General features: G+C 64.4%; 53 protein-coding genes (1 of these 53 running past the window's edge). 15 read left to right on the top strand and 38 right to left on the bottom strand.

Annotated features, from left to right (window positions below):
• A protein-coding gene (locus LB525_RS14800) for a gamma-aminobutyraldehyde dehydrogenase (protein WP_224545152.1) crosses the window boundary here: on the top strand, positions 1-1076 show its 3' portion. It extends 352 nt beyond the left edge of the window; 1076 of the gene's 1428 nt are visible here — the last part of the coding sequence; its start codon lies beyond the left edge, outside the window; its stop codon occupies positions 1074-1076.
• 184 nt (positions 1077-1260) lie between these two features.
• Here LB525_RS14800 and LB525_RS14805 read toward each other — a convergent pair whose 3' ends face one another.
• From LB525_RS14805 to LB525_RS14850, 10 genes are all read right to left on the bottom strand, one after another.
• A complete protein-coding gene (locus LB525_RS14805) occupies positions 1261-1575 on the bottom strand; it encodes a hypothetical protein (protein WP_224545153.1) in 315 nt (104 codons plus the stop codon).
• 42 nt (positions 1576-1617) lie between these two features.
• On the bottom strand, positions 1618-1980 hold the full coding sequence (locus LB525_RS14810) for a nuclear transport factor 2 family protein (RefSeq protein WP_027166011.1): 363 nt from the start codon (positions 1978-1980) through the stop codon (positions 1618-1620).
• Positions 1981-2065: 85 nt separating this feature from the next.
• On the bottom strand, positions 2066-2539 hold the full coding sequence (locus LB525_RS14815) for a carboxymuconolactone decarboxylase family protein (RefSeq protein ID WP_224545154.1): 474 nt from the start codon (positions 2537-2539) through the stop codon (positions 2066-2068).
• A 109-nt stretch (positions 2540-2648) separates the two neighbouring features.
• A complete protein-coding gene (locus LB525_RS14820; protein ID WP_224545155.1) occupies positions 2649-4202 on the bottom strand; it encodes an alpha/beta fold hydrolase in 1554 nt (517 codons plus the stop codon).
• 113 nt (positions 4203-4315) lie between these two features.
• The gene (locus LB525_RS14825; protein ID WP_224526908.1) at positions 4316-4627 is read right to left on the bottom strand and encodes a formate dehydrogenase subunit delta; all 312 of its coding nucleotides are present in this window, start codon (positions 4625-4627) and stop codon (positions 4316-4318) included.
• Positions 4617-5447 (bottom strand): formate dehydrogenase accessory sulfurtransferase FdhD, encoded by an 831-nt coding sequence (gene fdhD / locus LB525_RS14830; protein WP_224545156.1) that lies wholly within the window; start codon positions 5445-5447, stop codon positions 4617-4619. The genes LB525_RS14825 and fdhD overlap by 11 nt, the downstream gene beginning before the upstream one ends.
• A gap of 3 nt (positions 5448-5450) precedes the next feature.
• Positions 5451-8363 carry a formate dehydrogenase subunit alpha gene (fdhF, locus tag LB525_RS14835; protein WP_224545157.1) on the bottom strand — a complete coding sequence of 971 codons (2913 nt, stop codon included), beginning with the start codon at positions 8361-8363 and terminating at the stop codon, positions 5451-5453.
• Between the two features lie 10 nt (positions 8364-8373).
• A complete protein-coding gene (locus LB525_RS14840; RefSeq protein ID WP_140724428.1) occupies positions 8374-9930 on the bottom strand; it encodes a formate dehydrogenase beta subunit in 1557 nt (518 codons plus the stop codon).
• Positions 9927-10406 carry a formate dehydrogenase subunit gamma gene (locus LB525_RS14845; RefSeq protein WP_095766057.1) on the bottom strand — a complete coding sequence of 160 codons (480 nt, stop codon included), beginning with the start codon at positions 10404-10406 and terminating at the stop codon, positions 9927-9929. The genes LB525_RS14840 and LB525_RS14845 overlap by 4 nt, the downstream gene beginning before the upstream one ends.
• Before the next feature lie 193 nt (positions 10407-10599).
• Positions 10600-11499 carry a LysR family transcriptional regulator gene (locus tag LB525_RS14850; protein ID WP_140843890.1) on the bottom strand — a complete coding sequence of 300 codons (900 nt, stop codon included), beginning with the start codon at positions 11497-11499 and terminating at the stop codon, positions 10600-10602.
• Between the two features lie 158 nt (positions 11500-11657).
• Here LB525_RS14850 and LB525_RS14855 point away from each other — a divergent pair, with 158 nt between their 5' ends.
• Complete coding sequence (locus tag LB525_RS14855) at positions 11658-12299, top strand: DUF47 domain-containing protein (protein ID WP_224545158.1); 642 nt, start codon at positions 11658-11660, stop codon at positions 12297-12299.
• 3 nt (positions 12300-12302) lie between these two features.
• A complete protein-coding gene (locus tag LB525_RS14860) occupies positions 12303-13307 on the top strand; it encodes an inorganic phosphate transporter (RefSeq protein ID WP_224526895.1) in 1005 nt (334 codons plus the stop codon).
• Between the two features lie 29 nt (positions 13308-13336).
• Here LB525_RS14860 and LB525_RS14865 read toward each other — a convergent pair whose 3' ends face one another.
• On the bottom strand, positions 13337-13714 hold the full coding sequence (locus LB525_RS14865) for a VOC family protein (RefSeq protein WP_224545159.1): 378 nt from the start codon (positions 13712-13714) through the stop codon (positions 13337-13339).
• A 210-nt stretch (positions 13715-13924) separates the two neighbouring features.
• On the opposite strand from LB525_RS14865, the gene LB525_RS14870 reads away from it, so the two are divergent.
• A complete protein-coding gene (locus tag LB525_RS14870; protein ID WP_224545160.1) occupies positions 13925-15109 on the top strand; it encodes an Mrp/NBP35 family ATP-binding protein in 1185 nt (394 codons plus the stop codon).
• A gap of 18 nt (positions 15110-15127) precedes the next feature.
• On the opposite strand, the gene LB525_RS14875 is transcribed toward LB525_RS14870, so the two are convergent.
• Positions 15128-15577, bottom strand: coding sequence for an SRPBCC family protein (locus tag LB525_RS14875; protein ID WP_224545161.1), 450 nt, complete (start codon positions 15575-15577; stop codon positions 15128-15130).
• A 150-nt stretch (positions 15578-15727) separates the two neighbouring features.
• Here LB525_RS14875 and LB525_RS14880 point away from each other — a divergent pair, with 150 nt between their 5' ends.
• Entirely contained in the window at positions 15728-17533 is a 1806-nt protein-coding gene (locus tag LB525_RS14880; RefSeq protein ID WP_224545162.1) for an IlvD/Edd family dehydratase, read from the top strand.
• A 131-nt stretch (positions 17534-17664) separates the two neighbouring features.
• Positions 17665-18063 (top strand): hypothetical protein, encoded by a 399-nt coding sequence (locus tag LB525_RS14885; protein ID WP_224545163.1) that lies wholly within the window; start codon positions 17665-17667, stop codon positions 18061-18063.
• Between the two features lie 5 nt (positions 18064-18068).
• Here the strand turns inward: LB525_RS14885 and LB525_RS14890 are convergent, their stop codons facing one another.
• A complete protein-coding gene (locus LB525_RS14890; RefSeq protein WP_140843876.1) occupies positions 18069-19658 on the bottom strand; it encodes a trimethylamine methyltransferase family protein in 1590 nt (529 codons plus the stop codon).
• A gap of 221 nt (positions 19659-19879) precedes the next feature.
• Positions 19880-21373 carry a PLP-dependent aminotransferase family protein gene (locus LB525_RS14895; RefSeq protein WP_224545164.1) on the bottom strand — a complete coding sequence of 498 codons (1494 nt, stop codon included), beginning with the start codon at positions 21371-21373 and terminating at the stop codon, positions 19880-19882.
• A 427-nt stretch (positions 21374-21800) separates the two neighbouring features.
• Here LB525_RS14895 and pgi point away from each other — a divergent pair, with 427 nt between their 5' ends.
• Together pgi and LB525_RS14905 are read left to right on the top strand one after the other, a co-directional pair.
• On the top strand, positions 21801-23444 hold the full coding sequence (gene pgi, locus LB525_RS14900; protein ID WP_224545165.1) for a glucose-6-phosphate isomerase: 1644 nt from the start codon (positions 21801-21803) through the stop codon (positions 23442-23444).
• 6 nt (positions 23445-23450) lie between these two features.
• Complete coding sequence (locus LB525_RS14905) at positions 23451-24176, top strand: HAD family hydrolase (protein ID WP_095766047.1); 726 nt, start codon at positions 23451-23453, stop codon at positions 24174-24176.
• Between the two features lie 26 nt (positions 24177-24202).
• Here LB525_RS14905 and LB525_RS14910 read toward each other — a convergent pair whose 3' ends face one another.
• The 6 genes from LB525_RS14910 to LB525_RS14935 all read right to left on the bottom strand — a co-directional run bounded on the left by LB525_RS14910 (position 24203) and on the right by LB525_RS14935 (position 29732).
• A complete protein-coding gene (locus LB525_RS14910; RefSeq protein ID WP_224545166.1) occupies positions 24203-24757 on the bottom strand; it encodes a CGNR zinc finger domain-containing protein in 555 nt (184 codons plus the stop codon).
• A 12-nt stretch (positions 24758-24769) separates the two neighbouring features.
• Positions 24770-25666, bottom strand: a complete 897-nt coding sequence (locus tag LB525_RS14915; RefSeq protein WP_224545167.1) for a DMT family transporter — start codon at positions 25664-25666, stop codon at positions 24770-24772.
• 10 nt (positions 25667-25676) lie between these two features.
• A complete protein-coding gene (locus tag LB525_RS14920) occupies positions 25677-26003 on the bottom strand; it encodes a hypothetical protein (protein WP_224545168.1) in 327 nt (108 codons plus the stop codon).
• Positions 26004-26043: 40 nt separating this feature from the next.
• Positions 26044-26922, bottom strand: coding sequence for an alpha/beta fold hydrolase (locus LB525_RS14925; RefSeq protein ID WP_224545169.1), 879 nt, complete (start codon positions 26920-26922; stop codon positions 26044-26046).
• Between the two features lie 162 nt (positions 26923-27084).
• The gene (locus tag LB525_RS14930; protein ID WP_224545170.1) at positions 27085-27786 is read right to left on the bottom strand and encodes a class I SAM-dependent methyltransferase; all 702 of its coding nucleotides are present in this window, start codon (positions 27784-27786) and stop codon (positions 27085-27087) included.
• Positions 27783-29732 (bottom strand): long-chain fatty acid--CoA ligase, encoded by a 1950-nt coding sequence (locus LB525_RS14935; protein ID WP_224545240.1) that lies wholly within the window; start codon positions 29730-29732, stop codon positions 27783-27785. Before LB525_RS14935 ends, LB525_RS14930 begins: the two co-directional genes overlap by 4 nt.
• Before the next feature lie 459 nt (positions 29733-30191).
• Between LB525_RS14935 and LB525_RS14940 the strand changes: the two genes are divergently transcribed.
• Genes LB525_RS14940 through LB525_RS14960 form a run of 5 tightly spaced genes read left to right on the top strand, consistent with a single transcriptional unit; the run spans position 30192 to position 35430 of the window.
• On the top strand, positions 30192-31790 hold the full coding sequence (locus LB525_RS14940) for an ABC transporter substrate-binding protein (RefSeq protein ID WP_095766043.1): 1599 nt from the start codon (positions 30192-30194) through the stop codon (positions 31788-31790).
• 51 nt (positions 31791-31841) lie between these two features.
• Positions 31842-32849, top strand: a complete 1008-nt coding sequence (locus LB525_RS14945) for an ABC transporter permease subunit (protein WP_140629740.1) — start codon at positions 31842-31844, stop codon at positions 32847-32849.
• Positions 32850-33758 (top strand): ABC transporter permease subunit, encoded by a 909-nt coding sequence (locus LB525_RS14950; RefSeq protein ID WP_095766042.1) that lies wholly within the window; start codon positions 32850-32852, stop codon positions 33756-33758.
• The gene (locus tag LB525_RS14955; RefSeq protein WP_224545171.1) at positions 33758-34609 is read left to right on the top strand and encodes an ABC transporter ATP-binding protein; all 852 of its coding nucleotides are present in this window, start codon (positions 33758-33760) and stop codon (positions 34607-34609) included. The genes LB525_RS14950 and LB525_RS14955 overlap by 1 nt, the downstream gene beginning before the upstream one ends.
• The gene (locus tag LB525_RS14960) at positions 34606-35430 is read left to right on the top strand and encodes a dipeptide ABC transporter ATP-binding protein (RefSeq protein ID WP_224545172.1); all 825 of its coding nucleotides are present in this window, start codon (positions 34606-34608) and stop codon (positions 35428-35430) included. The genes LB525_RS14955 and LB525_RS14960 overlap by 4 nt, the downstream gene beginning before the upstream one ends.
• A 207-nt stretch (positions 35431-35637) precedes the next feature.
• Here LB525_RS14960 and LB525_RS14965 read toward each other — a convergent pair whose 3' ends face one another.
• The 5 genes from LB525_RS14965 to LB525_RS14985 form a co-directional block, all read right to left on the bottom strand.
• The gene (locus LB525_RS14965) at positions 35638-36924 is read right to left on the bottom strand and encodes a cysteine desulfurase-like protein (RefSeq protein WP_224545173.1); all 1287 of its coding nucleotides are present in this window, start codon (positions 36922-36924) and stop codon (positions 35638-35640) included.
• Between the two features lie 43 nt (positions 36925-36967).
• Positions 36968-37642: an amino acid ABC transporter permease gene (locus LB525_RS14970; RefSeq protein WP_224545174.1), complete on the bottom strand. Its 675-nt coding sequence runs from the start codon at positions 37640-37642 to the stop codon at positions 36968-36970.
• A 216-nt stretch (positions 37643-37858) separates the two neighbouring features.
• Complete coding sequence (locus LB525_RS14975; RefSeq protein ID WP_140543112.1) at positions 37859-38656, bottom strand: ABC transporter substrate-binding protein; 798 nt, start codon at positions 38654-38656, stop codon at positions 37859-37861.
• A 73-nt stretch (positions 38657-38729) separates the two neighbouring features.
• Positions 38730-39929 carry a pyridoxal phosphate-dependent aminotransferase gene (locus LB525_RS14980; protein WP_224545175.1) on the bottom strand — a complete coding sequence of 400 codons (1200 nt, stop codon included), beginning with the start codon at positions 39927-39929 and terminating at the stop codon, positions 38730-38732.
• A gap of 158 nt (positions 39930-40087) precedes the next feature.
• Positions 40088-40861, bottom strand: coding sequence for an HpcH/HpaI aldolase family protein (locus LB525_RS14985; RefSeq protein WP_224545176.1), 774 nt, complete (start codon positions 40859-40861; stop codon positions 40088-40090).
• A 120-nt stretch (positions 40862-40981) separates the two neighbouring features.
• On the opposite strand from LB525_RS14985, the gene LB525_RS14990 reads away from it, so the two are divergent.
• Complete coding sequence (locus LB525_RS14990) at positions 40982-42073, top strand: LLM class flavin-dependent oxidoreductase (RefSeq protein ID WP_224545177.1); 1092 nt, start codon at positions 40982-40984, stop codon at positions 42071-42073.
• Here LB525_RS14990 and LB525_RS14995 read toward each other — a convergent pair whose 3' ends face one another.
• From LB525_RS14995 to LB525_RS15055, 13 genes are all read right to left on the bottom strand, one after another.
• Entirely contained in the window at positions 42074-42469 is a 396-nt protein-coding gene (locus tag LB525_RS14995; protein WP_224545178.1) for a RidA family protein, read from the bottom strand. It abuts the gene before it with no gap.
• Between the two features lie 29 nt (positions 42470-42498).
• Entirely contained in the window at positions 42499-43647 is a 1149-nt protein-coding gene (locus LB525_RS15000; protein ID WP_224545179.1) for an acyl-CoA dehydrogenase family protein, read from the bottom strand.
• 231 nt (positions 43648-43878) lie between these two features.
• Complete coding sequence (locus LB525_RS15005; RefSeq protein WP_224545180.1) at positions 43879-44691, bottom strand: enoyl-CoA hydratase family protein; 813 nt, start codon at positions 44689-44691, stop codon at positions 43879-43881.
• A complete protein-coding gene (locus tag LB525_RS15010) occupies positions 44688-45152 on the bottom strand; it encodes a MarR family winged helix-turn-helix transcriptional regulator (protein WP_140543119.1) in 465 nt (154 codons plus the stop codon). The genes LB525_RS15005 and LB525_RS15010 overlap by 4 nt, the downstream gene beginning before the upstream one ends.
• On the bottom strand, positions 45146-45919 hold the full coding sequence (locus LB525_RS15015) for an SDR family NAD(P)-dependent oxidoreductase (protein WP_224545181.1): 774 nt from the start codon (positions 45917-45919) through the stop codon (positions 45146-45148). Before LB525_RS15015 ends, LB525_RS15010 begins: the two co-directional genes overlap by 7 nt.
• Entirely contained in the window at positions 45916-48210 is a 2295-nt protein-coding gene (locus LB525_RS15020; RefSeq protein ID WP_224545182.1) for a bifunctional salicylyl-CoA 5-hydroxylase/oxidoreductase, read from the bottom strand. Before LB525_RS15020 ends, LB525_RS15015 begins: the two co-directional genes overlap by 4 nt.
• A gap of 192 nt (positions 48211-48402) precedes the next feature.
• A complete protein-coding gene (locus LB525_RS15025; protein ID WP_224545183.1) occupies positions 48403-49002 on the bottom strand; it encodes a VOC family protein in 600 nt (199 codons plus the stop codon).
• A 78-nt stretch (positions 49003-49080) separates the two neighbouring features.
• Positions 49081-49905, bottom strand: a complete 825-nt coding sequence (locus LB525_RS15030) for an ATP-binding cassette domain-containing protein (protein WP_224545184.1) — start codon at positions 49903-49905, stop codon at positions 49081-49083.
• The gene (locus LB525_RS15035) at positions 49898-50776 is read right to left on the bottom strand and encodes an ABC transporter ATP-binding protein (RefSeq protein WP_224545185.1); all 879 of its coding nucleotides are present in this window, start codon (positions 50774-50776) and stop codon (positions 49898-49900) included. Before LB525_RS15035 ends, LB525_RS15030 begins: the two co-directional genes overlap by 8 nt.
• On the bottom strand, positions 50773-51621 hold the full coding sequence (locus LB525_RS15040) for an ABC transporter permease (RefSeq protein ID WP_224545186.1): 849 nt from the start codon (positions 51619-51621) through the stop codon (positions 50773-50775). Before LB525_RS15040 ends, LB525_RS15035 begins: the two co-directional genes overlap by 4 nt.
• The gene (locus LB525_RS15045; protein ID WP_224545187.1) at positions 51614-52621 is read right to left on the bottom strand and encodes an ABC transporter permease; all 1008 of its coding nucleotides are present in this window, start codon (positions 52619-52621) and stop codon (positions 51614-51616) included. The genes LB525_RS15040 and LB525_RS15045 overlap by 8 nt, the downstream gene beginning before the upstream one ends.
• Positions 52622-52803: 182 nt before the next feature.
• The gene (locus tag LB525_RS15050) at positions 52804-54330 is read right to left on the bottom strand and encodes an ABC transporter substrate-binding protein (protein WP_224545188.1); all 1527 of its coding nucleotides are present in this window, start codon (positions 54328-54330) and stop codon (positions 52804-52806) included.
• 167 nt (positions 54331-54497) lie between these two features.
• Positions 54498-56072 (bottom strand): phytoene desaturase family protein, encoded by a 1575-nt coding sequence (locus LB525_RS15055; RefSeq protein ID WP_224545189.1) that lies wholly within the window; start codon positions 56070-56072, stop codon positions 54498-54500.
• Positions 56073-56193: 121 nt separating this feature from the next.
• Here LB525_RS15055 and LB525_RS15060 point away from each other — a divergent pair, with 121 nt between their 5' ends.
• Positions 56194-56985, top strand: a complete 792-nt coding sequence (locus LB525_RS15060) for a cyclase family protein (protein ID WP_140843822.1) — start codon at positions 56194-56196, stop codon at positions 56983-56985.
• Positions 56986-57185 lie beyond the last annotated feature (200 nt).

Below are 57185 nucleotides of genomic sequence, written 5' to 3' on the forward strand. Positions count from 1 at the left end.
TGCCGGGCCAGGTGGCCGGCGAGTATATTCCGGGCCACACCTCGATGGTGCGGCGCGACCCGATCGGCATCGTCGCTTCCATCGCGCCCTGGAATTATCCACTGATGATGATGGCCTGGAAGCTGGCCCCGGCGATCGGCGGCGGCAACACGGTGGTCTTCAAGCCGTCGGAGCAGACCCCGCTGACGGCGCTGAAACTCGCGAGGATCCTTTCCGAGATCCTGCCCGAGGGCGTTGTCAATGTGGTGCTCGGCCGCGGCGACAGCGTCGGCAACACGCTGATCAACCACCCCAAGGTCAACATGATCTCCATCACCGGCGACGTCGCCACCGGCAAGAAGGTGCTGCAGGCAGCCGCCAAGTCGGTCAAGCGCACGCATCTGGAGCTCGGCGGCAAGGCGCCGGTCATTGTCTTCGACGATGCCGACCTCGGCGCCGTTGTCAACGGTCTGCGCGCCTTCGGCTACTACAATGCCGGCCAGGACTGCACGGCCGCCTGCCGCATCTATGCCGGCAAGAAGATCTACGACAAGCTCGTCGCCGACCTCTCCTCCGCGGTCTCGACCATCAAGTACAACCAGCCGGACGATACGGACAATGAGATCGGGCCGCTGATCTCGCGCCGCCAGCGCGACCGCGTGTCGAGCTTCGTCGAGCGCGCTTCGGAACTGAAGCACATCGAGATCACCACCGGCGGCAAACCGGGCGAAGGCTCCGGCTTCTATTATCAGCCGACGGTCGTCGCCGGCGCGCTCCAGGAGGACGAGATCGTGCGCCGCGAGGTGTTCGGTCCGGTCGTTTCGGTCACCCGCTTCGCGGATGTCGATGAGGCAGTGAGCTGGGCGAACGACAGCGACTACGGCCTTGCCTCGTCGGTATGGACCAAGGACGTTTCGCGCGCCATGGCGACCGCCGCCCGCCTGCAATATGGCTGCACCTGGATCAACACCCACTTCATGCTGACCAACGAGATGCCGCATGGCGGCCTGAAGCAATCCGGCTACGGCAAGGACATGTCGCTCTACGCACTGGAGGATTACACCGCCGTGCGGCATGTGATGGTGGCGCATGGGTAGGCTCCTTTTTACCTCTCCCCTTGTGGGAGAGGTCGGATTGCCCCGATTTGCTCTTCGCAAATCGGATGGCAATCCGGGTGAGGGGTAGCTTGGCGCCAAGCTGGAGCACCCCTCATCCGTCTCGGCGCGGCGCGCCGAGCCACCTTCTCCCACAAGGGGAGAAGGCCGGGCGGCGCTCAGGCCACTACTCCACGATCCGGAAGATCGTCCATTTGCTGGTGCCCGACACCACATAGGGCTCCAGCTCCTTGCCCCATTTGGCATGCGCTTCGATCTTGGCGATCTTGGCGAAGAACTCCTCCAACTGGGCCAGGCTTTCGACCTGGTGGTGCGCCTCGATCGTCGCTTCGCGCGCGCCCACGGAACCGGTCATGAGCTGGAACTTCATGTCGGCGAGCCCGACCTGCGACCCGATCTCACGCTCCCATTTGCGCATCAGCTCGAGCGCGGTCTGCTTGTGACCGAACTTGGCGTCGATCTGCCATCTGGCGCTGAACATTTTGGTTCTCCTCCCTGATTTGCGGTTGAGCCCGCGGTTGATCTATTCGTCCCAAGCCTGCACGACGGTCTGGCGTGCGATGCGGCCGTTCTTCAATTCCAGCATCGCCGCGCAGAACACCTTCGTGCCGTCCGGATAGGCGCAGGCCTGGGTGAAGGCGAGGCTGTCGCCCTCGGCGATCGTGGTGTCGACCTTGTGGGTCATCGCCCGGCTGCAGATATCGTCCCAGAAGGTGCTGATCGCCGCTCGGCCGCGGATCTCGCGCGGCTTGCTCGGCGGATTGTTGCGGTCGATCACCCGCACCAGCGCGTCGTCATTGTAGAAGCTCGACAGGAGCTTGCCGTCACGGCCTTCGATCGCCTTCTTGATCGCCGCGCCGTCCACTGTCTGTGTCTTGGTCAGCATGTCATCCTCCATGTGCCCGTCTTCTCGATCGGGCTGTTGACGAGGGAAGGACTGCCCGGCGATCATCGTCGGGCAGGGATTTCGTTCACTGCGACTTGGCCTTGACGGCCGCGAACACGTCGTCTGTCTGTTTCTTGAAGGTCGCCAGGTCGACCTGGCTGCCATTGAGCATCGTCGACCAGTGGCGCACGATCGCCGCCATGGCCACCGCCTCCTTGATTTCCTCGTCGCTCGCGCCGTTGAGCTTGGCGGCCTCGGTGTGGAAATAGATGCAGTACTGGCAGGGAATCTGCGCGGCGACCGCAAGGCCCAGCAGCTCCTTGGTCTTGCCGTCGAGCGCGGTCTTGGGGTTGAGCTGCACGCCCTTGATCTCGGCCCAGGCGCCGGCGACCGCGACGTCCGGCAAGGTCTTGAACATGTCGGGCACCGAGCCGAGGGTGGCCTCGATGTCCTTGTAGGCGGCGCTGGCCGAAGCGTCTTCGGCATGCGCCGGAGTGATGGCCAGCAATGCGCCCGCGGCGAATGCCAGCAATCCGATCTTGCGATTCAGTTTCAGCATTTCATCCTCCATTTCGCAGCGCCCTTTCGGCGACATCGCCCGGCCTGCATGGGAAGAATTGGTATCGCTTGTGGCGGCCCCGGCGCTTCCCCCGAAAGCGCCATGGCTCTCATGGCCCGTCCGGGCCAGCGTGCCTCGCCGAAAATGCCGCCGCCGCCGCCCGCGACGGCAGATCGAGCTTCAATAGAATGTTGGCGACGTGCCGCTTGACCGTGTGCTCGCTGAGGCTGAGCTCGGCGGCGATCGCCGCATTGCTCTTGCCATCGGCGATCAGGTTCACCACCTCGCTCTCGCGCGCCGTCAGCGCGGGCGGCTCGGCCGGCCTTGCCCTGGGCCGGCAGGCGGGCTCCAGATGCTGCTCCGACGTCGCCAGAACCGCCGGCAGGGGCTCATCCATCTCGTCGAGGCTGACGCGGCCGGCATCGACGAAATGCAGGCCGGACCCTGTTGCGAGATCGGCGACCAGCCGCGAGGCGAGGATGTCGCCGCGTCCGGCATGCGTGGCGAGCTGCATCGTCACCCGCGCCGTCAGCCCGACCGGCTGGCCGCGCATTTCGATCTCGCCGACATGCACGCCTTGCGCGCTCGCCACGCCGATCTGCTGCGCCGCCTCGCGCAATGCCGCGGCGCAGCGCACGGCGCGCGCCGGCCCATCGAAGCGCGACATCATCAATTCGCCATGCGTGCCGGCCGTGCGGCCGCCATGGCGGCCGACAAGAAGCCGCCAGGTTTCCTGGAAGCGCTGGCTGCGCTCGCTCCACATGCGATCGCCGAGCCTGGCCGTGTCGTAGATGCACGTCGCCAGCAGCGCTGCCAGCACGCGCTCGGTGTCGGCCACCGCGGGCTCGCCGGTGAGGCATTCCTCGATCAGGTCGGCCACGCGATCGACATCGCCGGTCCAGATCGGATGATCGCGCCCGGCTATCTCGACCAGCCGGGCATGCGGGATCTTCTTCGCCAGGAAGCGGCTGGCGTCAGGATCGACACGGACGTCGTTGCGGCGATGGATGATCAGCGTCGGCGCGCTGATCATCGCCAGGATGCCGCGCACATCGATATCGGCGTTCATGCGGGCAAGCGCCGCCGCGGCAGTCGGGCTGGCAGAAAGCCGCTCGAACCGGGCCCACCACTGGGCGAAATGCGCATCGTCCACCCGGCCAGGCGCGAAATTGGGCAAGGTGGCGCCGGTGCCCCACGACGTCTCCGCCGTCTCGATGAAGGCCTCCAGCCGCTCCGGCGGCATCACCCATTTGTGGAAATGCGCATAGCCGCCATAAAGCACCAGCGCGCGCGTCCGCTCCGGATAGGTGGCGGCGAACAGCATCGCCATAGGCGCGCCTTCCGAGGCGCCGAGGATCGCTGCGCGGCCGCTGCCGGCCGCGTCCATCACCGCGCGGACGTCGTCCATGCGGGCCTCTAAGCTCGGCAGATGACGGGCATCGACACGGTCGGAGAGCCCGGTGCCGCGCTTGTCGAACAGGATGAGCCGCGAGAAAGCCGAAAGCCGTTTCAACAGGCGGCTGTAGCCTTCGTCTTCCCAGTGCAGGTCGAGATTGGAGATGAAGCCCGGCACGAACACAAGATCGAACGCGCCTTGGCCGACCACCTGATAGGCGATCCGCACGTCCCCGCTGCGGGCATATCGCGTCTCGATCGGCCTCACGAGTTCTTCCGCCCGGCCCGACGATTTTCCGATCGTCAAACATAGCAGAGCCGCGCAGCTAGCGGCAGCTTAAATTTTAGCAGAAAGAAATATAAGACCGCCCGGTCGCTACGCTATTTTTGCGAAGCGGCGACATCTGCCGGGAAGGCCGTAAGACCAAGCTTCATGTCGGCCTCCGCGGGGCTGATCGGCCGCTTGATCTTGGCCGAGGCGGCGACCACGAGCTCGTCGAAATTCTCGGTGCCGGCGTCGAGCATCTCGAAGAACTGGCGCCGCATCCGCGGCTCCCAGAACTTGTTGATGTGCTCGGCAACGCCGGCAATGCCTTCCTCGCGCGGTTTCGAATGGAAGAAGGTGGCGATCTGGTTGGCCATGCGCACCAGCTTCTCCCTGGTGCTGGTGATGTGGTCTTCGTCATGCGACATGCTTGGCAACTCCGGAAGCCACTCGTTCAGGGTGGGTGAAAATATCGAAATCGTCGCCGCGAACCAGCGCCACCAGCGTCATGCCGGCGGCCTCGGCCGTGCGGATGGCAAGCGCGGTCGGCGCCGAAACCGCCATGATGATCGCGGCGCCGATGGCGGCCGTCTTCTGCACCATCTCCACCGAGACGCGCGACGTCACCACGACGGCGCCGCTCGCGCCGTCGATGCCGGCCCTGGCCAGCGCGCCGGCCAGCTTGTCCAGCGCGTTGTGACGGCCGACATCCTCGCGCGCCATGACGATGCCCTTGCCTGGAACGTAGAAGCCGGCGGCATGCACTGCGCCGGTCTCTTTGTGCAGCGGCTGCTGCTTCGACAGCAGGCGGACGGCGCTTGTTATATCGTCAGATTGAAGCGTAAGTCGCGATGCACCAACGGCGTCGACCGAGCGCATCGCCTCCTCGATGGATTCGATGCCGCACAGCCCGCAGCCGACCGGCCCGGCCAGCCTGCGCCGCCGCGCCTGGAAGCGCGTGTTGGCCTTGTCCTTGAGCCGTATCTGGATGTCGATGCCGGCGCCGAGATCCTCGACCTCGATCGCCTCGATCTCTGCCGGGCCGGCAATGATGCCTTCGGTCAGCGAGAAGCCGAGCGCGAAATCCTCGAAATCGGCGGGGCTCGCCATCATCACCGCATGCGTCGTGCCGGCGAAGGAGAACGCCACCGGCGTCTCTTCAGGCACCATGCGGTTCGCGGCCGCGGTGCCGCCGGCGCGATGCGCCAGCCGCGAAATTTGAGTCGTGGCTTTGCGCCGCGCGGTCAAGAACTACTCCGCCGCCTGCAGCGGGGCGATCCGCCGGCTCTGCTTGGCCTGCTCGTTATAGTCCTTCTGCCAATCGGTCGGACCGTTGGACGGCGCCACCTGCACGGCGGTGACCTTGTATTCCGGACAGTTGGTCGCCCAGTCCGAAAAGTCGGTCGTGATCACGTTGGCCTGCGTGTCCGGGTGATGGAAGGTCGTGTAGACGACACCGGGCGAGACGCGGTCGGTGATCAGCGCGCGCAGCGTGGTTTCGCCCGAACGGCTCGCCAGCCGCACCCAGTCGCCGTCGCGGAGGCCGCGGACTTCGGCGTCGTGCGGATGGATCTCCAGCCGGTCCTCGGCATGCCACGTGACGTTTTCGGTGCGCCTGGTCTGCGCGCCGACATTGTACTGCGACAGGATCCGTCCGGTGGTGAGCAGCAGCGGATAGCGCGGACCGGTCCGCTCGTCCGTCGCCACATATTCGGTGCGGATGAACTTGCCCTTGCCGCGCACGAAGCCGTCGACATGCATGATCGGCGTGCCGAGCGGCGCCTTCTCGTTGCATGGCCACTGCACCGAGCCGACGCGGTCGAGCAGCTCGAACGAGACGCCGGCGAAGCTCGGCGTCGTCTGGGCGATCTCGTCCATGATCTGCGAGGGATGGGTATAGTTCCAGTCGAGCCCGATGGCGCGGGCAAGCTCCTGCGTCGCTTCCCAGTCGGCATAGCGCGCCTTCGGCTCAATGACCTTGCGCACCATGTTGATGCGGCGCTCGGCATTGGTGAAGGTGCCATCCTTCTCGAGGAAGGTCGAACCCGGCAGGAAGACATGCGCGTAGTTCGCCGTCTCGTTGAGGAAGAGGTCGTGCACGACCACGCATTCCATCGCGGCGAGGCCGCCGGCGACATGCTTGGTGTCGGGATCGGACTGCAGGATGTCTTCGCCCTGGATGTAGATGCCCTTGAACGAGCCGTCGACGGCGGCGTCCAGCATGTTGGGGATGCGCAGGCCCGGCTCGTCGTCCAGCTTCACGCCCCACAGGCTCTCATAGATGTCGCGCACCGCTTCGCCCGAGATGTGGCGGTAGCCCGGCAATTCATGCGGGAACGAGCCCATGTCGCAGGAGCCCTGCACGTTGTTCTGGCCGCGCAGCGGGTTCACGCCGACGCCCGGACGTCCGATATTGCCCGTGGCCATGGCGAGGTTGGCGATGGCGATCACCGTGGTGGAGCCCTGGCTGTGCTCCGTCACGCCGAGGCCGTAGTAGATCGCGCCATTGCCGCCCTTGGCATACATGCGCGCGGCACCCCGGATCAGCTCCGGATCGACGCCCGAGAGCTTGCCGACGGTTTCGGGGCTGTTTTCCGGCAGGGTGACGAAGGATGCCCAGTCCTGGAACTCGGCCCAGTCGCAGCGCTCGCGGATGAAGGCCTCGTCGAACAGGCCTTCGGTGACGATGACATGCGCCATCGCCGTCAGCACCGCCACATTGGTGCCGGGCTTCAAGGGCAGGTGGTAGTCGGCTTCGATATGCGCCGACTTGACCATCTCGGTGCGGCGCGGGTCGAGCACGATCAGCTTGGCGCCCTGGCGCAGCCGCTTCTTCAGCCGCGAGGCGAAGACGGGATGGGCGGAAGCCGGATTGGCGCCGATGATGACGGCGACATCGGTGAACTCGACCGAATCGAAATCCTGCGTGCCGGCCGATGTGCCGTAGGTCTGGCCGAGCCCGTAGCCGGTCGGCGAGTGGCAGACGCGCGCGCAGGTGTCGACGTTGTTGTTGCGGAAGCCCTGCCGCACCAGCTTCTGGACGAGATAGGTCTCCTCATTCGTGCAGCGCGAGGACGTGATGCCGCCGATTGCCGTGCGTCCATACTGATACTGGATGCGGCGGAATTCCTTCGCCGTATGGGCGATCGCCTCTTCCCAGGTCACTTCGCGCCACGGATCGGTGATCTTCTCGCGGACCATCGGCGACAGGATGCGGTCCTTGTGCGTGGCATAGCCATAGGCGAAACGGCCCTTGACGCAGCTATGGCCGTGGTTCGCCTTGCCGTCCTTGTAGGGCATCATGCGGATGACCTCGTCATCCTTGACCTCGGCCTTGAACGAGCAGCCGACGCCGCAATAGGCGCAGGTGGTGACGGCCGAGCGCTCCGGCATGCCCTTCTCGAGCACGGTCTTCTCGCGCAGCGCGTCGGTCGGGCAGGCCTGCACGCAGGCGCCGCAGGACACGCATTCGGAAGCGATGAAGTCCTCATGCATGCCGGCGACCATGCGCGATTCGAAGCCGCGGCCCTCGATGGTCAGCGCGAAGGTGCCCTGCACCTCCTCGCAGGCGCGCACGCAGCGCGAGCAGACGATGCACTGTGCCGGATCATAGGTGAAATAGGGGTTGGATTCGTCGCGGGCGATGTAATCGACCGCCAACGAGCCATGGCCGGGCGCGACGCCGCTTTCTTCCTTGACGTGGTTGCGGCCCTCGACACCATAGCGGTTCTCGGTGAGGCCGACCGACTTCGCCACCGCGTCGAACTCGCTGGCGCCGGTTCCGGCCTTTTCGTTCCAGCCCATCGGGTGGTCGGAGACATAGAGTTCCATGACGCCGCGGCGAATGGCGTCGAGCCGGTCGGACTGCGTGCGCACCACCATGCCTTCGCCGACCGGGGTCGTGCAAGAGGCCGGCGTGCCGCCGCGTCCTTCGATCTCGACCAGGCAGACGCGGCAGGAGCCGAAGGAGTCCAGCATATCGGTAGCGCAGAGCTTCGGGATCTCGACGCCGCCTTCCATGGCCGCGCGCATGATCGAGGTGCCTTCCGGCACGGTGATGCTTTGCCCGTCGACAGTCAGGGTCACCTGCTTCGTAGCTTTCGACTCCGGCGTGCCGTAGTCGATTTCTTCGATGAGTGTCGGGAAGTCGGCCTTGATGTTCATCTGCCAGCTCCTATTCAGCCGCCACGCGCGCCGGCGCGGGCTTGAAATCCTCGGGGAAATGCGTGATCGAGCTCATCACCGGGTAGGGCGTGAAGCCGCCCAGCGCGCAAAGCGATCCGAACTTCATCGTGTTGCAGAGGTCGGTGACCAGAGCGAGGTTCTTTTCCGCCTCGATGCCGGCGGCGACCTTGTCCAGAACCTCCACGCCGCGCGTCGAGCCGATGCGGCAGGGCGTGCACTTGCCGCAGCTTTCGATGGCGCAGAACTCCATGGCGAAGCGCGCCTGCTTCAGCATGTCGGCGGTGTCGTCGAACACGGTGATGCCGGCATGGCCGATCAGCCCGTCGCGCTTGGCGAATTCCTCGTAGTCGAACGGCGTGTCGAACAAAGCCCGCGGGAAATAGGCGCCGAGCGGACCGCCGACCTGCACCGCCTTCACCGGACGCCCAGTGGACGTGCCGCCGCCGATGTCGTCGACGATCTCGCCCAGCGTCAGACCGAAAGCCGTCTCGAACAGGCCGCCATGCTTGACGTTGCCGGCGATCTGGATCGGGATCGTGCCGCGCGAGCGGCCCATGCCGAAATCCTTGTAGTAGGCAGCGCCCTTGTCCATGATTACAGGCACCGAGGCCAGGCTGATCACGTTGTTGATCACCGTCGGCTTGCCGAACAAGCCTTGGATCGCGGGCAGCGGCGGCTTGGCGCGCACCACGCCGCGCTTGCCTTCGAGGCTGTTCAAGAGCGAGGTTTCCTCGCCGCATACATAGGCGCCGGCGCCGACGCGGATTTCCATGTCGAAGGCGTTGGGTGAGCCCAGCACGTTGACGCCCAGCACGCCCGCCTTGCGGGCGATAGCGACGGCCTTGTTCATCGTCGCCACCGCATGCGGATATTCCGAGCGGATATAGACGAAGCCCTTGGTCGCGCCGGTGGCGATGCCGGCGATCGCCATGCCTTCGATCAGCACGAAGGGATCGCCTTCCATGATCATGCGGTCGGCGAAAGTGGCGCTGTCGCCTTCGTCGGCGTTGCAGACGATGTATTTCTGCTCGCCCGCCGTATCCAGCACCGTCTTCCACTTGATGCCGGTCGGGAAGCCGGCGCCGCCGCGGCCGCGCAGGCCGGATTCGGTCACCTGTTTCACGATGTCCGCGGGCGCCATCGCCACTGCATTCTGCAGGCCGTTCAGGCCGCCATGCGATTTGTAGCTGTCGAGTGACAGCGGATCGATGATGCCGCAGCGCGCGAAGGTCAGCCGCGTCTGCTTGGCGAAGAAGGGGATCTTGTCGGGGGAGCCCAACCAGCGCTTGTGATGGCCGCCCTTGAGGAAGCCGCTGTCGAACAGGCTCTTGACGTCGGACGGCTTGACCGGCCCGTAGGCGACGCGGCCCTCAGCCGTCGCCACCTCGACCATCGGCTCCAGGAAATAGGCGCCGCGCGAGCCGTTGCGCACGATCTTGGCTTCGACGCCGCGCTCCTTGAGCTCCTTCTCGATCGCCTTGGCGACCTTTTCGGCACCAAGCGCCAGCGCGCCGGAATCTGCCGGGACATAGATGCGCGGGATCATGAACGTACCTCCGCGACGATCTCTTCGATCTTCTCGTCATCGAGCCGACCGATGACTTCGCCGTCGAGCATCGCCGACGGCGAGCAGGCGCAAAGCCCGAGGCAATAGACCGGCTCCAGTGTAACCGATCCGTCGCGCGTGGTCTCGTGGAAATCGATGCCCAGCAACTGCTTGATCTTGGCCGCGACGGCGTCCGAGCCCATCGATTGGCAGGCTTCCGCCTGGCAGAGCTTCAGCACGTGCCGCCCGGCGGGCTTGGCGCGGAAATCGTGATAGAAGCTGACCACGCCGTGCACCTCGGCCCGCGACAGGTTCAGCCCGTCGGCGATCACCGGCAGCGCGTCTTTCGGAACATGCCCGAACTCTTCCTGTATGCTGTGCAGGATCGGCAGCAACGGGCCTTCGAGGCCCTTCATCTCGTCAATGATCGCCGCCGTGCGCGACGCGATCTCGGTACTTGCGGCCTGCATGCTCACGCAGCGCCCTCCCTGGTCGTGGCGGCCAATGTATGTCACCCCAGCATATAGAGCGGTTTCGGGGCAACGACATGCATAGGGCGCAATATCGCTAAGTCCTTACGAAATCAGAGGAAACCTCCGAAATCAATAAAGCGCTTTCGTCGCTTGATAGAAATTTTCTATCAAGCTCCATCGGCTCGCATTGTCTAACCTAGCGGTGGGCGCGGAAATCGTCCGCCAGCGCCATCGCCTCTCCCAGAAGCGCCTGCACCAGCGGCGTGTGCGGCTCGCGCGGCGCCGCCACCAGCCCGACCGTGTGGCTGGCGTCCGGCTCGACGATCGGGATGGCCCGGATGGGCTCGGAAAAGCCGAACGTTTCCGCAAGGTTGAGCGGCATGATCGACGACCATTTGCCGGTGCGGATATGCGAGAACAGCACGATCATCGAATTCGATTCCAGCGTCGGCCGCACCTGCACGCCGGCTTCCGCCAGATGCTGGTCGATGATGCGGCGGTTCTGCATATCCGGCGTCAGCAGGCAGAGCGGCAACTGGCTGATCTCCGCCCATGTCACTTTGTCGCGGTCGGAATAGGGGTTTCCGACCGCGGTGATCAACTGGTAGCGCTCGTCATAGAGCGGCACGCTGGTCACGCGCCCGAGCGGCTCGTTGTCGAGATAGGTGATGCCGGCATCGACATCGAAATTGCCGAGCAGCGACAGCACTTCGATCGATGTGCGCGACAGCACCGAGAAGGTGACGCCCGGATGCTTTTCGCGGAATGGCGTCGTCAGCCGCGCCACCATGGCGAGCGCCGTCGGGATCGCGGCGATGCGGATGCGCCCGGACAGGCCGTGGCGCGCCGCCCGCATCTCCTCGCGCATCGTGCGGGAGTCGCCGACGATGCGGCGCGCCCAGCCCAGCACCTGCGTGCCCTCCGGCGTCAGGCCCTGGAAGCGCGAGCCGCGCAGCACCAGCATGACGCCGAGCTGTTCCTCGAGCTGCTTGATGCCGGCCGATAAGGTCGGTTGGGTGACACCGCACACTTCTGCGGCCCGGCCGAAATGCTCCTCCTTGGCGAGAGCGATGAAGAATTCCAGTTTGTCGATCATGCCGTCCGATCCGCCGCGGTTTGCCCAAGGTCGGGGAAATCGCCCTGCTTCGCAAGACGCATGCGCAATCGGCCTCGTTCACATTTTTGAGCCGGCTATCTGTTTTCCCGCGCTGCGCGTGGCGTTATGTGAGATAGGTGGAAGCAGGGAGGGACGACATGCTGGGTTGGTTTCGCAAGCTGTTGCCGCGCGAGGATCGCTTCTTCGACCTGTTCGAGCGGCATTCGCGCACCGTGGTCGGCGGCGCCGAAGCCCTTGAGCAGCTTCTCCAGGGCAAGGACATCGACCGCTGGTGCCAAAAAATCATCGATCTCGAGAACGAGGCTGACGGCATCACCGCCGAGGTCCTGCTTGCCGTCAGGCGCTCCTTCATCACGCCCTTCGACCGCGGCGACATCAAGGATCTGATCCAGTCGATGGATGACGCCATCGACATGATGCACAAGACCGTCAAGACAGTGAAACTGTTTGAAGTGAGGGAATTCGATCCGCTGATGCGGGAAATGGGCAGCGTCATCGTCCAGGCCGCCCGGTTGGTCGCCGAGGCGATCCCGCTGCTCGGCAAGGTGGGCGCCAACGCAGCGCGCCTCAACGCCATCGCCGAGGAGGTCATGCGCGTCGAGGGCCGCGCCGACGATCTGCACGAGCAGGGCCTGAAGGATCTGTTCAAGCGTCACGGCCGCAGCGACGCCATGGCCTATCTGATCGGCTCGGAGATTTATGGCCAGCTGGAGAAGGTGGTCGACCGTTTCGAGGATGTCGCCAACGAGATCAGCGGCATCGTCATCGAGAACGTTTAGGCGATGGACGCCACGATCGCCTTTCCCCTGCTGGTCGGCCTCGTTGCCGTGGCGCTGTTCTTCGATTTCCTCAACGGCCTGCACGATGCCGCCAACTCGATCGCGACCATCGTCTCCACCCGGGTGCTCAGGCCGCATTACGCGGTGCTGTGGGCGGCTTTCTTCAATTTCATCGCCTTCCTGTTCTTCGGCCTGCATGTCGCCGAGACGGTGGGAAAAGGCATCATCGACGCCAGCATCGTCACGCCGGCGGTGATTTTTGCCGCGCTCGTCGGCGCCATCGTCTGGAATATCGTCACCTGGGTCGCCGGCATTCCGTCGAGCAGCTCGCACGCGCTGATCGGCGGGCTGGTCGGTGCCGGCGTTGCCAAGGCAGGCCTGGGCGCCATCGTCTGGTCCGGGCTCGGCAAGACGGTCGCGGCTATCGTGCTCTCGCCTGCGACGGGATTCGTGCTGGCGCTCGTCCTGGTACTCATCGTCTCATGGCTGTTCGTGCGGCAGACGCCATTCGCGGTCGACAACAGTTTTCGCGTGCTGCAGTTCTTTTCCGCCTCGCTCTATTCGCTGGGACATGGCGGCAACGACGCGCAGAAGACCATGGGCATCATCGCCGTGCTGCTCTTTTCGCAGGGCGCGCTCGGCCCAACTTTCCATGTGCCGCTGTGGGTGGTGCTCACCTGCCAGTCGGCGCTGGCGCTGGGCACGCTGCTCGGCGGCTGGCGCATCGTCCACACCATGGGGTCGAAGATCACGCGGCTGAACCCGATGCAGGGTTTTTGCGCCGAGACCGGCGGCGCCATTACGCTCTTCGCCGCCACCTGGCTCGGTGTCCCGGTTTCGACGACGCATACCATCACAGGCGCCATCATCGGCGTGGGTGCCGCCCGCCGCGTCTCCGCCGTGCGCTGGGGCATCGCCGGCAACATCGTCGTAGCCTGGGTGATCACCTTGCCGGCGACGGCGGCGATCTCGGCGTTGACCTATCTCGCCACAAGGCTGGCCGGATGACGGGTTCCAGCTCCGCCTGAGAGTGGGCGCTATTTGCCCACCAGGTTCAGGATGTTGCCGTCGGGATCCTTGAACCAGGCCACCTTCATGCCCGAGCCGACATGGATGTCGCCTTCGAGCGACAGGCCGGGCATATCATAGTGCTCGAAGGTGATGCCCTTCGACCGCAGCGATTTGACGATCGGCTCGATGCGGTCGCCTACCGCCCGGGTTGCGGCTGTCGCCTTGTTGGTGTCGGCGAATTGCGAGCGATAGACATTGAGGAGCGTGTCACCGCTTTTGTAGACGATCAGCTCGCCATCCATGTCGTCCACTTGGCTGAGGCCCAGCGTGCCCTCGTAGAACGCCCTTGCCTTGGCGATGTCCTTCACCGCGAGATTGGCTGTCACATTGCTGTTTTCAAGCATGACCGTCTTCCTTCCCCGGTTGTCGTGATGGCGATGGAGATAGCGCGGGCGCACCGTTTGGCTATGACCGGGCCCGAACCTGCGCCGCGGCCGTGGCCAAATCCGACACCATCCGTCGCTTTCCGGGGCACGCCAGGCGAGCCGTTGCGCCACGGCTTGGTTCCGCCGGCAAACTGCACTATCTGGAACGCCAAACGCCGAGGAAAGATCATGACCGTTACCAAGGAATCCGTCATCGAGCGCCTGAAGACGGTGAACGGGCCGGACTTCACCGGCAACATCGTCGATCTCGGCATGGTCTCCGAGATTTTCATCGCCGATTCCAAGGTCTTCTTCTCGATCACCGTTCCCGCCGCCCGGGCCCAGGAGCTGGAACCGCTGCGCGCCGCCGCCGAGCGCGCGGTGAAGGCTATCCCCGGCGTCGCCAGCGCGGTCGTCGCGCTGACGGCGGAGAAGAAGGGCGGCGGCATGGAAGCGCCGGTTCCGCCGCGTCAACCTTCGCAGGCTACACCGCAGCGGCCGACTCCGCAGCCGGCGCCGCAGCGCCCCGCGCCGCACGCGCCCGCCTCGCAGAGCCATGGCAGGCGCGGCGTGCCCGGCATCGACGCCATCATCGCCGTCGCCTCCGGCAAGGGCGGCGTCGGCAAGTCGACCACCGCCGTCAACCTGGCGCTCGGCCTTGTCGCCAACGGGCTGAAGGTCGGCGTGCTCGATGCCGATATCTACGGCCCGTCCATGCCCAGGCTGCTCAACATCCACGGCCGGCCGCAGACCGTCGACGGCAAGGTGCTGAAGCCGATGCAGAATTACGGTCTCAAGGTGATGTCGATGGGCTTCCTCGTCGATGAGGAGACGCCGATGATCTGGCGCGGCCCGATGGTGATGTCGGCGCTGACGCAAATGCTGCGCGAGGTCGAATGGGGTCCGCTCGACGTGTTGGTGGTCGACATGCCGCCCGGCACCGGCGATGCCCAGCTCACCATGGCCCAGCAGGTGCCGCTCGCCGGCGCCGTCATCGTCTCGACGCCGCAGGATCTGGCGCTTATCGACGCCCGCAAAGGCCTCAACATGTTCAAGAAGGTCGACGTGCCGCTGCTCGGCATCGTCGAGAATATGAGCTACTTCCTCGCTCCCGACACCGGCAAGCGCTACGACATTTTCGGCCATGGCGGCGCGCGCCGCGAGGCCGAGCGCCTCGGCGTCACCTTCCTCGGCGAGGTGCCGCTGGAGATGGGCATCCGCGAAAGCTCGGACGCCGGCGCCCCGGTCGTCGCCTCCAAGCCGGAGGGCGCCGAGGCAAAGATCTACCGCGTTATCGCCAGCAAGGTCTGGGAACGGGTCCAGGAAGAGCGCGGCGCCGCTGAAGCCGCCGTGCCGAGCATCGTGTTCGAATAACGCCCCTTCCTTTGAGGGTCAGGCGCCGACCTTCTCGCCGAACGTCGAGAAGAACTGCCCTGCCAATTTCTTCGATGTCGATTGGATCAGCCGGCTGCCGAGTTGCGCGATCTTGCCGCCGACCTCGGCCTTGGCGGCGTATTTGAGCACTGTCGAGTCCGCCCCGTCGGCGGTCAGCGTCACGTCGGCGCCGCCCTTGGCGAAGCCGGCAACGCCGCCCTTGCCTTCGCCCTGGATGGTGTAGGAATGCGGTGGCTTGAGGTTTTTCAGCGTGACTTCGCCGTTGAAGGTCGCCTTGATGGGGCCGATCTTGAGCACCACGGTCGCAGCCATGGCGGTGTCCGAATTCTTCTCGAGGCTCTGGCAGCCGGGAATCGCCACCCTCAGGATCTCCGGGTCGTTAAGGGCTTCCCACACTTTCGCGATGGGTGCGGCGATCCGCTCCTCGCCTTCGATCACCAAAGCCATCAAGACCTCCCGCATTGCTGATGCCGGTTGGTCGTAGCGCGCGCCCCGAAACAAGTCTATCGCACCAAAGTCCGGGTTCCGGCTGCGCCTGCCTCTTGCCTGTATGGACGCATTGTCCTATCGATTTGTCATACAAATACGGAGACCACCATGGCAGGCGCCCCCACCAAGAAAAAGAAATTTCGCTCGCAGGAGTGGTTCGACAATCCCGACAATCCGGGTATGACGGCGCTCTATCTCGAACGCTACCTCAATTATGGCCTGACGCGCGCCGAGCTGATGTCGGGCAAGCCGCTGATCGGCATCGCGCAGACCGGTTCCGACCTTTCGCCCTGCAACCGGCATCACCTCGAGCTTGCCAAGCGCGTGCGCGAGGGCATCGTCTCGATGGGCGGCATCCCCTTCGAGTTCCCCTGCCATCCGATCCAGGAGACCGGCAAGCGCCCCACGGCCGCGCTCGACCGCAACCTTGCCTATCTCAGCCTGGTCGAAGTGCTCTACGGCTATCCGCTCGACGGCGTCGTGCTGACCATCGGCTGCGACAAGACGACGCCTGCCTTGCTGATGGCGGCGGCGACCGTCAACATCCCGGCGATCGCGCTTTCGGTCGGCCCGATGCTGAATGGCTGGCACAAGGGCAAGCGCACCGGTTCGGGCACTATCGTCTGGGAATCGCGCCAGCGGCTGTCGGCCGGCGAGATCGACTATGACGAGTTCATGGACATCGTCGCCTCCTCGGCGCCGTCGACCGGTTATTGCAACACCATGGGCACCGCTACCACCATGAACTCGCTTGCCGAGGCACTCGGCATGCAACTGCCGGGCTCGGCCGCCATCCCGGCCCCATATCGCGAGCGCGGCCAGATTTCCTACGAGACGGGCAAGCGCATCGTCGAGATGGTGCATGAGGACCTGAAGCCGTCCGACATCATGACCCGCGAGGCGTTCGAGAACGCTATCGTCGTCAACTCGGCCATCGGCGGCTCGACCAACGCGCCGATCCACCTCAACGCCATCGCCCGCCATCTCGGCGTGCCGCTCGACAATGACGACTGGCAGAAGATCGGCCTCGACATCCCGCTGCTGGTCAACCTGCAGCCGACGGGCGAGTATCTCGGCGAGGACTATCACCATGCCGGCGGCGTGCCGGCAGTCGTCGCCGAACTGATGAAGGGCGGCCTGCTGCCGCATCCCGATGCCATCACCGCCAACGGCAGGTCGATGGGCGACAATTGCCGGGATGCCGTCAACGAGAATCACGACGTCATCCGCAGCGCCGACAAGCCGCTCAAGGCCAATGCCGGCTTCATCAACCTCAAGGGCAACCTGTTCGATTCCGCCATCATGAAGACCAGCGGCATCTCGCCCGAATTCCGTGAGCGCTACCTCTCCAACCCGAACGACCCGGAGGCCTTCGAGGGCAACGCCATGGTCTTCGACGGGCCGGAGGATTACCACGCCCGCATCGACGATCCGGCGCAGGGCATCGACGAGCACACGATCCTGTTCATGCGCGGCGCCGGTCCGGTCGGCTATCCGGGCGGCGCCGAGGTGGTCAACATGCAGCCGCCGGCCTACCTCATCAAGAAGGGCATCCACGCCCTTGCCTGCATCGGTGACGGCCGCCAGTCCGGCACGTCGGGCTCCCCGTCGATCCTCAATGCCTCGCCTGAAGCCGCGATCGGCGGCGGGCTGGCGCTGCTCAAGAGCGGCGACCGCGTCCGCATCGACCTGAAAAAGGCCACGGCCAATATCCTCGTCAGCGACGAGGAGATCGCCAAGCGGCGCGCCGCGCTGCAGGCCAATGGCGGCTATCACTATCCCCAGCACCAGACGCCTTGGCAGGAGATCCAGCGCGGCATGGTCGACCAGTTCTCGGCCGGCATGGTGCTGAAACCGGCGGTGAAATACCAGGACGTCGCCCATACCAGCGGCGTGCCGCGCGACAATCACTAAGCCTATACATTCGGCCGATCAAAAGGGGCGGCTTGCCGACGGCGAGCCGCCCTTTTCTGTTGCCCTTGTTTCATCTCCAAGGAACCCACAGATAAGCTCGACCTCGGCAGCTCAGGAAGCGACAGATCATCGTGGCGAAACGGCGCTCTTCCCTCGGCTTTCTCGGCATGTTCGGCCGCTCCGGCGATCTGCGCCAGCTCGACGACGCGTTGCGTGCGGCCGACTTGCATCCGGCGCTGGTACCAGAGGGCGTGAAACTCACCATCGTCAACCTGATGAACGACCGCTGGCCCGATGAGCCGCCGGCGGACGCCTATGCATCCGTGGCGCAGCTCTGCGGCTATTGCGTCGCCGGACGCCATGTGTTCGAGCAGGCCAACGGCCGCGAGCCGACATTGCAGGTCGAGCGCCGCATCGAGGCGGCGCTGGAGGCCGGCGACAGTTTCGACGCGCAGATCGTGCTGATGACGCTGCATGCCAAGCTGATCAACGCCGAGGTCGTCGAGCGCTATGCGCTGAGCGCGGAGTAGCGGTCCTAGCCGCCCATCTTGCTGCGCGGCAGCTTGATCATCTCGCCGAAGCGGGCGCGCAATTTGTCGTCGAGCAGGCGCGAGACGTGGCGCGGGAAGCGCTCGGCAAGCACGCGTTTCTTCTCCGCGATCGCCCGCGACAGGATGTCGGGCCGGCCCTTCTCGTTCCATTCCTTGGGCGAGAAACGGTCGCCGACGGCGGGATAGAAATACTCGGTCTGCATCAGCTTCAGCGTCTGATCGTTGCCGAGATAATGGCCGGGGCCCTTGAGGCAGACATCGGCGATGGTGTCGATCGACAGCGCGTCGTCGGTCACCTCGATGCCGCGCACGCAGCGCAGGCAATGTCCGAGCATGTCGTTGTCGATGATCAGGCTTTCGAGGCAGAAGCCGAGCAGCGAGGCATGCATGCCGGCCGATTCATAGACCAGGTTCAGGCCGGACAAGCCCGCCATGACATTGGTGATGCCCTTCTCATAGCCGGCCTGGATGTCAGGCAGCTTCGAGTCCGACATGCCGGCGGCCGAGCCGCCGGGCAGGTCGTAATATTGCGCCATCTGGGCGCAGGCCGCGGTCAGCACTGCTTGCTCCGCCGAGCCGCCCGACATGGCGCCGGTCCTAAGATCGGAGACGAACGGCCAAGTGCCGAAGATCGCCGGATGCCCAGGCTTGACGGCATTGACATAGACCAGGCCCATCAGCACTTCCGCGACCGCTTGCACGACGGCGCCGGCAATGGCGGCAGGTGCGGTGGCGCCGGCCTGGCCGGCCGACAGAAGCAGGATCGGAATGCCGCCTTCGACGCAGGCCTCCAACACGCCGCAGGCGTCCTCGGCGAACTTCATCGGCGGCACGACGAAGCAGTTCGAGTTCGACACGAACGGCCGCGCCCGGAAATTCTCCTCCCCGCCGGCGATTGCATAAAGCATTTCCAGCGCTGGCTTGACGTTCTCGCGCACGGTGAACGAGGTGCCGACATGCTTGGACGTCCCCATCACGCAGGCATAGAGCGTGTTGAAATCCATATCGAGCGGGTCGGGAATGTCGCGCGGCACCATGGTGCGCTGGAAGAAGTGGATGTTGTCCAACCCATCGACGAGACGGGCGGCGTCGTAGAGGTCCTGCAGCAGCGATTCGCGATATTCGCGCTTCTCGACATCGACCAGATGCACCGCCGCGCCCGCCGTGCCGTAATGCACGCGTTTGCCCTGGATCAGCATGTCGTGCTTCGGATCCTGGCCATGGAGGGTGAAGTTGCGCGCCGCCTTTTTGATCGTGTCCAGCACCAAGGCGCGCGGCAGCCGAACGCGGCCGTCATCGCCATGGGTGGCGCCGACCCGGGTCAGCGCCTCGATGCAGGACGGGATGGCATTGGCGAAGCCGACCGTTTCCAGCAGCGTCAGCACCGCTTCGTGGATGCGCTCGCGGTCGTTCTGGCTCAATGGGCCATAGCTGCCGCCTTCAAGCCCCGGCCGCACCGGACGGATGTCGTCGGCCAAGGGCGCTGCCCGCATCGCGCGGCGCGCTTCGCGCCCGCCGGAACGCCGCGAACGCTGGTCCGACGACGATTCCTGCTTCTCGAGAGCCACTGACATGGAAGCACTCCACCTTTTGTCTTTTTCTGCGCGGCGCACGCGGCGGTTGGTCCACCATCGGCTGCCTCGTCCCCTTCTGGCTCCGACTATGCCGCCGGCATTGGCACAGCCTATGGGCCAAGCAATGCCGTCGAATATGCCAGAGTGCTAAAGCGGCAAACATGCGCCCAAACAAAAAGAGCCGGCGCGGTGCCGGCTCTTTTTCAGGAGGTCTGTGGCGATCAGGCGGCGGCGGGCCTGCGTCCGGCGGCGGTAGCGAGTTCGCGGATGCCCGGCTCGATATGCTGCAGCGAGATCGAGGAGATGCCCAAGCGCATGAAACGAGAGGGCTTTTCGCTGCGATCGAAGAACCGGTCGCCGGGTTCGATGATGACGCTGCGCGAAGCGGCCGCTTCCGCAAGGCCGCGTGAATCAGTGCCGCGCGGCCCTTCCAGCCACAGCGATGTGCCGCCCGCCGAGTCGGTCGAACGCCACTCTGGCAGGAAAGCGGAAATCGCATGGACCAGACGCTTGCGCCGTTCGTCGAAGGCGGTGGAAAGCCTGCGCACCAGCGCCTCGTGATGGCCGAGCGACAGGAACAGCGCAACGGCGCGCTGGTTGTTCGCCGGCGGGTGCCTGAGCATGAAGCGGCGCAGTGCGCGAAGCTCGGCGATCAGCCCGGCCGAGGCCACGATGTAGCCAAGCCTGAGACCCGGAGCCAGCGTCTTCGACATCGAGCCGACATAGATCACGCGGCCGGAACGATCGAGGCTCTTCAGCGCCTGCTGCGGCGCCTCATCGAGCAACTGGCTGTCATAGCCGTCCTCGATGATAATCTGGTTGTTGCGGTTGGCGCGTGCCAGGAGATCCTGCCGCCGCTCCGCCGCCAACGGCACCATGGTCGGGCAGTGGTGGCTGGGCGTGACGAAGACGAAGCCGGAATCGCTGGGGATCGCCGAGGTCACGATGCCCGACTGGTCGACCGGAACCGGCTGGATATCGGCGCCGGCCAGCCGGAAGATCGAGCGGGCGTCGGGATAGCCCGGGTCTTCCATGGCCACCTTCGAGCCCTTGGTCATTAGCAGCGACGCAAGCATGTAAAGCGCGTTCTGCGCGCCCAGGGTCACGATGATCTCGTCCGGATTGGCGAAGATACCGCGCCGCGGCAGAAGCCTGGCCTGGATCTGTTCGATCAGCAGCGGGTCGTCGCGATCCACCATGTCGGACGCCCAGTTGCGGATCTCGAGCACCGCCAGCGCCATGCGGTTGCACTCGCGCCATTCGGCGGTCGGAAACAACGCCGGATCGAACTGGCCGTAGACGAACGGATAGGAGGACTTGATCCAGTTGTCGTGCTTGGCCGGCGGCGGCATGTCGCTCGCGGCGATCTGCCGGCGCGCCTTCCAGTCGATCTCATTCTGCTGGTCGGGCGCCTTCTGGTGCGGCTTGGCGGGAGTGGCCAGCACGTCCGGATTAACGAAATGGCCGCGTCGCTCGCGCGCCACCAGGAAGCCCTGGTCGACCAGTTGCTGGAAGGCAAGCACCACCGTGCCGCGGGCAACCCCGAGTTTTTCCGCAAGAATTCGGCACGACGGCAACGGCATCGAGGCGGCGATCTGTCGGTCGAGAATGGCCGCGACGATCGCCTGGCGGATCTGCGCCTGGAGGGTTTGGCCGGATTCAGCCGAAATCCGGAACAGGCCGGACCATATGGCCGTGTCATTGCGCTGTGGCATGGGAAATCTTCCTCGGACGGCCAGCTGTTTTCACTTGGCTGGACCAGTGGAGTGTATGGGTGGCATAAGGGGTTGCGCCAATCAATTTTTCTGATCGCTGGGATTTATGCCAGTGATCTATCAAGCGCGACGCGAAGCGTCGTCGCCGCACGTCAGGCGCGATGCGCAGCATCCAAGCGCGATGCGCAGCATCGTCGCGGCACTGTCCCAAGGCGCGATGCGACAGCATCGTCGCCCTCCGCCCAGCGCCCCGCCGCGAAAGCCCCGCACCTCACCATCCAACACCGCCTCTCATCAAAGCGTGAATGCGGTGCGGCAAAGCCGCGCTTGAACGAAATGGAAATCGGCTCGATAGAATGACGCGCCGACACGCGCCGGAAACATCCGGCCTGTTAAAATGGTCTAAAAACCCGCCAGGAGCCCGCCAGTGGATCAGTCAGCCTTCGACAAGCAGGTCACCGCTCTGCGTGAGCAGCGTGCGGCGGCCAGGGGCACAATGCGCGAGGCCTTCGCCGCCGATCCCAAGCGCTTCGAGGCATTCTCCGTCACCGATGGCGACCTTCTGCTCGACTGGTCGAAATGCGCGGTCGACGCAAATACGATGACGATGCTGGAAAAGCTCGCCGCCGCCGCCGATCTCGCGGGGCGCCGCGCCGCCATGTTCGAGGGCAAGAAGATCAACATCACCGAGAACCGCGCCGTGCTGCACACCGCGCTGCGCAACCTGACCGGCAAGAGCGTGATCGTCGACGGCCAGGACACGAAGGCCGATGTGATCGCCGTGCTCGACGCCATGGGCGCCTTCGCCGACGCCATCCGCTCCGGCAAGGCGGCCGGCGCCACCGGCAAGAAGATCACCGACATCGTCAATATCGGCATCGGCGGCTCCGATCTCGGCCCGGCGATGGTGACGCTGGCGCTCGCGCCCTATCATGACGGACCGCGCGCGCATTACGTCTCCAATGTCGACGGCGCCCATATCCATGACACGCTAAAGGGTCTGTCTGCCGAGACGACTTTGTTCATCATCGCCTCCAAGACCTTCACCACGGTCGAGACGATGACGAATGCGCAGACGGCGCGCGATTGGGTTCAGAAGGCGTTGGGCAAGGAAGCGGTCGGCAAGCATTTCGCCGCCGTCTCGACCGCCCTCGACCTGGTGGCGAAGTTCGGCATCGAGCAGGACCGTGTCTTCGGCTTCTGGGACTGGGTCGGCGGCCGCTATTCCGTCTGGAGCGCCATCGGCCTGCCGGTGATGATTTCCGTCGGCCCCCGCAATTTCCGCGCCTTCCTCGACGGCGCGCATGAGATGGACGAGCATTTCCGCTCGGCGCCGATGCAAAAGAACCTTCCGGTGCTTCTGGGGCTGATCGGCTGGTGGCATCGCGTCGTCTGCAAATATCCGGCCCGCGCCGTCATCCCTTACGACCAGCGCCTGTCGCGCCTGCCGGCCTATCTGCAGCAGCTCGACATGGAATCGAACGGCAAGAGCGTCACGCTGGACGGCACTGCGGTCGCCACGCCGACCGGCCCGCTGGTCTGGGGCGAGCCCGGCACCAACGGCCAGCATGCCTTCTTCCAGCTCCTGCATCAGGGCACCGACTTTATCCCGGTCGAATTCCTCGCCGCCGCCGTCGGTCACGAGCCCGAATTGAAACACCAGCATGATCTTTTGCTCGCCAACTGCCTGGCGCAGTCGGAGGCCCTCATGAAGGGGCGCACGCTGGAAGAGGCGCGCGCCCAGACGCTGGCCAAGGGCATGAAGCCGGCCGACGTCGACCGCATCGCGCCGCACCGCGTCTTCTCGGGCGATCGCCCCTCGCTGACCATTCTCTACAGAAAGCTCGACCCGCGCACGCTCGGCCGGCTCATCGCGCTTTACGAGCACCGCGTCTTCGTCGAAGGCACGCTGTTCAATATCAATTCCTTCGACCAATGGGGCGTCGAGCTCGGCAAGGAACTGGCGACAGGCCTGCTGCCTGTCGTGGAAGGCAAGGAGACTGCCGCAAAACGCGACGCCTCGACTGCCGGGCTGGTGGGACATATCCACCAATTGCGCGGCGCGGAGTAAACGGGATTGGCGGATATCAAGGGAATATTGTTCGACAAGGACGGCACGCTTGTCGACTTCAACGCAACCTGGCTCGGCGTCGCCGACTTCATGGCGATGGATGCCGCCGAGGGCGATCGCTGGAAGGCGGATCGGTTGCTCGCCGCCGCCGGCTTCGACTTCGTCACGAAACGCTTCAAGCCGGATTCGATCTTCGCCTCCGGCTCGAACATGGACGTCGTCGAGCTCTGGTTTCCGCGCCTGTCCGAGGAGGACCAGATGCACGCCGTTTCCCGCTTCAACGAGATCACCTCGGCGCAAGGTTCGGCTATGGCGGTCGCGCTGCCGGGCGTCGTCGACTCGTTGCGGGCCTTGCACAAACGATCCTATCGCATGGGCGTCGCCACCAACGATTCGACCAGCGGCGCCGAAAAGACGCTGGCTACGCTGGGCATCGCGCAGCTCTTCGATGCCGCCTTCGGCTATGACGCCGTTGCCAACTCCAAGCCGGCGCCCGACACGGTCGTCGCTTTCTGCGACCTGACCGGGTTGAGGCCCGGCGAGATCGCCATGGTCGGCGACAACCGACACGATCTCGAAATGGCCCGCGCCGGCGGCTGCGGCCTGGCGGTGGGGGTGCTCTCCGGCACCGGCACGCGCGACTCGCTGGCGCCGATGGCGGACGTCGTTCTGGACTCGGTCGCCGACCTGCCGGATTTTCTGACTGCGCGGGTGAACGTGCCGGCGGGTTAGACCAGGCGCCGTCCCAGGAAGACGCCTCAATCAGCCATTCTCCGATGCGACTGCTTCTTGGCCCGATTGCCGCAGCTGTTCATCTCGCACCACCGTCGCGAACCGTTCTTCGTGCGATCTATGAAAAGCCAGCGGCAGTCGTGCGGCGGGCATTGTTTGAGACGCGATAGTTCGTCGCCGCGAAGCAGGTCGAGAGCCGACCACGCGATTGCCCCGATGATGCGATTGGCGCCTCGGAAATGCAACGACACCGGCGATCCAGCGAGCGCGGCGGTTCTGAGCGCTTCGGCCGCGTATTTTCGGATGGTATCGAGCGCGGCAGCGGGAGGTTCGTCGCCGTGAGCTATTGCCGCGCCGGCGTCGTTTACGGCGCGGCGAAGGGCGAGAACGTCTTTGACCAAAGCTTTGTGGTCGGCCGAAGGAAGGGCGAAATCATCGTCGATCAGGCCCGTTTGCCTTGACCACGCCAGGATGTCCGCCGCCGTCGCAAGATGGTCGATTTCCCGGTCGGTGCCGCGCCGACTGATGGTGTTGGCGAGGTCAAGAGCCAGATTGCCGGCGATACGATGGGGAAATGACATTGGCGACGGCTTTCATTTCCTCGCTGCATTGGGGCGGTCGCGCCCAAACAACGCCAATCCTGCGGCTACCAACAACAGTGCGGCGCCGCCAATCTCGGCCGCTCCGACCTCTTCGCCGAACAGCCAAACGCCTACGGCCAGTGCAATGATGGGCGAGATGAAGGCATAGAGCCCGGCGCGGGCGGTGCCCCATTGTTCAAGCAGACGCAGATAGATCGTGTAGGCTACGATGGTTCCGAGGAGGGAGAGGAACAACAGGCTTGCCGCAGCCGGAGCGACGTCGATTTTTCCTGGCAGCGTCGCCGAAACCTCGCCCAGAAGGAACGAGACGACGATCAGCGCCGCGCCGCCGAGAACGGCGTGGATCGCGGTGAGCGTCAGGGGCTTGATCGGGCCGATCAGCGGCCGCGCAATGACGCTCCCCGCGCAGTAGCACGCCGTGCCGGCCACGATAGCGGCAAGGCCCAATCCGTTTCCGGATTCCTGCTCGACAAGACGCGTCCAGAAGAGGCCAAGGAGACCTGTGCAGCCGAGCGCCAGCGCCAGGCCGTGCCGCCAAGTGGGCCGCTCTTCTCTGAGCAGGACTGCCAAGCCAAACAGAAGCACCGGAACCAGCGCGAGATTGACCAAGCCGGATAGGCCGGACGGGACCGTTTGCATGCCCCAGAACAGCAGTCCGTAGGTTCCGGCATTCGTCAGCAGGGCCGATATGATGACTCGCATCGACCGGCCTTCCGCGAAGGCCGATAAGGCTCCCTGTGTCCAAAATGCCAGGATTCCCGCGGTCAGCAGATAGCGCAGCCCCGCCAGAAGGATCGGGGGAACGCCGGCCTCCAGGCCGATCTTGACTGCCGCCCAGGTCAGCCCCCAGATCAGCGCCATGAGCCCGAACAGGGCGAGGTTGCTCATGACGGCAACGTCAGCGCAGATTCTGATCGTCGACGAGGATGCGATGGATCTCGATGCGCTCGGGCAGTTCGATCAGAAACTCGGCGTCGCGGTCCAGATGATGGACTTTGATCGGGTCGCCCTTGGTGAATGCGGTCATCGCTTCGATGTCGGGCCAGTAGGAGATGGTCGTGAACCAGGTCTCCTCTTCCCGGTCCTCGCGAAAGAGCTGGACGCCGAGCGCAGTCTGCCGAAGCGAAGGAATGCCCTCTGCCTTCAAATAGGTTTCGTAGCTGTTCGCGACATCGCGACGGGTGCGGCCGCGCCAGATGCGTGCGATGGTTGGTTTCGTCGCCATGTTCGTCTCCTTGGGTTCCGGGTTTCGCAGAGAGCCGTGCCTACGGCAACGTTCGCGAGAGGAAGTCGCGCACCAGCCGCAGGGCTTCCTCGAAATGTGTTTCCAACAGCCAATGGCCGGCATCGTCGAGGATATGGAGTTCCGCATCCGGGAGATCGCGACGATAGGCGAGCGCCGACTGCTCGGGCATGTAGCCGTCCTGCGGTCCCCAGACGATGAGTGTCGGCGGACGGTGCTCTCGCAGATAGGATTGGTATCGCGGGAACCATTCGATGTTCTGCTCGAGCTTTTCCATCAGCCGGACCGACACCGCCTTCCGGATCGGTGTGTTCATCAGCGGCCAATGCAGCTTCCACAGATCCGGAGGGACGCGGCTGGCGACGTCCTGAGATATCTCGCCGATGAACTCCTTGCGGAATCCCTCCTCGCTGACCGCCTCCTCGAGTGGACGGTGCCTCTCTGCCGATTTGTCCACCCACCAGGCTTTGATCGTGTCGTATTTCGGCCCGAGCACGTCCTCGTAGATGTCACCGTTCTGGATGACCAGGCCCGCGATCCTGTCGGGATGCGCTATCGCGTGACGGAGGCCGATCTGAGAACCGTAATCGTGGAGCCAGAGCGCATAACGCTCCAAATGCAGCGCATCGGCAACGTCAGCGAGAACGCCGGCATAGGCATTGAAATCATAGTCGAACTCGGCGGGGTCCGGTGTGTCGCTGTAGCCGAATCCAGGCCAGTCGAAGGCTACTGTCCGCCAGCGGTCGGCCAGGCCCGGCATCAGGCGTCTGAACTGGTAAGACGAGCATGGGTAGCCATGCGGCAAAAGAAGAACGGGAGCATCGGGCGGCCCTGCTTCCCGCAGAAATATCGTGTGGCCGCCGATCTTTGATCGACGGTGATTTGTGTCGTGGATTTCCATGACTGCTCCGTCTCTTCGTTCTATCCGTTAGAACTGGTAAAACGGGTTTAGCTGGTCCCTGTTCCGAGCTTTGCTTTCGGAACCATGAATAAGAAAGTGCTGTATGACCGGTGGCGCCCGAGGTGAGGCGAGGGGCGATTGCTGGGCTCCTCAGCCACCCTTTTATCGGACAAAGGCGAACACCGCGCTGGGCCTGGGTTCGCTGCCGCCGTTTCCGCCGACATCCGGCACGTGATATTCGCCGAGCAGGCAAAGCCGTGGCCTGGGCAGCCAGGCGCGGCCGGGATCGCCGACCAGCACATCGATGCCGGCGGCTAGGCAGCGGTCGAGGAACGGCATCATCCGCTGCCCGACATCCTGCGCGTAGAAGACGTCGCCGGCGAGCACCAGGTCGACCACCGGCGGGGGGCCGTCGGTGAGGTCCTTGTCGTGTATCTCGATGGCGACGCCGTTGGCTTGCGCATTGAGGCGGAGCGCCACGATGCCGTTGCAGTCGATCTCCGCCGCGATCACCGCGCGCGCTCCGGCTTTTGCCGCGGCAATTCCGACCAACCCCGAGCCGGCGCCGAGGTCGAGCACGCGTTTGCCGGCTACGATCGACGGACGGTCGAGGATATAGCGCGCCAGCACGGTGCCGCCGGCCCAGGCATAGGCCCAGTAAGGCGGCTGTGGCTCGGCCGCGATCTCGTCGCTCTCGTCTTCCGGTTCGAGCAGCCGCCGCAGTCCGCTGCCGGGATGCGCCTGATAGAGCAGCACCTCCGGCACTGACGGCACCGGCGCCAGCCGCATGTTCGCCTTGATGAATTCCGCCGGATCGAGCCGCTTGCCTCGCTCCCGTGCCTTGCCGGCGGAATAATCGCTCAAACCTGGTCCCGCAGCGCGCGCCGCAGGATCTTGCCGACCGGCGTTTTCGGCAGCTCGGTGCGGAACTCGATGAATCTCGGCCGCTTGTAGCCGGTCAGGTTCTCGCGGCAATAGGCCATCAACGTCTCGACGGTGAGCGCCGGATCCTTCTTCACCACGAACAATTTAGGCACCTCGCCGGAATGCTCGTCCGGCACGCCGATGGCCGCCACTTCGAGCACGCCGGGGTGATGCGCCACCACCTCTTCCAGTTCGTTGGGATAAACGTTGAAGCCGGAGACCAGGATCATGTCCTTCTTGCGGTCGACGATCTTGGTGTAGCCGCGCTCGTCCATGAAGCCCATGTCGCCGGATTTGAAGAAGCCGTCCTTGGTCATTGCCTTGGCGGTCTCGTCGGGCCGGTTCCAGTAGCCGGCCATAACCTGCGGGCCGCGGATGCAGATCTCGCCCACTTCGCCGAGCGGCACGTTGTTGCCGTCGTCGTCCCGAATGGCGATCTCGGTCGAAGGCAGCGGCAGGCCGATCGTGCCGGTGAAATCGGCCGAGCTGAACTTGTTGGCGGTCGCCACCGGCGAGGTTTCAGAGAGCCCATAGCCTTCGCTCACCGGACAGCCGGTCAGCGCCTTCCAGCGCTCCGCCACGCCCTTCTGCACCGCCATGCCGCCGCCCAGCGTCAGGATCAGCGGCTTGAAGTCCAGCTTGCGGAACTCCTCATTGTTGAGCAGCGCGTTGAACAGCGTGTTGAGGCCGGGGAAGATGTGCATCGGGTATTTCGCCAGTTCCTTGACGAAGCCCCGGATGTCGCGCGGATTGGGGATCAGCACATTCTGCGCGCCCTGCTGCATGCCCATCAGCGCGTTCACCGTCAGCGCGAAGATGTGATAGAGCGGCAGCGCGCAGATGAAGTTGAGATGCGCCGGCTTCGGCTTGACCGTATAGGCGTCCTCTACCCACAGCGAATTCTGCGCGACGTTCGAAAGCACGTTGCGATGCAGCAGCACCGCACCCTTCGAGACGCCGGTGGTGCCGCCCGTATATTGCAGGAAGGCGATGTCGTCGCCGGAGACCGTGGGCGGCTTGAAGGCGATGCTCGCTCCGGTCTTGAGCACGGCGTTGAATTTGACATGGCCAGGCAGCGACCATGCCGGAACCATCTTCTTAACCCGTCGCACCACGAGGTTGACGATGGCGCCCTTGAGTCCGCCCAGCATGTCGCCCATGGCGGCGACGATGACATGCTTCACCGGCGTCCTGGCGATCACCGCCTGCAGCGTGCCGGCGAAGTTCTCGAGGATGACGATCGCCTGCGCGCCGGAATCCTTCAGCTGGTGTTCCAGCTCGCGCGGCGTGTAGAGCGGGTTCACGTTCACTACGGTGTAGCCGGCGCGCAGTATGCCCATCATCGCCACCGGATATGGCAGCACGTTCGGCATCATCAGCGCCACGCGCGCGCCCTTCTCCAGGCCTCTCGCCTGCAGATAGGCGCCGAACGCGGCCGACAGCCGTTCGACCTCGGCATAGGTGATCGACTTGCCCATGCATATGAAAGCCGGCCGCCCGGCGAATTGCTTGCAGGCGCCGACGAGGAACTCGCCGATGGACTTGTAGGGCAGGGCGCCGATCTCGGCCGGCATGTTCTTGGGATAGCTTTTCAGCCACGGCTTTTCCGGCAGGCCGACGGTGAGCTCGGTGATCGCCTTTGGCAGGCTCTTCGAGGCAGGCTTCGCGTTGCCCGTCGCTGGCGCCGTCTTCGCGGCGGGCGACTTCGCGGCCGCTTTTCCGGCTTTTGCCGCCGCGGGCTTGGCAGCGGCCGGCTTTGGGGCTGATTTTGCGGTCGTCTTCGCCTTCGGTGCGGCTGCGGCCTTGGCAGTCTTGGGCGCATCGCTTGCGGCGGCGCCCTTGGCCTTTGCGTTCACCGGGGCTGTCGTCTTGGCTGCTTTTGCCACCTGTCTCTCCCTGTCACCTTCGATCTCGGCGTCCGCTTCCAGGGAAGCGTCCTCCATGCCGTCGCGGATTTTCCGGGAAATCCCGCCCACAGTCTATGTATTGCCTCTATCGGCGACGGTGCAAGCCTTGCCCCAGCGGCAGGGCGGGGAAAGATTTGCCGTCGAAATCCGATGATCGGGACACCTTCCGCAGCATGTCCGGCGGCGGGCAGATCTCCGGCAGTCGGGGCCTGTCGGCTCGTTTTAACAGGTGGGCGATCAATAAAAAAATGCCGTCGTTAATAATGTCGTGAGCAGAAAAAACTACTCATTTTTTCTGCGATTTGAGCAAAAGCTAGATTCTTTTCCTGCTTCCCATGGGGTACGCAAACGAGGTGTTCCAAAGGCGAAGAAACGGTGCTTATATGCGCCCTTCGCGAGCCTGATAGAGGGGCTTGAGAGAACATCAGGGAGTGGTCAATGAAAAAGACAATGACTTTTGCAGCCGCGTTGCTGGCTGCAAGCGTCCTCAGCGGCATGGCCAGTGCTAAGACGCTCGTTTATTGCTCGGAAGCGTCGCCGGCCAATTTCGATCCGGGTACGACGACCGGCGGCAACGACTTCGATGCGTCTTCGCGCACCGTCTATTCCCGCCTGGTCGAATTCAAGCATGGTGGTACCGAGATCGAGCCTGGTCTGGCCGACAAGTGGGAAATCTCCGACGATGGCCTGGTCTATACTTTCCATCTGCATCCGGGCGTGAAGTTCCAGACCACCGACTATTTCAAGCCGACGCGCGACCTCAACGCCGATGACGTCGTCTTCTCCTTCGATCGCCAGTTCAACAAGCAGAATCCGTGGAACGGCGACAAGTATCTGCCGAACCTCACCTGGGACTATTACACCGGCATGGACATGCCGAAATACGTCGCCAAGTGGGAAAAGGTCGATGACCTCACCGTCAAGCTGACGCTGACCGAGCCGAACGCGCCGATGCTGGCCAATCTCGGCATGGATTTCGCCTCGATCGTGTCGAAGGAATATGCCGACCAGCTCCAGAAGGACGGCAAGATGGCCGACTTCTCGACCAAGCCGGTCGGCACCGGCCCGTTCCAGTTCGTCGACTACCAGCTGGATTCGGTCATCCGCTATGCTGCCAATCCCGACTACTTCAAGGGCAAGGAAAAAATCGACGATCTCGTCTTCGCCATCACGCCTGACGCGACCGCCCGCATCCAGAAGGTGCTCGCCGGCGAATGCGACGTCGCGCCCTATCCGAACCCGGCCGACATCGCCACCATCAAGACCAACAAGGACGTGACGCTGATGGATCAGGCCGGCCTGAACATCGGCTATATGAGCTACAACACCACGATCCCGCCGCTCGACAAGCCGGAAGTGCGCCATGCGCTCAATCAGGCGATCGACCGGGAGGCCCTGATAAAGTCGCTGTTCCAGGATGCCGGCGCGACGCCCGCCGAGAACCTCATCCCGCCGACCATGTGGTCGTGGAACAAGGACGTGAAGACCGATACCTACAATCCGGAAGCGGCCAAGAAGGTTCTCGCCGATGCCGGCCTGAAGGAAATCCAGCTCTGGGCTGCCGACCGCGTTCGTCCTTACAATCCGAACTTCCAGCGCGCGGCTGAGCTGATCCAGGCCGACTGGGCCAAAGTCGGCGTCAAGGCGAACATCGTCAACTACGAGTGGACGAAGTATCGCGAGGAAGGCAAGAAGAAGGACCGTCCCGGCGCCTTCCAGATCGGCTGGACCGGCGACAATGGCGATCCGGACAATTTCTTCGCCACTCTCTTCGCCTGCTCGGCCATCGGCGTCTCGAACTACTCCAGCTGGTGCGACAAGGATTTCGAGGACCTGATCCAGAAGGCCAAGAAGACCAGCGACCAGGCCGAGCGCACCAAGCTCTATGAGCAGGCGCAGGTGATCTTCGCCAAGCAAGCGCCCGCTTTCCTGCTGGCTCACAGCCAGGTTTACGCGGTCGTTCGCAATAATGTCACCGGCTTCAAGATGGACCCGCTCGGCATTCACCGTTTCGACGGCGTTGACAAGTCCGAGTAATATTGCGAACGGGGCGGCGCAACTTCCAGCGCCGCCCCGTTCCATTTGATGATGCTCCGATACCTTCTCAACAAAATCGCCCTCCTGATTCCGACCTTGGTCGGCATCACCATCTGTGCCTTCGCCTTTGTCCGGCTGCTGCCGGGCGATCCGATCCTCGCCATGGCCGGCGAGCATGGCGTCGCCCCCGCCCGCTACGAAGAGCTCAAGCAACAGTTCGGCTACAATCTGCCGATCTGGGAGCAGTATGCGCGCTATGTGGGTGAGGTCGCCACCGGCGATTTCGGCGTTTCCATCTCGTCCAAGCGGCCGGTCCTCGAGGAATTCAAGACGCTCTTCCCGGCGACGCTGGAACTGTCCTTCTTCGCCATGATCTTCGCCATGGTGATCGGCATTCCCGCCGGCATTTTTGCCGCCGTCAAGCGCGGCTCATGGTTCGACCAGTCGCTGATGGGCACGGCCCTTGTCGGTTACTCCATGCCGATCTTCTGGTGGGGCCTGCTGCTCATCATCTTCTTCTCGGGCTATCTCGGCTGGACGCCGGTCTCGGGCCGCATCGGCCTGCAGTTCTTTTTCAAGCCGATCACCGGCTTCATGACCGTCGACAGCCTGCTCTATGGCAAGTGGGATGCATTCCGCTCCGCGCTTAGCCATCTCGTCCTGCCGGCGATCGTGCTCGGCACCATTCCGCTGGCGGTGATCGCGCGCCAGACGCGCTCGGCCATGCTCGAGGTACTGGGCGAGGACTATGTCCGCACCGCGCGCGCCAAGGGCCTTTCGGCAGCGCGCGTCATCGGCGTGCATGCCCTTCGCAACGCGCTTATCCCGGTCGTCACCACCATCGGCCTGCAGGTCGGCACGCTGCTTGCGGGCGCCATCCTCACCGAGACCATCTTCGCCTGGCCGGGCATCGGCAAATGGATGGTCGATTCCATCTTCAAGCGCGACTATGTCGTCGTGCAGTCGGGTCTGCTTTTGATCGCGCTCATCGTCATGGCGGTGAACCTCATCGTCGATGTGCTTTATGCCGTCATCAACCCACGCATCAGGGCGGCATAAATGACCCAGACCGAAATCGCCCCGATGGCGGCCGGCAGTCCGGATCGGCTCACAGGCCTCAAGACCTTCTGGCACTATTTCTCCGTCAACCGCGGCGCCGTCATCGGCCTGTTCGTCTTCCTCCTGTTGGTGCTCGCCGCGCTGTTCGCGCCGCTGCTCGCGCCTTATGCGCCCGACGTCCAGGACAAGACCGCGTTTCTGCGGCCCCCCGCCTGGCAGGCCGGCGGCTCGACGCAATATCTGCTCGGCACCGACCCGGTCGGCCGCGACATCCTCTCGCGCCTGCTCTACGGCGCGCGCTTCTCGCTGCTGATCGGCGCCGTGGTGGTCACGCTGGCGCTCACCGGCGGCATCACGCTCGGCCTGCTGGCCGGCTATTTCCGCGGCTGGGTCGACGTTGCGATCATGCGCGTCATGGACCTGATCCTGGCCTTTCCGTCACTGCTCCTGGCCCTGGTGCTTGTCACCATCCTCGGCCCGGGCCTGTTCAACGCCATGCTGGCGATCGCATTGGTCCTGCAGCCGCATTTCGCCCGGCTGGTGCGTGCCGCCGTGATGGCCGAGAAGAGCCGCGAATATGTCGTGGCGGCGAAGGTCGCCGGCGCCGGCCATCTGCGGCTGATGCTCGCCACCATCCTGCCCAACTGCCTTGCGCCTTTGATCGTCCAGGGCACGCTGTCCTTCTCCAATGCTATCCTGGAAGCCGCAGCCCTCGGCTTCCTTGGCCTCGGCGCCCAGCCGCCGACGCCGGAGTGGGGCACCATGCTTGCCACGGCGCGCGAATTCATCCTGCGCGCCTGGTGGGTGGTGACCTTCCCGGGTCTTGCCATCCTCATCACCGTGCTTGCCATCAACCTTGTCGGCGACGGCCTGCGCGATGCCCTCGATCCCAAGCTCAGGAGGTCGTGATGGCGCTGCTCGACATCCAGAACCTCGTCGTCGAATTCCAGACCGCGTCCGGTCCGTTCCGCGCCGTCGACGGCGTCTCGCTCCATGTCGACGAGCGCGAGGTGCTCGCCATCGTCGGCGAATCCGGCTCCGGCAAGTCGGTGTCGATGCTGGCGGTGATGGGCCTGCTGCCATGGACGGCGACCGTCACCGCCGACCGCATGGCTTTCAACGGCCGCGATCTGTTGAAGATTGACCCGGCCGACCGCCGCAAGATCATCGGCAAGGACATTGCCATGATCTTCCAGGAGCCGGTCGCCAGCCTCAATCCCTGCTTCACCGTCGGCTTCCAGATCGAGGAAGTGCTGCGCTTCCACGTGGGCATGGACAAGGCCGAGCGCCGGGCGCGCGCCATCGAGCTTTTCAAGCAGGTCGGCATTCCGGAACCGGAGGAGCGGCTGAATTCCTTCCCGCACCAGATGTCGGGCGGCCAGTGCCAGCGCGTCATGATCGCCATGGCGATCGCCTGCAATCCGAAGCTGTTGATCGCCGACGAGCCGACCACCGCGCTCGACGTCACCATCCAGAAGCAGATCCTCGACCTGCTGGTCTCGCTGCAGGCCAAATACGGCATGGGCCTGATCATGATCACCCACAATATGGGCGTGGTTGCCGAAACCGCCGACCGCGTCATCGTCCAGTACAAGGGCCGCAAGATGGAAGAGGCCGACGTGCTGTCGCTCTTTGAATCGCCGAAGAGCAACTATACGCGCGCGCTGCTCTCGGCGCTGCCGGAGAACGCCGTCGGCGACCGGCTGCCGACCGTCTCCGACATGCTGTTCGAGCCCGCACCTTCAGGAGCCGGCGCATGACCAAGGTCGTCGAAGGCAAGGACATCAAGCGCGACTACCATGTCGGCGGCGGCCTGTTCCGCGGCGCGCGCACCGTCCATGCGGTGAAGGGCGTGTCCTTCAGCGTCGAGAAGGGCAAGACGCTTGCCGTCGTCGGCGAGAGCGGCTGCGGCAAGTCCACGCTCGCCCGCATCATCACGCTGATCGATCCGGCCACCTCAGGCGAGCTCTTCATCGACGGCAACAAGGTCGACATCGCCAGGGACGGGCTCACTAAGGAGATGCGCCGCAAGGTGCAGATCGTGTTCCAGAACCCTTATGGCTCGCTCAATCCGCGCCAGAAGATCGGCGATGTGCTGGGCGAGCCGTTGCTCATCAACACCGACAAGGCGGCCGAAGAGCGGCGCGACTTGGCGATGAAGATGCTGAAGAAGGTCGGTCTCGGACCCGAGCACTACAATCGCTACCCGCATATGTTCTCGGGCGGCCAGCGCCAGCGCATCGCCATTGCCCGGGCGCTGATGCTGAACCCGAGCCTCCTGGTGCTCGACGAGCCGGTCTCGGCGCTCGACCTCTCCGTGCAGGCGCAGGTGCTGAACCTGCTTGCCGACCTGCAGGACGAGTTCCAGCTGACCTATGTCTTCATCAGCCACGACCTCTCGGTGGTCCGCTATATCGCCGACGACGTGATGGTCATGTATTTCGGCGAAGCCGTCGAATACGGCCCGCGCGACGAGGTCTTCTCCGATCCCAAGCACGCCTACACCAAGACGCTCTTCGCCGCGACGCCGCGCGCCGACATTGCCAGCATCAAGGCGCGGCTGGCGAAGAAGGCGGCGTAGGCCTCCTGCTTCGTCATTCTAGGGCGGAGCGCCGCGAAGCGGCGCGAAGACCTAGAATCCATGCCGGTACCTCAGCCGAAGAATGCAGCGGAGTAGAATTTCTGCACCGTGAGCGGCGCTCTCACGTCACGGAATGGATCCTAGGGTCTGCGCGCGTCGCTTCGCTCCTTGCTTCGCCCGTGGATGACGACGCGGAGGTGGTCGGGATCACCGCAACTTCGCAATAATCGCCCGCAGCGCTTCCCCAAAACGGTGCACCTCTTCCACCGTGTTGTAATGCACCAGCGAGGCACGAATGGCGCCGCTGTCCATCGACAGATTCAGCCGCTTCATCAGCCGCGGCGCATACATGTGGCCGTCGCGTATGCCGATCTGCATGGCGGCCATCTCCTCGACGATCCGCTGCGGCGACAGCTTGCCGATGTTGAAGCAGAAGGTCGGCACGCGCTCGGTGATGCGCGCCTCGTCAGCGACGCCGTAGATCGTGGCATTGCAATCCTTCAGCACCTTCAGCATTGCGCGCGCCAGCATCAGCTCGTAATCGCGGATGGCGTTCATGCCGGCGACGATGTTGTCGCGGCGCGAGCGGTTGTTTTCGGGAAGGAAGTTGCGGCCGATCGATTCCAGATATCGCACCGCCGCGTCCATGCCGGAGACGTTCTCATAGATGAAGGTGCCGGCCTCGACCTTGTAGGGCGGCTCGTCGGGAATGAAGTCCTCGCGGAAGGTCGGCAGCCGCTTCAGCGTGTCGAAGCGCCCCCATAGGAAGCCCATATGCGGCGAGAAATTCTTGTAGCCGGAGCAGACGAGATAGTCGCACTGCCAGGCTTGCACGTCGATCAGCCCATGCGGGCCGTAATGCACGCAATCCAGGAACACTTCGGCGCCGGCCGCATGCGCGATCCTGGCCACCGAGGCGACGTCGACGATCGAGCCGATCGAATGCGCTGTCACCGTGCAGGCGACGAGGCGCGTGCGCTCCGACACCAGCGGCTTGAGGTCGTCGACATGCAGATTGCCGTCCTCGCGCATGCGCCACCATTTGAACTTGGCGCCGGCGGATTCCAGCGCCAGCCAAGTGGCGATGTTGGCGTCGTGATCCATGTCGGTAACGACGATCTCGTCGCGCCCCCCAGGATCTTTCGCGAGCATCTGGCCGATGCCGAGGCTGACCAGGCGGATGAACGAGGTGGCGTTCATGCCGAAGCAGATTTCGGACGGACTGTAGGCATTGATCAACAGCGCCACACTCTCGCGTGCGTCGGCGACCGACTGATCGACGGTGACGCTGCGGCCATAGCGGCCGCCGCGCTGCACATTGTGTGAAACCAGATGATTGGTCACGGCGTCGAGCACGCTTTGCGGGATCTGCGCGCCGGCGGCATTGTCCAGGAAGATGAAGTCGCCGGCCTGTTGAAGCGCCGGAAACATTGCGCGGATCTTCTCGACCGGGAACGCGGCGGCGTTGGTATTGTCGGACTGGTGCTTGTTCACGGGCAGGCTCCTGCGGGGGACTTGGACGATCGGTGGACGGGGTTCAGCGCGTCTTCTCGGTCTGGAAGCGGCGCTCGAGCAGGCTGACGAGGCGCACCATCGGCCAGAGGAAGATGAGGTAGACAAGCGCCGCGCCGATCAGCGGCGAGGGATTGGCGTAGAGCGACTGCGCATTCGTCGCTTCCTTGAGCAGCTCCGGCAGCGCCACGGTCGAGGCGAGCGAGGTGTCCTTGAACATCGAGACGCAGTTGCTGGTCATCGGCGGGATGACCACGCGGATCGCCTGCGGCAGCACGACCTTGCGCAGGGTCAGCATGAACGGCAGGCCAAGCGCCTGCGCCGCCTCAAACTGGCCGCGAGGAATGCTTTCGATGCCGGAGCGAAATACCTCGGCCGAGTAAGCCGACATGATGATGGCGAAAGCCGTCACGGCGGACGTCCAGGACGACAGGCGTATGCCGAGGAAGGGCAGCGCGTAGTAGATCAGGATCAAAACCACCAGCACCGGCAAAGCGCGAAAGATGTCGGTGTAGCCGACTGCGAGCAGCCGCAGCGGCTTCGGCGCATAGAGCCGCACGAGGCTGATCGCCAGCCCCGCCGCGATGCCGATGACGATGCTCATCACCCCAAGCAGCAGCGTGTTGAGAAAGCCGCGCAGCAGCGCCGGCAGGCTGGCTGCAATAACGCCGGGATTGAAGAAGGTGTCGATCAGCGACATGGGAGCGTTCCCGAACCGTTTTGCGTCCAGAGCAATTCCACGAAAAGTGCGAAACGGCTTTTCGTCCGCAATTGCTCAAATTAAGGAGACAGACGCCAGAGCCGCGCACCGACACCGATTTTGCCGCACCGGCTTCGGCGATGGCAGGGCTCATGGGTGAAAAAAACGGACGTGCCGGCCTCTCGCGCCGGCACGTCCTGTTGTGTTCGTCGCCGCTCAGGCCTTGGGCAGCGGCATTTCCTTGACCGTGGAGGAGTCCGCCGGAGCATCGCTGTCGAACCACTTCTTGTGGATCGCGGCCAGCGTCCCGTCCTTCTTCATCGCGGTCAGCGCGTCGTTCAGCTTGCCGAGCAGCGGGTGGTCCTTGGTCATCATCAGGCCGTATTGCTCGCCGGTCTTGATGCGCTGCTTGACGACGAGGTCCTTCATCTTCTTGAAGGAATATTGCATGCCGGGGATATCGCTGACGGCGGCATCGACGCGGCCGGCGCTGAGGTCGAGCAACAGGTTCTGCTGCGTGTCATAGCCCTTCACGTCGCTGAAGCCGTCGGCCTGCTGATGGTCCTTGACCCAGGTTTCGCCGGTGGAACCGGAAAGCACGCCGACGACCTTGCCCTTGAGGTCCGCCTCGGTGCTGATCGGGCTGTCGGCCTTGGTGGCGATGCCCATGTCGGAGTCATAATAGGGCTGCGTGAAGGACTGCGACTTCAGCCGCTCCTGCGTGATGGTGATCGAGGAGATGGCGACGTCGATGCGCTTGGAGGTGGTGGCGGCAAACAGCGCCTGGAACCCGAGATCGGCGATGTCGGTGGTCATGCCGATGCGCTTGGCCGCCTCGTTGACGATGTCGACCTCGAAACCCTCGAAGGTGCCGCTCTCGTTCTTGTATTCGAAAGGCGGATTGGTCGGGTAAGCGCCGACATTGAGCACATCCGCGGCGTAAGCGGTGGCGGGGCCGGCGGCGATGCCGATAGCGGCGGCCATGAGAAGCAGGTTGCGACGAGTAAAGCTCATTTCTGTTCCCTCTGTTGTTGAACGGGCGGGTTTTCCCCGCACGGTTTTTTGCCGCCCCGCTTCCGGCAGGGCGTCAATTCATTGCGGCGGTCATGCGTTGAAGCGCCGTTTCTATCTGGCTGGTGTCGCGGCACACGCACATGCGCAGGAACGCCGCAGCCGAATTTCCGAACAGGTGACCGGGCGCAAGCCCGACCCGCGCCGTCTCCAGAATGCGGGCGCAGGCGCGCCGCGCGTCGTTCTCGCCCTCCAGGGCGAAGAACGCATACATGCCTCCGCGCGGCTTGGTCGGCAGGATGGTGCCTGGGATTTGCGCCAGCCGCTCATAGGCGAGGTCGAGGCCTATCCTGATCCGCTGCCTGATTTCCTCGACCAGCGGCTCGCCCTGGCGGATCGCCGCGACGGCGCCGGCCTGGATCGGCGCGGCGGTGCCGCTGTTGACATATTGCGTCATCGCGCCGAGCTGGTCGGCAACGCCTGACGGATGCGTCAGCCAGCCGATGCGCCAACCGGTCATTGCCCAAGCCTTCGAAAAACTGTTGACCGAAAGCACCCTGTCGCCATCCTCGGCGATCTGCAGGATGGAAGGGGCGACGTCGCCCTCGAGATAGAGCCGGCCGTAGACCTCGTCGGAGATGATCCAGATGCCGGTGCGCCTGCTGAAGTCGAGCAGCGCCTGCATCTCCTCGCGCGTCGCGGTCCAGCCGGTCGGATTGGACGGCGTCGACAGGAAGATCGCGCGGGTGCGCGCATCGCAGCTTGCAAACAATCGGTCGAGATCGAGTTGCCAGTCGCCCTTGAAGTCGAGCGAGAACGGGCGCGGCTCGCCGCCGATCAGATGGATGGCGTTGTGGATGTTGGGCCATTGCGGCGCGACATAGACGACGTTGGTGCCGGTATCGACCAGCAGTTCCAGCGCCAGATAGAGCGCCTGCATGCCGCCCGGCGTCACCGTGGTCCGCGCGATCGGGATCGAGCGGCCGTGGATGCGCGTCTGGTACTCTGAAAGCGCCTCGTTCAGCGGGCCGTGCCCACGCATGTTGGGAACGTAGAAGGTCAGGCCTTCGTCGAAGGCGGCCTTCGCCGCGTCGCGGATGAAGGCTGGCGTCACCATATCGCCTTCGCCGTACCAGAGCGCGATGACATCGCCGAGTTCCCGCGCGCGAACCGCAAGGTTGGCGATGTTTTCGGTGTGCAGATCGCGAATCTGGGCACGCACGCCATCGAAGGCATAGCGCGCGCTGGACGATGAATGGGGCAGTATGAACGACAAGGACCGAACCCCTCTCACCCGGAACACTGCGATGGACCGGAAAAGCCCCTCCAGCCGGACAGTCGCGATCTTGATGCTATCCAAAGTACGGCGCTTTTCAAGGCGAAAGTTTTAAGCTTAAAGTTTGGCGACCCTCTACCTTGCCGATATGCTCTCGCCTAGCCGGCCCCTTGCGCCAGTTCGGCGCGGGCGGCGGTGCCGTTGGCCGCGGCGCCGGCACCGAGAAACATCGTGTCGCTGGCCAGCACGAAGAAACTCGCGCCGATGGCTGCCCATCGGCTGACGGTCTGGGGGCTGGCGCAAAATATGCCGGCAGTCCTGCCATGTGCGATCGTCGCGCGAATGATTGTTCCGATCGCCTCGGAGAGCTTGTCCGCGCCTGCCGGGCCGATCGCGTCGATCGACACCGAGAGATCGCCAGGGCCGACGAAGACCACGTCGACGCCGTCGACCGCTGCGATCGCTTCGATATTGGCCAGTCCCTCCGATGTCTCAACCTGGACCGCGACGATCGTTCGGTTGTTGGCGGAGGCAAGATATTCGGGAATGCGATAGCCATAGCCCGCGGCCCGGCCGGGACCGACACCGCGCGCGCCTTGCGGCGGATAGCGCGAGGCCTTCACCGCCATCGCGGCCTGCTCCGCCGTCGAGACGCGCGGCACGAGCACGCCTTGCGCGCCGCTGTCCAGCGCCGCCTGAATGGCTTCCGGCGCATGGCCGGGAACCCGGACCATCGCCGGCACGCGATGCACGTCGGTTGCCCGCACCATGGCCTCGATCATGTCGCGCGAGATCTGCGCGTGCTCCCAGTCGATGCAGAGGAAATCGAGGCCGGACAGCGCCATGACCTCGACGGCGACCGGATGGGGAATGGCGGCGAATGACCCGATAAGGTTCGTCTTGCCGATGCACTTCTGGCGGAACTCGCTCATGCCATCCCCTTTTTGAGTTGCCCAATGCATACGCGCAAATGGCGGCGAGGCGAAGCTATTTCAGGCTTGAAATATTTTCACGCCGGCCTAGCGTGTGGCGTCCCGCTGCGAGTTTCCGAGATGATCAAAGCCCATCCCCTGCACGGCCCGAACAGACTGAAGCTCGGCGTCTTCTCGACCAATGCCGATGGCGGGCTTGCCATCACCGACGTGCCGGAACGCTGGACGGCGAGCTGGCGGGATAATCTGACGGCCGCCCAGATAGCCGATCGCGCCGGCCTCGAATTCATGTTGCCGATCGCGCGCTGGCGCGGTTTCGGCGGCCGCAACAAGGTCCGCGAATTCTCCTTCGAGACCTTCACCTGGGCGGCGGCGCTCGCGGCCGTGACCGAGCAGATCGGCCTGTTCCTGACGGTGCATGTGCCGCTGGTGCATCCACTCTACGCCGCCAAGGCGCTGGCGACGGTCGACCACATCAGCCAGGGCCGCGCCGGGCTCAACATCGTTTGCGGCTGGAACCCGAAGGAATTCGGCATGTTCGGCACCCCGCTGGTCGAGAAGGGCTATGATCAGGCGGCGGAATGGATTGAAATCCTCGAGCGGCTTTATGCATCGAGCGAGCCTCTCGACTACGAAGGCGCTTATTATCGGCTCAAGCAGGCGGTGAGCCGGCCGGCCAGTCTTCAGGTTCCGCGTCCGGTGACGATGAATGCCGCTTTCGGCGGCCCGGGCCGGGATTTCGCCGCCGCCAGATGCGACTATCTGTTCACGACCTTTTCCGAGATGAACGATGCCGGCAAGCATGTCGCCGACATCGGTGAGCGCGCCGACAAGGCGGGCCGCGATGTCGGCGTCTATACGGTTGCGCATGTCGTCTGCCGCCCGACGGTGGAAGAGGCGCAGGCCTATTACACGCGCTACGCCGTCACGATGGCCGATCACGAAGCCGTCGACGCCCATATGGCCGGCAAGAAGGAATTCTCCCAGTCGCACGATCCGCACGCCTATGATCTCTATCGGCAGCGCTTTGCCGGCGGCGCCGGCACTTATCCTTTGATCGGAACCCCTGAAAAGATTGCCGCCGATATGGTCGCCATCGCCGGGCATGGTTATCAGGGCATCGCGTTGTCCTTCGTCAACTACACCCAGGAACTGCCCTATTTCTGCGACCATGTTCTGCCGCTGCTGCGGCAGGCCGGGCTTCGCGAGTAACTACTCGGGGATAACAGCCGTCGCCTGAATCTCAACCTTGGCACGGTCCTCGACCAGCGCCACCACTTGCATCGCCGCCATCGCCGGGAAGTGTCGGCCGATCACGTCGCGATAGGCCTCGCCGATGCCCTTGAGGTTGCCGACATATTCGGCCTTGTCGGTAAAGTACCAAGTCATCGAGGTGATGTGCCGCGGCTCGCCGCCGGCTTCGGCGAGCACGGCAACGATGTTGGCGAGCGTCTGGCGCACCTGGCCGACGAAGTCGTCGGTCTCGAACCGGCATTCGGCATTCCACCCGACCTGGCCGCCGATAAAGACGAGCCGGCCACGCGCGGCCACACCATTGGCGTAGCCGATCGGTTTGGCCCAGCCTTCCGGCTGCAGGATCGTGTGCATGTCCAGTTCCCCCTGGTTCAAACTCGTTGTCACGCCCCGCCCATCACCTGCCTGGCGATGACCACCTTCTGCACGTCCGAGGCGCCCTCATAGATGCGCAACGCCCGGATCTCGCGATAGAGGCTCTCGATAATGTGTCCCTTGCGGACGCCATCGCCGCCATGCAGTTGCACCGCCTTGTCGATCACGTCCTGGGCCCTGTCGGTGGCGAAGAGCTTGGCCATGGCGGCCTCGCGCGTCACCCGCGCGGCCCCCATGTCCTTGGTCCATGCGGCGCGATAGATGAGGAGCGCAGCGGCGTCCACATCCAGCGCCATGTCGGCGAGGTGACCCTGCACCATCTGCAGCTCCGCCATCGGCGCACCGAACAGTTTTCGCTCGCTCGCCCGCTTGACGCTCTCATCCAGCGCGCGCCGCGCGAAGCCGAGGGCCGCCGCGCCGACCGTCGAGCGGAACACGTCGAGCACCGACATGGCGAGGCGGAAACCGTCGCCCGGCTTGCCGATCAGCGCGGAAGCCGGAATGCGGACATTATCGAAGGAGAGCCGCGCCAGAGGGTGAGGGGCGATGACCTCGAGCCGCTCGGCGACGCTGAGCCCCTTCGTCTCCGCCGGCACGACGAAAGCGGAAATCCCCTTGGCGCCTGGCGCCTCGCCGGTGCGGGCGAACACCACGTAGAGGTCGGCGATGCCGCCATTGGAGATCCAGGTCTTTTCGCCCGAGAGCAGATAGTCGCCGCCTTCGCGGACAGCGGTCATTTCCATATTGGCGACATCCGACCCCGAGCGTGGCTCGGAGAGCGCAAAGGCGGAGATCGCTTGGCCGGCCCGCGTCTTCTCCAGCCAGCGCTGCTGGTCCGGCGTGCCGAACAGCGAGATCGCGCCGGTGCCCAGCCCCTGCATGGCGAAGGCGAAATCGGCGAGCCCATCGTGGCGGGCAAGTGTCTCGCGCGTGATGCAGAGCGTGCGCACATCGAGCGGTCCGGGTTTGGCCGGGTCGAGCGCCGTCGGCTTCAGCCACCCGTCGCGGCCAAGCATCGCCACGAGATCGCGGCAGGCGGCGTCGACGTCGTGGTGGTCGACGGGAAGGTTTTGTTGGCACCAGGCTTCGAGACGCTCGGCGAGTTGGCGGTGGCGATCTTCGAGGAAGGGCCACGAGAGGAAGGTGCGGTCAGGCATTTGCACCTCCGCAGTGCTTAGGGCGTTGCGCTCTACGGCGCCCCCCTCTGTCCTGCCGGACATCTCCCCCTGTAGGGGGGAGATTGGCAGTTTTGGCGTCCCGCTCAATCCTGCGGCGTTGGTGGTTGGCGAAAGCGGGGGCGACATCCGATCTCCCCCCTAGAGGGGGAGATGGCCGGCAGGCCAGAGGGGGGCACTGTCCCGCCAACCTCTCCAAGAACACACCCATCCTCAACTCCCCTCGAACACCGGCTTTTCCTTCGCGGCGAACGCCTTGTACGCCCGCTTGAAATCGCCGGTCTGCATGCAGATCGCCTGTGCCTGCGCTTCCGCCTCGATCGCTTGCTCGAGGCCCATCGACCATTCCTGGTTGAGCTGTGTCTTGGTGATGCCATGCGCAAAGGTCGGGCCGGAAACGATGCGCGCCGCCATGTCGAGCGCGTCGGCCTCGAGCGCCGCCGGCTCGACCAGGCGATTGTAGAACCCCCAGCGCTCGCCTTCGGCAGCGCTCATGGTGCGGCCGGTGTAGAGCAGCTCGGCCGCGCGGCCCTGGCCGATGATGCGCGGCAGGATCGCGCAAGCGCCCATGTCGCAGCCGGCAAGCCCGACGCGGGTGAACAGGAAGGCGGTCTTTGCCTCGGGCGTGGCGATGCGGATATCGGAGGCCATGGCGATGATCGCGCCGGCGCCGACCGCCACGCCGTCGACGGCCGCGATGATCGGCTTGCCGCAGTTGAGCATCGCCTTGACGAAGTCGCCGGTCATGCGCGTGAAGGCAAGCAGCGCCTTCATGTCCATCTTGACCAGCGGCCCGATAATGTCGTGGACATCGCCGCCCGAACAGAAATTGCCGCCATTGGGCAGGAACACCACGGCATCGACGTCGTCGGCATAGACGAGCTCGCGAAACGTGTCGCGCAGCTCGGCATAGCTGTCGAAGGTCAGCGGGTTCTTGCGCTCCGGCCGGTCGAGCCGGATCTTCGCAACCTTGCCTTCGACCTGCCAGAGGAAGTGCTTCGGCTTGAGCTTGGCCATGGCGCTCATTCGCGTCCCTCCCAATTGCTGCGGAACGATTTCAACATGCCGGTCAGCTGCCGCGCCTCGTCCTCGCTGACATTGCCGAGCAGCTCGCCGACCCAATTCTCATGCGCGGCGGCGATCGCGGCGAAGGATTTCGAACCTTCCTCGGTCAGACGCACCATCGAGGTGCGGCGGTCGCCATTGCGCCGCGCCCGTGTCACCAGCCCTTCCGAAACCAGCCGGTCGACGATGCCCGTCACATTGCCGTTCGACACCAGCAGGAAGCGCGACAGGTCGCTCATCAGCATGCCTTCCGGCGAGCGGTAGAGCGCCGCCATCACGTCGAAGCGAGGCAGTGTGGTGTCGAATTCCTTCTTCAGCCGTTCGCGCAACTCGGCCTCGATGGTGCGCGAGGCGCGTAGCAGGCGTATCCACAGCCGCAGCCTGTCCTTGCCCGGTCCGGCGGAAGTCGGTCCCGCTACCATGTCTCGCCCCCCGAGATCGAAATGGCCTGCCCGGTGATCGACCGCGCGGCGTCGCTGCATAGCCAAAGCACCGCCGCCGCGACTTCTTCCGGCTGGATGAAACGCCCTTGCGGGTTCGTCGCCGCAAGGCTCGCGCGCGCCTCGTCGGTGGAACGTCCGGTCTTCTCGACGACGCGCTGGACGGATTCTTCAAGCATCTCGGTTTCGACGAAGCCCGGGCACACGGCATTCACGGTGACACCGGATTTGGCGGTCTCGGCCGCTAAAGCCCGCATCAGCCCGACAACACCGTGCTTGGCCGCGACGTAAGGTGCGACATAGGCATAACCCTTGAGGCCCGCGGTCGAGGCAATGAAAATGATCCGGCCTGTCTTTCGCGCGAGCATTCCGGCGAGCGCCGGCTTCACGGTCAGGAAGGCGCCGGTGAGATTGACGTCGAGCGTGCGCTGCCAGTCGGCCAGCGCGGTCTTGTGCGCCGCCGCGCTGCCCGCCATGCCGGCATTGGCCACGACGATGTCGAAGGGCCCGCGTGCGGCTTCCGCCTTCTGGTACACGTCCGCCATGTCGGCCTCGTTCGTGACATCGGCGGTGACGGCAAAGATGCGGTCGTTTTCCTTTGTAACCTCGGCCAGCGCTGCTTCGCGCCGCCCGCATATGGTGACGGCCACACCTTCTGCCGCCAGCGCTTGCGCAATGGCTTTGCCGACGCCGGAGCCGCCGCCGGTGACCAGCGCGTGCTTGCCGGCAATTTCGCGCACGGCGCTCATACTTTGAGCCCCGCCGCCGCTTCCCGCTCGGCCAGCCGGTAGATCTGGTCGCGTCCCGGCAGATAGGGATCGGGCCATTTGACGCCGCGGTCGCCGAGCGTCACCGCCGCGTGCAGCGTCCAGTACGGATCGGCAAGATGCGGCCTGGCCAGCGCCACCAGATCGGCGCGGCCGGCCATCAGGATCGAGTTGGCATGGTCGGGCTCGTAGATATTGCCGACCGCCATCGTCGCCATGCCGACCTCGTTGCGGATGCGGTCGGAAAACGGCGTCTGGAACATGCGGCCATAGACCGGCTTGGCGGCGATGGTGGTCTGCCCGGCCGACACGTCGCAGAGATCGATGCCGGCCTGATGCAGCAGCCTGGCGATCTCGACCGCGTCGGCCGGCGTCACCCCTTCGATGCCGACCCAGTCATTGGCCGAAATGCGCATCGAGATCGGCTTCTCGGCCGGCCACACTGCGCGCACCGCATGGAAGATTTCCAGCGGATAGCGCATGCGGTTTTCCAGCGAGCCGCCATAGTCGTCGGTGCGGCGATTGGTCAGCGGCGTGATGAAGGCTGACAGCAGGTAGCCATGCGCGGCATGGATCTCCAGCATATCGAAGCCGCAGCGTTTGGCCATCTCGGCCGAGGCGACGAACTGATCGCGAACCAGATCCATGTCGGCGCGGTCCATCGCCTTCGGCACCTGGTTCTTCGGCGACCATGGCACGGCCGAAGGCGCCATCACCGGCCAGTTGCCGTCCGGCAGCGGCACGTCGGTTCCTTCCCAGCCCACCCGGGTCGAGCCCTTGGCGCCGGAATGGCCGATCTGGGCGCAGATCCTTGCTTCGGTCTCGGCATGGACGAAATCGACCAGCCGCTTCCACGCGACCTCATGCTCCGGTCTGTAGAAGCCCGGGCATCCGGGCGTGATGCGCCCTTCCGGGCTGACGCAGGTCATCTCGATATAGAGCAGGCCGGCGCCGCCCTTGGCACGCTCGGCATAATGCGAAAAATGCCAATCGGTCGGGCAGCCGTCGACCGCCTTGTACTGCGCCATCGGCGAGACGACGATGCGGTTGCTGAGCGTCATGTCGCGCAGCTTGAACGGCGCGAACATCGGCGCGCGGCGTAAGCTGTTGCCGCCGGCGCCGGCCTTGCGCTGGAACCATTCCTCGGCGCCCGCCAGCCATTCGGCATCGCGCAGGCGAAGGTTCTCATGGCTGATGCGCTGCGAGCGGGTCAGCAGCGAATAGTTGAACTGAACTGGATCCAAACCGAGATATCGTTCGACTTCCTCGAACCATTCCAATGAATTGCGCGCTGCCGATTGCAGCTTCAGCACCTCGGTGCGCCGCGCATCCTCATACCTGCGGAAGGCCGCCTCGAGGTCGGGCTCTGACTCGACATAGTCGGCAAGCGCCACCGCGCTCTCCAGCGCCAGCTTGGTGCCGGAGCCGATCGAGAAATGCGCTGAAGCCGCGGCGTCGCCCATCAGCGCCAGGTTCTTGTACGACCAGCGCTCGCACAGCACGCGCGGGAAGTTGATCCAGGCCGAACCTCGAATGTGGTTGGCGTTGGTCATCAGCGGGTGGCCGCCGAGATGCTTTGCAAAAATGCGTTCGCAGACCGCGATCGATTCCTGCTGCGTCATCTGGCCGAAGCCGAACGCAGCCCAGGTCGCTTCGCTGCATTCGACGATGAAGGTCGCGGTCTCGCTGTCGAACTGGTAGGCATGCGCCCACACCCAGCCATGCTCGGTCTTCTCGAAGATGAAGGTGAAGGCGTCGTCGAATTTCTGCGTGGTGCCGAGCCACACGAACTTGCATTTGCGGGTGTCGATGTCCGGCTTGAAGACGTCGGCGAACGTGGCGCGGGATTTAGAGTTCAACCCGTCGGCGGCGACCACCAGGTCATGCGTTTCCATAAAGGGTTTCGGGTCGGAAACATCGGTCTCGAACATCATCTTGATGCCGAGCTCGCGGGCGCGCCGCTGCAAGAGGATCAGGAGCCGCTTGCGGCCGATGCCGCAAAAGCCATGACCTGAAGACACCGTGCGCACGCCGTCATGAATGACGGCGATGTCGTCCCAATAGGCGAAATGCTTCTTGATCCAGACGGCGCTGACCGGATCGTTCCTGGTCAGGTTCTCCAGCGTCTCCGCCGACAAGACCACGCCCCAGCCGAACGTGTCGTCCGGTCGGTTGCGCTCATAGACCGTCACCTCATGCGCGGCATCGCGCAGCTTGAGCGAAATGGCAAAATAGAGTCCGGCTGGTCCGCCGCCGAGAACCGCAACCTTCATGTCTTGCGATCTCCTCTAGAGCAATTCCAGGAAAAATGCGTAGCGGTTTTCCGTCCGGAATTGCATGAAACGCTCTAAGGCATCGGGAACGCCGGCAGGCCGGCGACCCAGCTGTCAGTATCGCGCTGGTCGGCGATTATTTCAAGCTTAAAGTTTTATAATTGAACGATCGACGCCGGCCTGTTTGGTGCATCACTTGGTCGGATCCTTCGGGCTCCACAGCACCGTCTCGGCGTCCTTTTCATACGCCATGCCTTCGGGGTAGCTGATCGCCTCCAGCTGCAGACCCCAGGGCGCCTGGAAATAGAGGATGGTCTGGCCTGCAGCCGGCCCTTCCTTCACCGGCAGCGGTCCCATCCGGGTCTTCACGCCCTTGGCCTCGAGATGGGTTTTCGCGGCGGCGACGTCGTCGACATAGAAGGCGATGTGGAAGCCACCGATATCGCTGTTCTTCGGTGTCAAATCCTTCTGGTCGGGCACGGTATATTTGAACAGCTCGATGTTCGATCCGTAGCCGCAGCGAACCATGGTGATCTCTTCGATCACCGCTTTGGGATCGACGCCAAGCAGGTCCTGCATGAAGGTGCCCTTGTCGTCGGCGAACGGCCCGAACGACATCGCCTTCTTGCAACCGACGACATTGGTGAAGAAGTCGACGGCCTGCTTCATGTCGGGCACGGTGATGCCGGTGTGGTCGTGCCCGCGCATGCCGGGGATTGAATCCGCGGAAGCCACTCCCATTGCGCCGAACAAAGAGACCGCGAGGATCGCCGCCTGGATTACGTATTTCATGTCACCCTCCGTTGGCGGGCTGACTTGTCCTTGCGCACATCCGAGGCCCGCTGGTCGGCGTGCGGATCAAAACTCACGTCATGCCGACGCCTTGGGCCGCAGCCAGTCCGGGTCGATTTCCGGCAGCGGAATGGCGGCGAGCAGGTCGCGCGTGTAAGTCTCCTTCGGGTTCTCGAACAGCGCGTCCGTGGCGCTAGCCTCGACGATCCTGCCTTCGCGCATCACGATGACCTGCCGGCAAAGCCGCCGGATCACCGACAAATCGTGGCTGATGAAGGCGACCGTCAGCCCCATCTCGGCCGCCAGCTTTTCCAGCAGCGTCAGGATCTGCGCCTGCGTCGAGACGTCGAGGCCGGAGACGATCTCGTCGGCCAGCACGAATTTCGGCGACAGCGCGAGCGCTCGTGCGATACCGACACGCTGACGCTGGCCGCCCGACAATTCGTGGCGGTAGCGGCTGGCAAAACTCTGCGGCAGGCCGACGCGCTGCAGCGCTTCCGCGACGCGTTCCTTCAGCCGGTCGCCAAGCCCGTTCTGCCGCAAGGGTGCGGCGATGATGTTGAAGATCGTATGCCGCGGATTGAGCGATGACATTGGATCCTGGAAGATCATCTGCAGGTCGCGGCGCAGCGGTCTCAGCTCGGTTTCCGAAAGACGGCTGATGTCGCGCCCCTCGAAGCCGATGGAACCCGCGCTAGGCTCGATCAGCCTGACCAGCGCGCGACCGAGCGTCGACTTGCCCGAGCCGGATTCGCCGACGATGCCGGTGACTGAGCCCTTGGGCAGGTCGAAATCCAGTCCGTTGAGAATCTCGGCCAGCGGCGCGCGGCCGATCAGCGGCTTGCGCGTCATGTCGGGCAGCGCCACCTTCAGCCCGCGCACGGAAATCAGCGGCTCAACCATGGCCGGGCCTCCAGTCCTTGTCGGCGGCGGCGATCTCTGCGGCCAATCCGGCAAGCACGCTTTCGTCCACCGGCTTCAGCGAGGCGTATGGGTCGGTGTAGCGCGGTGTCGCCGCCATCAGCGCGCGCGTATAGGGGTGTTGCGGTGCCGCAAACAGCGCCTCGGTCTCGGCTTCCTGGACCACCTTGCCGGCATAGAGCACCGACACTTTCTGGCTGATCTTGGCAACCACGCCGAGGTCATGGGTGACGAACAGGATCGCCGTGCCGTGATCGCGCTGCAGTTGCGCGATGAGCCGCAGGATCTGTTTCTGCACTGTCACGTCCAGCGCCGTCGTCGGCTCGTCGGCGACAATCAATCGGGGCTCCGCCGCGAACGCCGCCGCGATCAGCACACGTTGGCGCATACCGCCGGACAATTCATGCGGATAACTTTTCAGCACGCGCTCGGGATCGCGGATCTGAACCTCGTCGAGCAACTGCCGGATGCGCTGGTCCGCCCTCTCGCCGCTCCAGCTGAGGATGCGCACCAGCCGGTCGGTCATCTGCGGGCCGATGCGGCGCGACGGGTTGAGCGCGGTGAGCGGATCCTGCGGGATCAGCGCCGTGCGCGCGCCGATCAGGGTCCGCCGCGCTTTGGCATCGAGGCGACCGAGGTCCTCGCCCTCGATCAGCATCTCGCCTTCGACGATGCGCACGCTTTTCGGCAGCACGCCGAGCACCGCCTTGCCGATCATCGTCTTGCCGGCGCCGCTTTCGCCGACCAGCGCGCGCACCTCGCCCGGCTGCACGGCAAGCGACACCGAGCGCAGCACGCGCTGGCCGTTGGGCAGCACGGCGCTCAAACCGCGGATTTCCAGGCACGCGCTCATCGCAGCACCGGATCGAAGCGCGCCTTCAGCGCTTCGCCGAACTGGCTGAAGGAAAGCACGGTGAGGATCAGCGTGATGAGCGGGAACACCAGCACCCACCAAGCCTGGTGGATCGACAGCCGTCCCTCGGCGATGATGCTGCCCCAGGTCGGGTCGTCGGTCGAGATCGACAGATTGACGAAGGACAGGATCGCCTCGACGATGACGGCGATGCCCATCTCCAGGGACAGCAGCGCCACCACCGACGGCAGCACATTGGGCAGCACTTCGCGCAGCATGATGCCGATACGGCCATAGCCGGCGATGCGCGCGCTTTCGACATAATCCATGCGCGCCTGGCTCATCGCCTCGGCGCGGATCACCCGGCAGAAGCGCGTCCAATCGATGATCGCGATGGCGAGGATGATGGAGCTCAAGCCGGTGCCCAGCACCGCTACCAGAAGGATCGCGAACAGCACCGGTGGGAACGCCATCCAGACATCGACGATGCGCGAGATGATGCGGTCGGGCCAGCCGCCGAAATAGCCGGCGATCAGCCCCAGCGCCGAGCCGAGAACACAGGCGGACGTCGCCGCCGCGAAGGCGACGATGAAGGCGATGCGGCCGCCGAAGATCAGCCGCGACAACAGATCACGTCCCAGGCTGTCGGTGCCCAGCCAATAGCCGGGCTCGGCGCCGTCCAGCCAGAAGGGCGGCAGCCGCTCCAGCATCAGATCCTGCGCCAGCGGATCCTGCGGCGCGATCAATGGCGCGAAGATGGCCGCGAGCAGCGCCAGCAGAAGCCAGCCGCCGGCCAGCCACAGCCTCGGAGCCAAACCGCGCCTGGCGACACTTGCCTCATCCATGGCGCAGCCTCGGATTGAGCAGCGCATACGTCATGTCGACGGCGAGGTTGATCAGCACGAAGAGCAGCGCGAAGACCAGCACGATGCCCTGGATCAGCGGCAGGTCGCGGTTGATGACGGCGTCGATCGCCATGTTGCCGAGGCCTTCATAGGAAAACAGCCGCTCGACGATGACGGTGCCGCCGATAAGGAAGGTGAACTGAACGCCGACCAGCGTCAGCGTCGGCAGCGCCGCGTTCTTCAGCGCCTCGCGCAGGATCACCTGTGTCTCGGAAAAACCCTTCACGCGCGCCAGCACCACATAGTCGAGGTCGAGCACTTCCTTCAGCGACTGTTTGAGCAATTGAGCGATGATCGCCGCCAGCGGCAGCGCCAGCGCCACGGCCGGCATCAGCATGTGCTTGATGAGGTCCCAGGTGAGATCGAAGCGCAGCCTGAGAATGCTCTCGGCCAGATAGAACTGGGTGGCGAAGGGCAAATCGAGCTGCGGCGACACGCGGCCGGAAATGTCGAAGACGGGGACCAGCACGCCGAACAGCAGAATCAGCACCAGGCCCCAGAGGAAATCGGGGATGGAGAGCGTCGCGCCGCTGGCGACGTCGATGCCGGCCTCTATCGCCGTGCCGCGTGAGCGCGCGCCGAGGAGCGCGGCGGTCGTGCCGATCGCGATCGCCATCAGCAGCGCGACCGTCGCAAGCTCCAGCGTGGCCGGCAGCCGGTTGAAGACGAGGCCGAGCACGTCCTGACGCAATGATATTGACGTGCCGAAATTCCCATGCAGCACGCCGCCGAGCCAGATGAAGAATTGCTGCACGATGCTCTTGTCGAGTCCATAGAGCGCGCGCAGCCGCGCGATATCGTCATTGCTGGCGCCGGGCGGCAGCATCATCGCGATCGGGTCCCCGGGCGCGACGCGGATGACGACGAAGACGACGACGGCGACTCCGAAAAGCGTCACCATCATCGTCAGCAGACGAACGAGGAATCTTTGCAGCAGCATGCGCCCTAATCACTCTGAACGGACTCCCCCTCATCCGGCCCTCGGGCCACCTTCTCCCTGGGGGGGAGAAGAGGTCGCAGACGGCTGAGCTAGTCTCTTCTCCCCTCGGGGAGAAGGTGGCCGCGAAGCGGCCGGATGAGGGGCCCTGCCGGGCGAAGACCGGCAGGGGTCAAGGCCGACACTCAGGCCGGGGTCATCAGCGCCGGCAGCAGCGCGCCGGACACATGCTGCACGACATTGACCTTCTTCGAATGCACGATCGGTTGCGCATATTGGATCAGCGGCAGCACGTAGGCCTGCTCGGCGATGTACTTGTCGACGGCCTTCCAGCCGGCGATGCGCTTGGCCTCGTCCTTCTCGCCCCACAACGGGTTGATCATGTCGATCAGGTCCTGGCTGTCCCACACCGAATGCGGGCTTGGGCCATACATGGCAAATCCGGTCGAGGTGGTCGGATCGCCGATCGAGTTGCCCCAGTTGTAGAAGGCGGCCGGCGCCAGCTTGTCGGCGGCGCGCAGCTCGTAATGCTTGGCGATCTCGTAGACCTCGATATTGGCCTCGATGCCGACCTTGCGCCACATGCCGACGATCGCCTGGATCATCTCGTAATCCTTGGGCTTGAAGCCCTTGGTCGTCTGAATCGTGAACTTGACCGGCTTCTTAGGCGAATAGCCGGAAGCGGCGAGCAGCTCCTTGGCCTTCTCCGGGTTGTGCTCGACCTTGATCGAGGGATCGAAGGCCGTGTATTCCGGCGTCTCCAGCGTCGCGATCGGCTGCCCGTAGCCGCGCAGCAGCCGCTTGACCAGAAGCTCCTTGTCCACCGCCATCACGGCGGCCTGGCGGACGTTCTTGTCCAGCATTGCCTCGATGTCGTTGAAGAAGATCATGCCGATGTCGGAGACGTTCTTGATTGAGCCGGCCAGCCCGTCCTTGGCGATCAGCCGGTCATATTCCTCATAGGGGATTTCGAGCGTCACCTGCGAGGAGCCGGATTCGATCTCGGCGACGCGGCTTGCGGCGTCTGTGACGAACTTGATCGTCACGTTCTCGAAGGCGGGCTTGGTGCCCCAATAGTGTGGATTGGCCTTCAGCCGCAGGAACGCATTGCGCTCGAACTTGTCGACCATATAGGGACCGGTGCCGATCGGCGCCTTCTCGAAGCCTTCCGCGCCGACCTTCTCGTAATAGGCCTTCGGCAGGATGTAGCCGGTCAGGAACGACATCCACTTGAAATAGACCGGGTCGAACTGCACCACGTCGCCGGTGATCTTGTTGCCGTCGATCTTGAAGTTGTTCACGTTCTTCCAGACGAACTGGATCGGATTGCCGGTCTTCTCGTCGCCGGCCCGCTGCAGCGACCACACCACGTCCTCGGCCGTGAAGGGCGAGCCGTCATGCCATTTCACGCCGTCGCGCACCGTCATCGTCACCTTGGTGCGGTCGTCGTTCCAGCCCCATTCGGTGAGCAGGCCCGGCGTGAAGGAGAGGTCCGGCTTCTGGCCGATGATCTGATCGAACACGGACTGGTAAAGACCCTGGATGGTCGGATTGACAGCGGAGGGCCCGGTTGTCGGGTCCCATGAAGGCAGGTTGACGTTGTAGGCGATGGTGAGCTCGTCCGCCGCGTTTGCCGCCCTCGGCAGGCCAAACGTGGCGGCACCGATCGCCGCGGCGCCATATCCAAGCAAGTCACGTCTGTTGATGGTCATGGTCGTTCCCCTTGTTGGTTATCATTTGTCCGCGCGGCATTTTTATTCGGTGGTGGGCAACCGCGCCTTGTCCATCCCGGAATTCTAGCCCTTTGTTGGAGCATGATCTTTCCCGAAAACCGGTTCCCACTTTTTGCGTTCGCTGACCTTCGGTTCGGGATCATGCTCTAGTTCCCTCCCAGCTGTTGGGCGAGCATGAAGCCGGAACCTGCGCCCGTGCCGGCGCCGGGCCATGTCGCGGCGCCGGTGAGGTAAAGGTTCGAGACCGGCGTGTTCCAGCGCGCGAAGCCGCGCGCCGGACGGAACAGGAAATTCTGCGCGAGCTGGTGGCTGCCGCAGATCTGGTCGCCGCCGACGAGGTTCGGATTCTCGCGCTCGAGGTCGAGCGGCGAGAAGATCGCGCGGCCGAGGATTTTTTTGCGCAATCCCGGCGCATAGCTCTCGACGATGTCGAGCACGCGCTCGGCATAGGCGTCCTTTACCGCATCCCAGTGCGCGGGCGCGATCTTGCCCGCGGCATCGCCGACGATCTGCGCTGGCAGCATGCGCACCTGCACCCACAGCACATGCTTGCCTGGCGGCGCGCGCGACGGATCGACCGCCGTCGGCTGGCCGACGACCAGCACCGGCTGCTCCGGCAGTTGGCCAGCGATCGCCTGCTGATAGGTGCGCGACATGGCGTCGAGCGACGGCGCCAGATGCACGTAGGCGAATTGGCGAAGCTCGGCGCCGGCGCTCCAGTCGGGCAGGTCGTCCAGCGCCAGATGGATCATCATCGTGCCCGGCGCGTGGCGGAATGTCTTCATCGCCGCATCGAAGCCGGCGTCGCCGGAGCCGTCGGGCAGAAGCTTGCCTGCCAGCGCCTTGGGCGCGACGCCGGCAATGACCGCCTTGCTTGCGGCATGGGTTTCGCCGGATGCCAGCCGCACGCCCGACGCCCGGCTGCCGGCCACCGTGATCTCCGACACCTCCGCGCCTGTTATGATCTTGCCGCCGGCCGCCTTGAGCATGCCGGCAAGCGCCAGGATGATGGTATCGGCGCCGCCTTTGCCGAGCACCATGCCGAAACTCTGGTTGGCCATCGATTCCAGATAAGGGAACACGGCGCCGCCGGCGATGTCGGGAGCGAAATCGAGATGCATGCCCCAGGCCGCGAGTGTCGTGCGCACATGCGGCGTCTCGAAATTCTGCTCGAGCCACGCGCGCGGCGATGACAACAGCAATCGGGCCGTATCGAGCGCGCCGGAAAAACCCTTCTTGCGCCAGAGATTCCAGCCTGTGCCGGCCAGCGCCCTTGCGCTCATCGGCGAGCCCAGCAGGCGGAACAGATGCTCGGCTTCGCCCGGAAAGGCCCCGACCAGCTTGCGCCACGTGGCCGCGTCCGTGGCCGAGAAAGCGGCCAGTCGCGACGCCGTCTTTTCGAGATCATTGCTGACGCCGAACCATGTCCCGTCCGGGAAGGCGCTGGCGAAACAATCGGCCACGGGCGCGAATTCCAGTCCGTGGCTTTTCAATTCATTTGCATATTTCCGATGGAAGGCCGAGCCGGCGAAGAGGCTCAAATTCATCGCCCCGAAATCGTGCCGGAAACCGGGAAGCGTGTACTCGGCGGTCCGTACGGCGCCGCCGATTGCCTCGCTGCGTTCGAAAACCGCGATTTTCCAGCCTTTGAGCGCCAGATGCGCGGCGCATGCCAGACTGTTGTGGCCCGCCCCGACAAAGATGGCGTCGAACTCGCTCACGCCCCGCCCCAAAAATGCTTTATGCTTAAAGATAATTGCAGATGCATATGTTTTCGTCTAGTAGGTATATTAAGGGCCGCAACGAGCCTTGAAGGTCACGAACAAGAGGGAACAAAAGACCATGGACACGCAGAAACTCCTCGGCGAGGTCGCCGGCCAGCTGCTTTCGGGCGCCATCAAGGTGGTCGATCTGACGGCGCCGCTCGGGCCGAACACGCCGCTGATCAAGCTGCCGCCGGAACTCGCCGTCGACACGCCGAAGGTCGAGATCCACGCCATCTCCAAATACGACAAGAACGGCCCGTGGTGGGCCTGGAACTGGCTGAAGCTCGGCGAGCATTCGGGCACGCATTTCGATGCGCCGCAGCACTGGATCACCGGCAAGGACTATCCGGACGGTGCCACCGACACCATTCCGGCGCAGAATTTCATCGGCCCGGTCAACGTCATCGACTGCTCGAAGGAGGCGGCGGCGGACCACGACTTTCTGCTCACCGTCGACCACATCAAGGCCTGGGAGGCCAAGCACGGCGCCATCAACCCCGGCGAGTGGGTTGTGATGCGCACCGACTGGTACAAGCGCAACGGCTCCGAGGCCGAGTTCCTCAACGCCAACGAGACCGGCCCGCACACGCCGGGCCCGACGGCCGAGGCCATCCAGTTCCTGATCGCCAAGGACATCAAGGGCTGGGGCTCGGAGACGATCGGCACCGACGCCGGCAAGGCCGGCGGCATGGAGCCGCCGTTTCCGGCCCACACGCTGATGCACAAGGCCAACCGTTATGGCCTGGCCAGCCTGTGCAATCTCGACCAGCTGCCGCCGAAGGGCGCGATCCTGATCGCCGCCCCGCTCAAGATCGAGCACGGCACCGGCAGCCCGATTCGCGCATTGGCCCTTGTGCCGGGCAAGTAAGGCGAGGCGACGGTCTTCGGGAGAAGATCATGCTTGCGGGCGATGGAGTGATCGGGACGTTGGGACGACCGTTCTGTAGCGCTAGCGCTCTACGGCGCCCCCCTCTGTCCTGCCGGACATCTCCCCCTCTAGAGGGGAGATTGGCAGCTTTGGCGCCCCGCTCAATCCTGCATCGTAGACAATTGGCGAAAGCCGCGATG

Source organism: Mesorhizobium sp. CA16, assembly GCF_020165175.1.
In the GTDB taxonomy this organism is placed as follows: Bacteria; Pseudomonadota; Alphaproteobacteria; order Rhizobiales; family Rhizobiaceae; genus Mesorhizobium.

What these genes read in the sequence shown, in the direction of transcription:
- LB525_RS14805 (WP_224545153.1), bottom strand. Translation starts at nt 1,575, where the DNA reads ATGTTCAGCGCCAGATGGCAGATCGACGCCAAGTTCGGTCACAAGCAG.
- LB525_RS14810 (WP_027166011.1), bottom strand. Translation starts at nt 1,980, where the DNA reads ATGCTGACCAAGACACAGACAGTGGACGGCGCGGCGATCAAGAAGGCG.
- LB525_RS14815 (WP_224545154.1), bottom strand. Translation starts at nt 2,539, where the DNA reads ATGCTGAAACTGAATCGCAAGATCGGATTGCTGGCATTCGCCGCGGGC.
- LB525_RS14825 (WP_224526908.1), bottom strand. Translation starts at nt 4,627, where the DNA reads ATGTCGCATGACGAAGACCACATCACCAGCACCAGGGAGAAGCTGGTG.
- fdhF (WP_224545157.1), bottom strand. Translation starts at nt 8,363, where the DNA reads ATGAACATCAAGGCCGACTTCCCGACACTCATCGAAGAAATCGACTAC.
- LB525_RS14840 (WP_140724428.1), bottom strand. Translation starts at nt 9,930, where the DNA reads ATGATCCCGCGCATCTATGTCCCGGCAGATTCCGGCGCGCTGGCGCTT.
- LB525_RS14850 (WP_140843890.1), bottom strand. Translation starts at nt 11,499, where the DNA reads ATGATCGACAAACTGGAATTCTTCATCGCTCTCGCCAAGGAGGAGCAT.
- LB525_RS14855 (WP_224545158.1), top strand. Translation starts at nt 11,658, where the DNA reads ATGCTGGGTTGGTTTCGCAAGCTGTTGCCGCGCGAGGATCGCTTCTTC.
- LB525_RS14860 (WP_224526895.1), top strand. Translation starts at nt 12,303, where the DNA reads ATGGACGCCACGATCGCCTTTCCCCTGCTGGTCGGCCTCGTTGCCGTG.
- LB525_RS14865 (WP_224545159.1), bottom strand. Translation starts at nt 13,714, where the DNA reads ATGCTTGAAAACAGCAATGTGACAGCCAATCTCGCGGTGAAGGACATC.
- LB525_RS14870 (WP_224545160.1), top strand. Translation starts at nt 13,925, where the DNA reads ATGACCGTTACCAAGGAATCCGTCATCGAGCGCCTGAAGACGGTGAAC.
- LB525_RS14875 (WP_224545161.1), bottom strand. Translation starts at nt 15,577, where the DNA reads ATGGCTTTGGTGATCGAAGGCGAGGAGCGGATCGCCGCACCCATCGCG.
- LB525_RS14880 (WP_224545162.1), top strand. Translation starts at nt 15,728, where the DNA reads ATGGCAGGCGCCCCCACCAAGAAAAAGAAATTTCGCTCGCAGGAGTGG.
- LB525_RS14890 (WP_140843876.1), bottom strand. Translation starts at nt 19,658, where the DNA reads ATGTCAGTGGCTCTCGAGAAGCAGGAATCGTCGTCGGACCAGCGTTCG.
- LB525_RS14895 (WP_224545164.1), bottom strand. Translation starts at nt 21,373, where the DNA reads ATGCCACAGCGCAATGACACGGCCATATGGTCCGGCCTGTTCCGGATT.
- LB525_RS14910 (WP_224545166.1), bottom strand. Translation starts at nt 24,757, where the DNA reads ATGTCATTTCCCCATCGTATCGCCGGCAATCTGGCTCTTGACCTCGCC.
- LB525_RS14915 (WP_224545167.1), bottom strand. Translation starts at nt 25,666, where the DNA reads ATGAGCAACCTCGCCCTGTTCGGGCTCATGGCGCTGATCTGGGGGCTG.
- LB525_RS14920 (WP_224545168.1), bottom strand. Translation starts at nt 26,003, where the DNA reads ATGGCGACGAAACCAACCATCGCACGCATCTGGCGCGGCCGCACCCGT.
- LB525_RS14925 (WP_224545169.1), bottom strand. Translation starts at nt 26,922, where the DNA reads ATGGAAATCCACGACACAAATCACCGTCGATCAAAGATCGGCGGCCAC.
- LB525_RS14940 (WP_095766043.1), top strand. Translation starts at nt 30,192, where the DNA reads ATGAAAAAGACAATGACTTTTGCAGCCGCGTTGCTGGCTGCAAGCGTC.
- LB525_RS14945 (WP_140629740.1), top strand. Translation starts at nt 31,842, where the DNA reads ATGCTCCGATACCTTCTCAACAAAATCGCCCTCCTGATTCCGACCTTG.
- LB525_RS14950 (WP_095766042.1), top strand. Translation starts at nt 32,850, where the DNA reads ATGACCCAGACCGAAATCGCCCCGATGGCGGCCGGCAGTCCGGATCGG.
- LB525_RS14955 (WP_224545171.1), top strand. Translation starts at nt 33,758, where the DNA reads ATGGCGCTGCTCGACATCCAGAACCTCGTCGTCGAATTCCAGACCGCG.
- LB525_RS14960 (WP_224545172.1), top strand. Translation starts at nt 34,606, where the DNA reads ATGACCAAGGTCGTCGAAGGCAAGGACATCAAGCGCGACTACCATGTC.
- LB525_RS14970 (WP_224545174.1), bottom strand. Translation starts at nt 37,642, where the DNA reads ATGTCGCTGATCGACACCTTCTTCAATCCCGGCGTTATTGCAGCCAGC.
- LB525_RS14975 (WP_140543112.1), bottom strand. Translation starts at nt 38,656, where the DNA reads ATGAGCTTTACTCGTCGCAACCTGCTTCTCATGGCCGCCGCTATCGGC.
- LB525_RS14985 (WP_224545176.1), bottom strand. Translation starts at nt 40,861, where the DNA reads ATGAGCGAGTTCCGCCAGAAGTGCATCGGCAAGACGAACCTTATCGGG.
- LB525_RS14990 (WP_224545177.1), top strand. Translation starts at nt 40,982, where the DNA reads ATGATCAAAGCCCATCCCCTGCACGGCCCGAACAGACTGAAGCTCGGC.
- LB525_RS14995 (WP_224545178.1), bottom strand. Translation starts at nt 42,469, where the DNA reads ATGCACACGATCCTGCAGCCGGAAGGCTGGGCCAAACCGATCGGCTAC.
- LB525_RS15000 (WP_224545179.1), bottom strand. Translation starts at nt 43,647, where the DNA reads ATGCCTGACCGCACCTTCCTCTCGTGGCCCTTCCTCGAAGATCGCCAC.
- LB525_RS15005 (WP_224545180.1), bottom strand. Translation starts at nt 44,691, where the DNA reads ATGAGCGCCATGGCCAAGCTCAAGCCGAAGCACTTCCTCTGGCAGGTC.
- LB525_RS15010 (WP_140543119.1), bottom strand. Translation starts at nt 45,152, where the DNA reads ATGGTAGCGGGACCGACTTCCGCCGGACCGGGCAAGGACAGGCTGCGG.
- LB525_RS15015 (WP_224545181.1), bottom strand. Translation starts at nt 45,919, where the DNA reads ATGAGCGCCGTGCGCGAAATTGCCGGCAAGCACGCGCTGGTCACCGGC.
- LB525_RS15020 (WP_224545182.1), bottom strand. Translation starts at nt 48,210, where the DNA reads ATGAAGGTTGCGGTTCTCGGCGGCGGACCAGCCGGACTCTATTTTGCC.
- LB525_RS15025 (WP_224545183.1), bottom strand. Translation starts at nt 49,002, where the DNA reads ATGAAATACGTAATCCAGGCGGCGATCCTCGCGGTCTCTTTGTTCGGC.
- LB525_RS15030 (WP_224545184.1), bottom strand. Translation starts at nt 49,905, where the DNA reads ATGGTTGAGCCGCTGATTTCCGTGCGCGGGCTGAAGGTGGCGCTGCCC.
- LB525_RS15035 (WP_224545185.1), bottom strand. Translation starts at nt 50,776, where the DNA reads ATGAGCGCGTGCCTGGAAATCCGCGGTTTGAGCGCCGTGCTGCCCAAC.
- LB525_RS15040 (WP_224545186.1), bottom strand. Translation starts at nt 51,621, where the DNA reads ATGGATGAGGCAAGTGTCGCCAGGCGCGGTTTGGCTCCGAGGCTGTGG.
- LB525_RS15045 (WP_224545187.1), bottom strand. Translation starts at nt 52,621, where the DNA reads ATGCTGCTGCAAAGATTCCTCGTTCGTCTGCTGACGATGATGGTGACG.
- LB525_RS15050 (WP_224545188.1), bottom strand. Translation starts at nt 54,330, where the DNA reads ATGACCATCAACAGACGTGACTTGCTTGGATATGGCGCCGCGGCGATC.
- LB525_RS15060 (WP_140843822.1), top strand. Translation starts at nt 56,194, where the DNA reads ATGGACACGCAGAAACTCCTCGGCGAGGTCGCCGGCCAGCTGCTTTCG.